We start from the raw sequence: 57,671 nt of genomic DNA, 5'->3' as shown, positions 1-57,671 counted from the left end.
CTTGATGATTTTTCATGCCAATAGCGCGACCGCCGGGACCATCCAATAGGACTTCCACTGCGCGTGCGCCGAAAAGGCTTCCCAGAACACGGTCACGCCCTGTAGGTGAACCGCCTCTTTGAATATGTCCAAGAACGGATACTCTTGTTTCCAGTTCGACTTTCCCTTGGATCATTTCGCCAAGTTCATTGGCGCTCATGACACCTTCAGCGACAATTATGATACTATGCTTTTTACCGCGTTTTTTCCCTTTTTGCAGACGGTCGATCATGTCGTCCATATCAAAATCCACTTCCGGAATCAATATGGTCTCTGCACCGCCGGCCAATCCTGCCCATAACGCGAGGTCACCCGCATCACGGCCCATCACTTCGATGATGAACGTACGCTCGTGGCTCGTAGCGGTATCCCGGATTTTATCAATCGCTTCTATTATTGTATTCAGCGCTGTATCAAATCCGATTGTATAATCTGTTCCTGGAATATCGTTATCGATGGTGCCGGGTACACCGATACATGGGAACCCTTTTTTTGTCAAAGCCATCGCTCCACGGTACGATCCATCTCCTCCGATTACGACAAGGCCTTCAATTCCGAATTTCTTCAACTGCTCGATAGCACGATCCTGGCCTTCATCAGATTTGAATTCTTCGCATCTGGCAGAATATAATTTCGTTCCGCCGCGCTGAATAATATCCCCTACATCACCGGCTTCGAGCTTTTCGATGTTGCCTGCCAGCAGCCCCTGGTAGCCATAATAAATCCCGAAAACTTCCACCTCATGATAGATTGCTTTCCTGACTACCGCACGCACTGCAGCATTCATTCCTGGCGAGTCTCCGCCACTTGTTAACACTCCGATTCGCTTCATAATCCATGCCTCCTGATCTTCCTGATACTTTAATCACCTTACCACGATTTACAGCCTGCTGTCAGGTCAGTTCCCCTGAATTCAGAAGTAAAATACCTGTTCTTATATATTTATCAAAAGACACAAAAAAACCGCCAAAGCGGTTCCTATTCTGTAAATACACCGATTGCTTTGAATTTATTGTATCGCTGATCAATCAGGTCCTCTGGGTTAAGAGGATTCAGTTCGCTCAAAGATTTTTCAATGGCTTCAGACAGTAATTCGGCCTGCTTCAACGGATCGTGATGCGCCCCTCCACGTATTTCAGGAATCATCCGTTCGATGATGCCCATTTCGAGAAGATCAGGTGCTGTAATTTTCATGGCTTCAGCCGCTGTCTGGGCCAGCGCAGAATCTTTCCACAGGATTGACGCAGCTCCCTCCGGAGAAATTACGGAGAAAGTTGAGTTTTCAAGCATCAGGATGTGATTCCCTACTCCAAGTGCCAATGCTCCTCCGCTTCCGCCTTCACCAATCACGATAGAGATGACCGGTACTTCAAGGCCTGCCATTTCCACAAGATTACGCGCAATTGCTTCACTTTGTCCTCGTTCTTCTGCTGCTTTACCGGGATAAGCGCCTTTCGTATCGATCAGGCAGATGATCGGCCGATTGAACTTTTCAGCCTGTTTCATAAGGCGCAGCGCTTTACGGTATCCTTCAGGATGAGGCATGCCAAAGTTTCGGCGTACATTTTCCTTTGTGTCCTTGCCGCGCTGATGACCGATCACCGTTACCGGCTGCCCTTTAAAAGAAGCGATTCCACCTACAATCGCTTCATCGTCACCATAAAGGCGATCGCCATGAAGTTCGATGAAATCATCAAAAACATGTGGTACATAATCCAATGTAGTCGGACGGTTAGGGTGTCTTGCTACCTGGACCCGGTCCCACGGTTTCATGTCTTCATAAATATCGATTTCCAGTTTTTCCAGTCTGGCTTCCAAACTGTTAATTTCTGTACTCAAATCCACTTCCGCATTCTCGGTATATTCTTTCAACTCTATGATTTTTTTTCGGAGCTGTATTAACGGCTCTTCAAAAGGCAATGATTTCTGTACTTTCTTAGCCATTTGCCACAGCTCCTTTCGTATGCAATTTGATCAGGGAAGACAAAGTGTTTTGCATCTTATGACGATGTATGACTGCATCCAGCTGCCCGTGCGCCAATAAAAATTCAGCTGTCTGAAAATCTTCCGGTAATTTTTCGCGGACTGTCTGCTCTATTACTCGGCGCCCGGCGAACCCGATCAGCGCCTTAGGCTCTGCGATATTGATATCACCCACAGACGCGAAACTTGCTGAAACGCCACCTGTTGTCGGGTGCGTCAATACGGAGATGAACAATAACCCTTCGTTGCTGTGCCGTTTCAATGCCACACTTGTTTTAGCCATCTGCATCAAGGATAGAACACCTTCCTGCATCCGGGCTCCGCCACTCGCCGTAAAAATGACAAACGGATAACCTTTATCGGTAGCAAGTTCGATGGCGCGGGTTATCTTTTCACCGACTACAGAGCCCATAGAGCCCATCCGGAAATGAGAATCCATGATAGCTGCAACCAGTGGCTGCCCATCGATTTTCCCGATGCCTGTCAATACCGCTTCATTCAAGCCGGTTTTCTTGCTGTCCGCTTCGATTTTTTCAGTGTAACCGGGAAAACCAAGTGGATTGCCTGTTTTCAAATGATTGTCAATGGATTCAAAAGAACCTTTATCCATTAAACTCTCCACTCTCTCCTGTGCCGTCATCTTACAGTGATGATCACATTTCGGGCACACTTTTTGGAGCTTCGCCATCTCTTTCGTCAACTCGATATGTTTGCATTCCGGGCATTTATACATCAAGCCTTCCGGTACATCTTTCGCGGCTTTGGACGGTATAGTCGGATCGTTGCGTTCTCTGTTGCGTTTGAATATATCACGAATCATCGTCATCTTTTCCAGTCTCCTTTTGCAGCCATGCAATCCAGGTTTTCAGGCCCTCAGTGGCTTTTTCAGTATCCTGCTGCCTGATTGCAGCTAAAATATTCTCGAGCATCGCAGTTTCTTCTATTATTATGCGTTCTTTGTATGGATTGCCGCTGTACTGCGCCAATAACAGCCATATCTTCAAAGATAGCCTGTTTCCTGATAAAACCATTATTTCCCTGACAAAATCTTCGCGACTAAAGAAGTCGCCCTCATCAATACGTTTTGAAAAACCGGTCCATACCGGTAATCGGCTTGAATTGGCATCTCCGCAAATTGTTCGGATAGCTGAAATTTCGTGGATCAACCGCGTCTCCCATACATCCTTTTGAGACTGATTATCCTGCAGTATGAAAGTTGACAGAACTTCCACCAAGCGATGGTTGCGATAATCTGACAAAAAGGTTCCTTCTCCTCTTCGTGTTTCGATCAATCCGAGTAACTCAAGGCTTCTCAGAGCTTCCCGAATTGTAGATCGCCCAACTTTCAAAGTTTCCGCCAATTCCCTTTCGGATGGAATCCTGTCGCCAGGCCTGATATTTTCCTGGCTGATCATTTTGCGTATATCCAGGACAATGTCCAAATAACGTTTTGGTTGGTTCATAACAGACCTCAGTTTCCATTTTTTTGAAAGTGGTCTGACCACTCATATTCCTACAATACAAAAAAAATCGTCCGACGTAAAGAAAAAACTGCTTTTCCGACTGGAAAAGCAGTTACAAATTGATATTTTTGCAGATAATCGATGTCCGGTTCATCCGGTTTTCTATTGTTCCCTGCACTTCGATGATTGCCTGTTCTTTCAAAATGGCATTATATTTTGCATACTCTTCCGGAAATAATGTGACCGATGCCGGACCTGTATCATCCTGCAGCGTGACAAACGCCATCGCATCCCCTTTTTTTGTTCGGATCCTTTTGATGTCTTCGATCATGCCCAGCACAATAACCCGATCTTTATCGGGTTTGTGCTTCAGGGATTTCAACTCATCGAAATTTTTCTGCCGCTGTTCTTTTTCCCTTTCGATCGGGTGTGTCGAAAGGTAAAATCCGAGCACTTCCATTTCCAGATCCAATTTCAGATTCTCAGGAATCGGTGAAGCTTTGGTGTATTTCGGCTTCATGAAGCTTGCGCCCATATCGTCAAACAGTCCGGGCTCCTCATCCGGTTTAACAAGCTCCGCATGCTTGACAGCACTGTCCAGTGAGGCGAGCAATGTTGCCCGGTCAAGTTCGAAGTCGTCCAGTGCACCAGCTTTTATAAGCGGTTCAAACGACTTGCGTGTGAAGTGGATGGCCGAAATCCGCTCAGCTACATTAAATAGGCTGCTGAACGGTCCACCTTCTTTTCTGGAGGCAATTAAAGCATTTATGACGTTGCCTGGTACGCCTTTTATACTGTTCAAACCAATCCGCACTTTACCGTCTTCAATGGTAAACGATTTATAGCTGCTTTGAATTGATGGAGGCAAAACAGGAATCTTTTTCTCCTTTATTTCCTGAAGGAGCTGCTTGGTCTTTTCAGCATTGCCAGAGGCGTTGCCGAGCATTGCAGCGTAAAAGTATATGGGATAATTCGCTTTCATATACGCCAGCTGATATGAAATCATACTGTAAGCGACTGCATGGCTTTTGGGGAATCCGTAATCGGCGAAACGCACGATTAAATCGTAGACTTCGGTGGCTTCACTTTCCTTGAAACCTTTCTTTAAAGCCCCTTGAACGAAATGGACTCTTTCCTGATCCAGGATTTCACGTTTCTTTTTACTGACCGCGCGCCTCAGAATATCCGCTTCTCCCAGTGAAAAGCCGGCCATACGGGCGGCAATCTGCATGATCTGTTCCTGGTAAACGATGACGCCGTAAGTTTCAGAGAGTACCGGTTCAAGAATCGGATGAACGAATGTTACGGTTTCCTGTTTATGTTTTCTTCTTGCATATAGCGGTATGAATTCCATGGGACCCGGTCTGAATAATGCATTGACCGCCACGATATCGCCGAAAGCGGTGGGTCTTATCTGCCTTAAAGCATTTCTCATGCCATCTGATTCCAATTGGAATACGCCGCTTGTGTCACCCTCAGCCAGTATGCTGAAAGTTTTTGCATCATCCAACGGCAATTTACGGTAATCGATCGATTTTCCCGTGCCTCTGGCTAGAAGTTTTTTTATTTGCTCCAAAATGGTCAGATTACGCAAACCAAGAAAATCCATTTTCAATAAACCGATGGCTTCAAGATCCCCCATCGGCCATTGGGTCAAATAGATTCCTTCGTTCCCTTCTTCAATTGGGACATAATCCACCAATGATGAGGGGCTGAGAATGACTCCGGCGGCATGAGTGGAGGCATGACGCGGCAATCCTTCCAGCTGCAGCGCTGTTTTAAACCAGGTTTTCCGTTCTTCGCGTGCGACAATCCAGTCGTTCAGTTTACTATTTTCCTTCAAAGCAGATCTTAAAGTTGTGCCTGGACGGCTCGAAATCATCTTTGAAATGGCCTCCAGGTCTTCAGCTTCGAAACCAAAGACACGTGCTGTATCCCTTGCCACCGCTTTAGCGGATAAAGTGCCGAATGTGATGATTTGCGCGGTTCTTGCCTGCCCGTATTTATTCGCGACATATTCCACTACTTCGTGCCTCCGGTGATCGGCGAAGTCGATATCGATATCAGGAAGAGTAACCCGCTCCGGATTCAGGAACCTTTCAAAAAGCAAACCATGTTCAAGTGGATCGACATCTGTAATATGAAGGGAATATGCAACCAGTGAACTGGCGGATGACCCACGGCCTGGTCCTGTCATTATCCCTTCATTTCGGGCAAATTTCATAAAATCTGAAACGATCAGAAAATAATCGATATAGCCCATCGATTTAATGACACCAAGTTCATACTCAAGTCTGGCCAGATAGTCCTTTGGCACATTGCTGGCATTCAATCTGCCTCTGAGTCCATCCAAACAGATGTTTTTTATGTATTCCGCTTTATCCACTTCTTTTTCCAATGGAAAAACTGGTAACAGCTGCCTGTTGGTCTGGATGCTGACTTTGCAGCTCAACAGCATTTTTTCTGCAGTTTCCAACCATTCAGGACGGTCCGAAAACCAATTCGTCATTTCTTCAGCGGCAGGCGCAAAAGCATCTGTATGTTCCGGCTGCAGACGCTGATCATCTGAAAGTTTTAGCCCCTGCCCGATGGCGGACGCCACTTCATATGCAAAAGCTCCTTCTTTTTTCAGGTATCTGACTTCCTGTGTCGCCATGATCGGCAAGCCCGACTGTTCACATGCTGCGATAAATCTCGTTTCATTATCTGAGACATTTCCGCCTGGGCGCTGCACGGATCCAAAACATCTTTTCCCAAAAAGTTGATAAATATAATCGAATGCATCATGGCGATCGGTCAGCGTCCAGTCAATCGCATTCGGTATCACACATACAAGCCCTTCTTGATATGCGTTCAGCCATTGTTCCGGAATCGCCTTGCGTTTTCTTGTGGCCAACGCGCTGGAAATCTTCAAGAGATTACCATAGCCTTGATTGGACTGGGCATAAAGCACAACGGGATAAGGCTGTCCGTCGTATTCAATAAATGTTGAAAAACCGATCACCCCGTGGATGCCGGCTTGATAGCAGGCTTCCCAGAATGGCAGTACGCCGTACAGTTTCGAATTGACGATTGCGACCGAAGAAGTCCCTTGCTGTTTCAGAAAAGGGAAAAGTTCATCAAGGCGCACCGTACTTTTCAACAAATCTGCTGACGTACTTATATATGGATAAACCATTGACAAAGCAATCCCTCCTTTCTTATTCCGCGTTTGCGCAAATTTCTTTCAGCCGGTCAATCACCCGGTCAGCTTCTTCCCATGAATAAGCCGTTGCTCCTGAAGCCATCGGATGGCCTCCGCCGTTAAACTCTTTTGCCAATTCGTTGATGACAGGGCCTTTAGAACGGAGACGCACGCGGATCTCTTCTTCTTCCTCGATGAATATCACCCATGCCTTCATTCCTTTCACATTACCCAGGGAACTGACAAGCAAAGAAGTTTCGGTTGCGGTGACTTCAAATTCCTTTAAGATATCCAACGTGATTTTTACATACGCAGCTCCATTTTCATCCATTTTAAAGTTCTGGTACATATAGCCTTGCAGATGAAGAAGCTTTCTCTCCATTTCATACATGCCATTGTGAAGCTCGTTGCGGTCAAAATCACTCTTGATCAGTTCACCGGCAATCCGGAAAGTTTTTTGTGTTGTGCTCGGAAAAAGAAAGCGCCCCGTATCCCCAATTATGCCAGCATATAGCTGGCGGGCGGCAGTAGCCGGCAGCTTCCAATTTTCCTGGACTTGGCCAGCTTCAAATAATTCATAGATGAGTTCCGAAGATGAACTTGCGCTAGTATCCACCAATAATAGATCACCATACGCATCATCGTTGGGATGATGATCAATCTTAATGATTTTATCTCCTTTTAGATAACGCTGATCGTCAATCCGCTCAGTATTAGCAGTATCCGTAACAATAACCAGCGAACCATTATAGTCTTCATCAGCCACCTGATCTTGAGTCCCAAGAAATTCCATCGTCGAATCGTGTTCTCCAGCAGCTAAAATCGTTTTTTCAGGATAGTTATGTTGCAGTATGTATTTTAATCCGAGCTGTGAACCATATGCATCTGGATCAGGTCTCACATGCCGATGGATAATGATCGTTTCGTATTTTTTAATTGTGTCGATGATTTGACTGTTCATAGGGCATTCCTCCATTTTTCAAGGAAATCCATTCGCATTCGGCCACATTTCTCAGTACAATAGAAGAAAGTTTCGGAATACAGGAGGTCCTTATGCTAATTTTTATATTTTTAATGATTTTTTCAATTGTGTTCTATTTCTATTATAAAACAAAGCAATTTCGAGCAACATTGCCAATCCGTAAAAAGTGGTATGCTTCCACAGCAGCTTTCTTTCTAGGAAGTTTCGGAGTGTTTTTGGGTATTGATCTGCTGATTGTCTTTCAGACCCCGCTCACCTATATAGTTGCCGGTATTTTTATCATTCTGGGACTGGCATTTTGCATCCATAATTACAAAGCGGCAAGACATTATCATAAATTCGTCGCTGAAGAAGCACGGCTGAACGAATAGCAAATTCCCCTCTAAGTGAGGGGGTTTTTTATTTCTCTAACGGTCCAGCAGTTGGAAAGTCAGCATCGCTTTCCCGACAATCTCCCCTTCAAACGACACTTCGATATCCACTTTAGCCGATTTACGGCTGATATCCAAAATCGCAGGTTTGATGTAAATAAGGGAATCCAGCTGAACCGGTTTCAGGAAATAGACCGTCATATTTTCAAGCACACTGTCCTTACGATTTTTCGTCTTCAATGCGCTCGTTGCGGCTTCAGACAGTATAGTGGTGTAAGCACCATAGGATATTGAACCATACGAATTGGTCATTTGAGGCGTTACCCGGAATTCCAATGAAAGCTTTTCATGAGGCTTCATCTGCAGCTGGCTGATGATGAGATCGTCTATCGTTTCACCTTGCTGCGGTTGCCGCTGCGCTGTCTGAATGGCTTTCAATACATCCTGTCGGCTGATGACCCCACATAATTTGCCTTGGTCATCGATGACCGGCAGCAGATCAATCCCTTCCCATATCATCCGGTGTCCCGCCGATGCTACACTTGTTTGCAGCGTGACTGTAATGGGATCTTTCGTCATTGCTTTCTCTACGCTGTCCTCGTCCGTAAAACCGATAATATCACGAGACGTCAATATCCCGATTATCCTTCCTGTATCATCGACTACCGGAAATCCGCCGTGCGTGGTTTCCTTGTTCAATTCACGGTAACGGCTGATTGGATCATGATGATGAAGGTAATGGGTATTCTCAAGAGGAATCAATATATCCTCTATTAAAAGTATCTCTTTTTTGATCAGTTGGTCATAGATGGCCCTGTTGATCATCGTAGCAACGGTAAACGTATCATAGCTGGTCGAAATGACCGGCAATTCATATTCATCCGCCAGTTTCTTGACTGTATCCGAAGCATCAAAGCCTCCGGTCACTAATACAGCGGCACCAGCCTGAAGCGCATATTCATGGGCTTTAAGGCGATTGCCGACGATCAGCAGGTTGCCGGCTTCCGTATAACGCATCATGTCTTCGAGCTGCATCGCGCCTATGACGAATTTAGTCAATGACTTATGCAAGCCGGTCCGGCCCCCCAGCACTTGTCCGTCAACGATATTGACGATTTCGGCATACGTCAGCCGCTCAATGTTCTCTTTCTTTTTCCGTTCAATGCGGATGGTGCCGACACGCTCAATTGTGGAAACTAGCCGTTTGTTTTCAGCTTCTTTTATTGCGCGGTAAGCTGTGCCTTCACTGACCTGCAATTCCTTAGCGATCCTGCGGACGGATATTTTTTCCCCGACTTCCAGCGTTTCAATATAATCAAGTATCTGTTCATGTTTCGTCGCCATGATTTCACCCATTCTTTCTGCTTTCCTGATGCTTTTAGTGTACCATATTTCCTAATACAGAAACCCCCGAAGAATGATTGCTCCTCGGGGGTTCTGCGTTTAAATTTCGAACTGGTCGCCAGCTTTCATAACCTTCACTTCAGAGCCTTTGACCAACTCCTTGAATTTTTCAGGGTCCTGCTTAATCGGCGGGAATGTATTGTAATGGATGGGAACTACTGTTTTCGCTTTCAAAAGTTCTGCCGCATATGCCGCATCTTCAGGGCCCATCGTAAAGAAATCGCCGATCGGCAGGAACGCGACATCAATGTCATTGCGTTTGCCGATCAGCTCCATGTCTCCGAACAAATCGGTATCGCCTGCATGGTAAATCGTCTTTCCTTCCGCTTTGAAAAGAATTCCTGCAGGCATGCCGCCATAAATGACATCTCCGTCTTCTGTCGTATATGAAGAACTGTGGAACGCTTTCGTGTATTTGACGGTTCCAAAATCGAATTCCTTTGCACCGCCCAAATTCATGCCGATCGTTTCAAATCCGAATGTTCCAAGATAATTCGCCAGCTCGACCGGCGCCACAACCGTGCAGTCATTTTCTTTGGCAATATCCACTGTATCACCCACATGATCGTTATGCGCATGTGTAAGTAAAATCATATCCGGCTTTTCTTTGCTGGAATTCAGGTCGCAAAGCTTATTGCCATCGATGAATGGATCGATTAAAATCGTTTTTCCTCCGGTCATGATTTTGACGACTGAATGTCCGTGATAAGAAATTTTCATGTTATCCCTCCATTTAAGTATGCGTTCAGTTTCTAGCTGTCTTATACCCTCATCTTTGTTATGCTACACATATAGAGGAGGAATTTACCTATGAATAAAATCAGTAATCTGCAGAATTACCTGAAAGAGAACAGTATCGATGCAGCATTCATCACTAACCCGGATAACGTGTTTTACTTCACGGGATTCAAGAGCAATCCGCACGAACGGCTTCTAGGGGTCATGATTTTCAGTGATTCCGAACCTTTTCTGATCTGTCCCCAAATGGAGATTCCGGATGCCAAAAGTGCTGGATGGAACGGCAAGGTCGTCGGACATACGGATACAGATAACGCAATGGAGGTCCTGTACCGGACAGCAAGTGAAACAATTTCCTCCATATCTGCACTGGCAATCGAAAAAACCCATATGATTGTAGAGCGGTATGATGCAATCAATGAGTTTTTCAATTCCCCGACCATCGTTGGGATCGATGAAAAAACAAGTGCTATGCGCGTCATCAAAGATGCTGCTGAAATGGAAATACTTCGCGAAGCAGCGGAGTTGGCCGATTATGCAATTGAAGTGGCTGCGAAAACAATCAAAGAAGGCATTACTGAAATCGAAGTCATGACTGAAATCGAACTTGCATTAAAAAAACGCGGAGTCACACATATGTCGTTCGATACCACTGTATTGACCGGAGACCATGCTGCTTCTCCGCATGGCAAGACAGGCGACCGCAAACTGCAAAAAGGTGACCTTGTCCTGTTTGACCTGGGGGTCGTCCACAAGGGGTATTGTTCAGATATCACCCGCACGCTGGCTTTGGGTGAACCAGGCGAAGAACAGAAAAAAGTCTATGACATAGTGCTGGAAGCCGAACTGGCTGCCTTGAACGCCGTCAAACCAGGTGTTACAGCAGCTGAACTGGACGGCATTTCACGCGGTGTTATCGAGGAAGCGGGATACGGTGAATACTTCACTCACCGCCTTGGCCACGGACTCGGCATTTCTGTCCACGAGTTCCCTTCACTCCATGGCTCGAATGATATGAAAATGGAAGCCGGCATGGTCTTCACAATTGAACCCGGCATTTATGTACCCGGCAAAGTGGGTGTCAGAATCGAAGACGATCTTGCTGTTACCGAAGATGGTGTCGAAGTGTTGACGAAATATCCGAAAGAACTTCAAATCATCAATAACTAAAAAAGAGCTGCGCCGGAATTTTATCCGGCGCAGCTTTTCATTTTCATGCAGACTGCATTACAGTTGCAAGCATCTATTCTATTAAGCCAACAGGTCTTCGACTGATTTGTATTCGACACCCTGATCATCGGCAACCGCTTTATATGTCACATATCCATTAAGCGTATTTACACCTTTTTTCAAAGCTTCGTTTTCAAGGATAGCCTGTTTATAACCTTTGTTGGCAATTTGTACTGCGTAAGGAACAGTAACGTTTGTCAAGCCGATTGTGGAAGTACGCGGAACCGCACCAGGCATGTTCGCAACTGCGTAATGCACCACATCATGCTTGATGTATGTCGGTTGGTCGTGAGTCGTGATGCGGTCACTCGTTTCGAAAATACCGCCTTGATCAATTGCAATATCGACCACAACCGAGCCCGGTTTCATCGACTTGATCATATCTTCTGTAACCAATTTAGGAGCTTTTGCACCTGGAATCAACACAGCACCGATTACAAGATCCGCTTTCTCAACAGCATCCGCAATATTCAATGGATTTGAAATCATCGTCTGTACATCCTGTCCGAACAAGTCGTCCAATTGACGGAGACGATCCGGATTCAAGTCAAGGATCGTTACGTTGGCACCCATTCCTACCGCTACTTTGGCAGCATTCGTTCCTGCTACACCGCCTCCGATTACTGTAACTTTGCCGCGTGAAACTCCCGGGATTCCGCCTAGAAGGATTCCCCCACCGCCATGGATTTTTTCCAGAAATTGAGCACCGATCTGAGTTGACATCTTACCTGCGACTTCACTCATCGGCGTTAATAACGGCAATGAATTATTCGGCAGCTGCACAGTTTCATAAGCGATTCCGATGACTTTCGAATCCAGCATAGCTTTCGTCAATTCCGGTTCAGGCGCAAGATGCAAGTACGTGAACAGGATCATTCCCTCGCGGAAATAGCCATATTCAGATGCTGTCGGCTCTTTCACCTTCATGATCATTTCCTGGTTCCATGCTTCTTCTGCTGTCGCGACAATGCTGGCTCCTGCAGAACTATAGTCTTCATCCGTAAACCCGGAGCCAAGACCTGCTCCAGCCTGAATGAACACTTCATGCCCATACAATGAGAGATTGACAACGCCCGATGGTGTCATTGCTACTCTGTTCTCGTTATTTTTCACTTCTGTTGGAACTCCAATACGCATGGTGAAACCCTCCATTAATCTTTAATAGGAAATATAGATTAGAAATTTTTTACTTCAAAGCAAATCCATTCTATCAGATATTATTAGACTTTGCCCAACTTTATTTACCGATTTGAAAATCTTTTATTTTATCCCTTTATCCGAGCTATATTTTTCTGGATTATTATGTAATATTCAAATTAACCTTTAATTTTATTCTATTTCGATATAACTTTAATCAGGCATTCTAATTTTATCCATATTTTGGACACAGGTTTTAAGCGTTTTTTTCAAGAAAAAGAAGGAGCTGGTACTGCTTGTATCGAATTTCATAAATAGAACAGGAGGAATGCAATCATGACATTAAAATATGAACAAATTCTTGTGGCAGTGGATGGCTCTAAGGAAGCTGAGTGGGCTTTCAAAAAATCAGTGGGCATTGCAACACGCAATAACGCGACATTGAACCTGGTCAACATCATCGATACCCGATCATTTGCGGCAATCGAAGCCTATGACCGTTCCATCGCTGACAGAGCACAGAAATTCGCAGAGGACCTCTTGGCCGATTATAAAAAGGAAGCAATGGCGGCAGGAGTACAAAACGTGAACATCGTAGTGGACTACGGTTCACCTAAAACTATGATTTCACGAGATCTTTCGAAAAAAGTGCATGCTGATCTGATTATCTGTGGAGCAACCGGTCTCAACGCAGTCGAACGATTCCTGATCGGCAGTGTATCCGAACATATCGTGCGTTCAGCGAGTTGTGATGTACTCGTAGTCCGTACCGATGATGCCCCGTCTGATTTGCAAGGCAGAGCAGACCAATCACAAAATCCAACAGCTTAAACGGCAAGCACGAAAAACCCTTTTCCAGTGTTGGAAGAGGGTTTTTCTGTTTTTCAAAAACATCATCTTATTCGATCATTTCGCTCGATCATTTCGCTGCATATCTTTTAATGTCTCGAAGCTAGCGAAGCGATTCAGAGATATGGAGCAAAACAGCGAGACTCCCAGGGGAGAAGAACCGGAGTTGAAACTCAACTCCGGTTCTAGCGAAGTGCTGAGATCCACTCGGGCGAAGTGAAACGAGACCGAGTTAGCTCAGTACAAGCCCCCAGGAAAGCGAGCTGTTTTGCGCAATATCGATTGCTTACATATACTTTTCACAACAAGCTAAAACCCCTCTCCAGTGATGGAAAAGGGTTTTTTCTGTCGTTTATTCAGCTAGCTCATAGCCGCATGATAAGATAGCCGTTTCTGCCAATACAATCAGTGAATCAAGATAGAAATCGGGCAGGTTAATTTCCTTTTTAACAATGGAAAGTTCAGTACAGCCTAGCACCACTCGATCGCATCCCTGATTTTCCATATGATTGACGATTTCGCTCCATGTATCTTTATCAGCATTTTTTCCCGCTTTAACATTATCGTAAATGATTGACATGACTTTTTCCTGTATTTCCGGACTCGGTAAAACAGGTTCCAGTCCATATTCGTTTGCCGCTTGCTGATAGACTTTGGATGTAACTGTTCCGGTGGTGGCAAGAACACCTACTTTTACAGCGCCTTGCTGAGCTGCGCGCTTCATTGTTTCCCGGATCATATGGATAACCGGAACCGGAGAGCCCATTTGGAGCTCATCGTAAAATGTGTGAGCCGTATTGCAAGGAATAATGATGATTTCAGCACCGATTGATGATAGTTTTGCCATGTCGTCAATCATGACAGGAACAGGATTATCATCGGAGCGCCCCATGATGAAAGCTGTCCGATCAGGAATACGCGTATTATTCGTAATAATGGAGTTGACATGATCCTGATCTTTTGCAGCCTTTGTCCGGCGCACGATCATTTCGCCTATGAACATAGTTGCAAGCGGCCCTACCCCGCCGACGATGCCCAGTGTTTTTTTTTCCATAACTTATGACAGACCTTTATTATTGAAGTATTTTTTATATTTCCGATGATAGTTTAAATTATTCAATGTCAATTTGATCCAGCGTTTTGTATTGAAATCTTTTTTGTAGAACAAGGAATTCGTTACTTTTCCTTCTTTGATCAGACGTTTTGCCTCATTTTTTAAAACCGCATTCTGCGCGTATTTGAAAAGGACTTTTTTAGGGATGATCAGCCACAGATGCTTGTTTTTGGCGTAAACCAATTTCTGCGGTTTATTGAAAATATGATCATCCGCAACGTACTTCATAAGATTGTGTCCGCTTGCAGTGACATAATAACTGCTGCGTCCATTACGCAGGTTGATTTCAAATAATTTGTAAGAGTCATCACGCGCATCATACTTCATATCGAAATTGGCAAATCCGGTATAACCGATATCTTCCAGGAAAAAGCGGACTTTATCCATCAATTTCTGATCGAATGTATTAATGATTGCAGCATAACTGCCGATTCCTTCCGGTGAATGCTCTTCAAGAATCGGATTTCCCAATGCCATCAGTTTAACTTTACCATCTTTTCCGACATAAGCATTCAAAACCCGCATGAAAGAATCGTCACCCGGTATGAACTCCTGGATAGTCAGATTATCTTTATAGGAAGAATTGTAGATGGCATCCAGAATTGCATTTTTTTCCGCTTTATCATGTGCGACAAAAACCTTCTTTTTGCCCGGGAATGAACAATTCCAGTAAGCGACTGAATTGGATGCCTTGATGATGATCGGATAAGAAAAGTTAGGTGTAAACTCTTTATAATTCTCATATGTGCAAAGGTCTGTACGTGGATAGCTGAAGCCATACTGCTCACAAATATCATAAAAATTTTCTTTAAGGACCAGACGATCCATCAGTTTTTCATCAATATATGGAACCGCAAAATAAGGCGTCAGCTTATCCTTATTGCGAATGATGAGTTTCGCGTAATCATCTCCGCAGGCAAGCAGCAATAGCTTTCTCCCTTTGAATTCTTCTGCGATGTCCAATACCGAAGGAAGGAAAGTTTCTTCTTCATTCAAGTTTTCAATCACCCGCAAAGTCAGAATGTCACTGTGCTGGGTTGCAGAAAGATTTGACCTTCCCAAAACAAGCGGCTTAATGCCGTATGCTTCGTAAAAAGACCGGGCCATTCCATATGCGTTCATATCAGAACCTAGAAGCACCGGTAAAAATTCGGGTTCTCTCTTATTTGCAGTCAAGTTTATCAGCTCTCTTTTAATTTATTATAGTCCTAGTCTATCACATTCCGGGATGCCTTCATTATTCATAGGCATTCCCTCTGTCACTTAAATATCCATCACAATCAGTAATTATAGCATTTTCAAACAGGAAAATAGAAATGCTAACCCTAAATAAGGAGTAAATCCTTCATTAAACAGGAAAAAGGACGGATAAATCCCGTCCTTTCTCTATATCCTTTATATCTGCATTGGAAACTTAAGTCTTTTGTCGTTCACACCCTTTTCACTATTGTTTAAGCTGGGATCAATCCATTTCTTCCTTCAATTGAGCAATCTCGTCTTCCAACTGGCCTATCCGGTGATGAATCTTATAAAAAATCGGTATATACGCAATTACAACTATTAACATCCACATCATTCAGGAACACTCCTTCATCTTATAGGATCTGCGGTTTATTTTACAATCAGCACCGGCATATCAACTTTATTCAGGACTGAACGGCTGACGCTGCCGAGCACCATTTCCTGCATCGGATTCAATCCTCTTTTCCCCATGATCAAAATATCAAAATTCCTGTCATTCGCATACTCAGCAATTACATGTACGGGGACTCCATAAATCATTTCCACTTTATGAAAAACCATTTCCTTCTCAAGCAGTTCTATAATCGGCAGGATCTTCTTCTGGCGGAACATTTCAATTTCAGCTGAAGCATGACGATGGATTTCTTCGTTGCCTGCTTCATTGTGATCGATGACATATATTATCGTAACTTCTGCCCCTTTCACCAACGAGGCCAATTTTACCGCTTCTTTGGCAGCCCGAAATGAATTTTCAGAGCCATCTGCAGCTATCAAAATCGATCGGTACATGGTTTCCACTCCTTCGAATGGTGATTGGTATATTGTCTCTTAAAGAATAATTCTATAAAACTCTGCTTAACCCTTTAATATAGAAGTGAAAAAAGCGCATAAAAATAAAAAAAGCGAACCCGGTGAGGTCCGCTTTTTTAGGATGGCTTATGTGTTTGGGGGTTCAGTTGTCCAGACTCCAACGGCCAACTCCTCGAGTCGTAAGTCTCTCTGGCTAGGCGGCTGAAAACACGCCGCTAAGCCAGAGCTCCTTACGCTTGTCGGAGCTTAACGGCCGTTTCCGCTTTTCTTTGTCCAGACTCCAACGGCCCAGCTCTTCGGGTCATAAGCCATCTCAGCTGCCGTGGCAAGTAACGCCACTCTGCTGATCCGTCTTATGCCTTTCAGAGCTTAACGGGCGCTATCGCTTTTCTTCCTTAAACTCCCATCTTACGGCGTGTATTGTTGACTTTCTTTGTTTGCTGGCTCTTCATCTTTTTCGTTTCCAAAGATGCGTTGCCGCTCCCTTTTTTACCTGAAGCCTGATTTTTCTTGGCTTCAAGCTGGCGTTTTACTGCTTCCTGCAAGCTCACTTTTTTCGGTGTTTCATTGGACTCACTCACGTGTCATCCCTCTTTTCAATTGGACTGATGCAATAGTTCTGCTGCTTTTAGTATAGCATATTCCTTTTATTTCAACCTTTATTTTCTTTGAACCAATTATTTACTTGTGTAAAGAATTTTGCCATTGAATCCGGTTTCGACATGTTCGGGACTCTCGCCAATAAGACTTCTCTCGGAGCTTTGATACCTTCTTTTTTCTTCTGCAGGATAAGAATCCCTTTTGCATGAGAGGAATTTTTAAAAAGCGTATCCGGCAATTCCATCACTGCTTGGATGTCAGCCGTCTTCTTCAGATAATTATGCAGCTGACCTGCCATAGGTGATTCAAACAAAGCCTTCGGTACGATAAAGAACAGATATCCCCCATCAGCTGTATGTTTCAGGGATTGTTCGATGAAGAGGTGATGTGCATAAGACATTCCTTCCTCCGCTTTCAGTTCATAAGTTGCCGCGTTCTCATCATTTGGATAATATCCGACAGGCAAATCCGATACCACTGCATCCACCGGATCAATCATCAAAGGCTGCAAAGCATCCTGCAAATAGAGCGTCACCGGCTGCTGAACAAGATTGCCCGTATTCGATGCAAGCTTGATGAGCAGGTCGTCAATTTCCACTCCGGCACCCGTCAATTTACCATCCAGATAATTCATGATAGTGAAGATTAAGTTGCCAGTTCCAACAGCTGGGTCTAAAATGGTCGCCTGGTCTTTCTTCACGAACAATTCCACAAGATAACCCATCAGCAACCCCAGTGCATCCGGTGTCATCTGATGATGAGGCTGGATGTGTTCTTTCATGCCTTTCAGCACAGCCAGCTGAATCGCTTTGCGAATATCTTCCTTAGTTGCTTCTTCATTGGGCTGTATATTTCCGTCCAGCCATTTTTCAGTTGTGATCAGCAGGCTTTCCAGATAGGAATTCTCCTGCTCCTTCTGGATTTCAGAAGTTTGCTCATCGATAAAATTAAATACATTTTCCATTGCTGAATTCATTAGTTCTCCGTCCTCAATAAGGAAACCCACTCAAATGAGTGGGTTCCAAGTATTATTTTGTCAGCTCTTTTACAGCCTCAATCGCTTTATCATAATCCGGATGATTCGTTCCCTCAGGAACATATTCCACATAAGTCACTTTATCATTTTCATCCACAACAAATATGGAGCGTGCCAGCAATCGCAATTCCTGCATTGTGACACCGAATGCTTCACCAAACGACAGATCGCGGTGATCCGAAAGTGTAGTGAGATTCTTGACTTCATTAACTTCAGTCCATCGTTTTTGTGCGAATGGCAAATCACAGGTTACATAATAGACTGCAACGCCATCTCCCAACGATGATGCTTCCTCGCTGAAGCGTTTCGCCTGATCTGAACAAACACTGGTGTCCAAGGATGGGGATACGGTGAAAAGTCTGACTTTGCCAGCTGTATCCTGGGCAGTCACCGGATTCAAATCATTATCGAGCACTGTGAAATTCGGGATTTCGTCTCCAACTTTGACTTCTTTGTTTGGTAAGGTAACAGGATTTTCCTTAAATGTAACTTGTACCATTCAAACGCCTCCCTTTCAGATTACTTTCATCATACTAAAAGGCGCTCTCTTCTTGCAACCCAGACCCATTATCCCGGACCTTCTGCATCATTTTACGCTTCCGGTAGGATTGTTCATGCACCACTGTCGTATCAGCAAAAAAGTCATGGACTCCCTGTTTCAGCGGTGTGAATCCTACGATGAAATAAAGCGGCAGGATGGTCACCGAAATTAACCGGCCGATCCATTCGCGGAACAGCAAAGTCCCCCAATCGAGTGAATCTTTTTTCAACGATACCACTTTGATTGCAAAAATCATTTTGCCGACCGTTTGACTGAAAAACTTTGTCATCAAGACGAAATACGTGTAGAACAGCAGAGCCGACAATATTGTGAAAGCCGCGTACCAATTAGTCGAATCCACTGAAACACCGATTAAAGCGAATGCCGGTTTCAGCAGGATGGAAGTGACACCTGAAATAACAAGAAGGTCAATCAGATATGCCCAGAACCGTATCCAAAAACCGGCTGGCTTTCGTTCATAGAACATCACTTCTTCATATTGCTTTTGAGCCGGTTGATGAATCCCATCATTAGAATTCGCCGTTTTTCCAGTATTGATATTGTCTGACATGATCGCCCCTCCTTATTTGTCACCGTAAAGATACATCATACGTGGTGAGCTGTATTCAGTCATCAGCTTCGCCAGCATCTGCGTTTCGATATCGTTTCCGAACAGTGATTGAACTTTCACGTTAAGCAAAGAACCCCAGCTTTGGGACACGCCGTATTTGAAAACCTCCGCATCCGCCAGTTCGAAATCGTTCCGCAGCGCTGCAATTACATCTTCTTCATATCCGAAGTCATCAGCAAGATTCGCTTCCACAGCCTGGCGTCCGTTCATGATCCGGCCGTCGGCCACAGCGCGGACTTCATCTTCCGGCATGTCACGGCCTTCAACGATGATATCCACGAAGCTTTGGTAGGAATCATCCAACATTTCCTGGAGCAATTCGCGTTCTTCTTCAGTCATATCGCGGGTAGGGCTCATGATGTCTTTGTAAGGGCCAGACTTGATCGTTACAAAATCCACACCATAACGTTCTGCCAGCTCCCCATAATTTACACTTTGCATAATGACACCAATCGAACCTGTGAGCGTTTCTTTATTTACATAAATTTTATCGGCTGGTGCAGCGATATAGTAGCCGCCTGAAGCTGCCATCGCTTCCATTGAAACATAGAACGGCTTGCCGGTTTCTTCCTGGATTTCCGTGATTTTGTCATAGATTTCAGCTGACTCCACCACACCGCCACCCGGTGAATTGATTTTCAGCATGACTGCCTTGACGGTGTCATCTTCTTTGATCTGTTCCAGTTGACCCATGAAGAATTCATGATTATAGCCGGCTGCTCCAAACAAAGGTGAAGCTTCTCCTGTATCCTGAATGGCTCCGTCAACTTCAAGAACTGCGATTCGCGAATTTGCGCTGCCCTGTTCGATGACCGTTTCTTCAAACTGACTGGACTCCGCCGCCATCAATTCATCAAAACTGCCGGCAAAATCACTTTGGAACATAGCAAAGACAGAATTGACCAATAGCGAAATCACAAGCACTGCAGCAGCAATAACCAGTGCGATCCACCTTTTTGTATTCATAAAAATTCCTCCTTTATTTCTCTACTAGCTATACGCTTTAACGTTGAAAATGTTTCATTGTTTTTTATTGTAAGCGATGGGATTTGATACTTTTTCACGCCGGATCTTCCTGGCTTCCGCCATTTTGGAAGCTGTGAATAAAATCAGCGCCACCCAGATGAATGAGAAAGAGATCAAACTGGTCCGGTTGAATTCCTCTCCGTACATCAATACACCGATTATGAGCATCATCGTCGGGGCGATATACTGAAGGAAACCGATCATATACATCGGAATCAAAGGCGCACCGGTAGCAAAAAGCACCAATGGCAATGCTGTGACAGCTCCGCTCAAAATCAGCAATCCATCCGTTTCAATGTTCACTGTCGTAAATGCCGCTCTGTCAATTACGAATAAGTAAACATAGAAGGCTGTTGCCACCGGCAATACAAACAAGGTCTCCAGAGCAAGCCCGCGGAGTGCATTCAATTTGATGGTCTTTTTAATCAGGCCATAAAACGCGAAACTGAATGCCATACCCAAAGCCATCCAAGGAAAGGCGCCATAGGAAACGGTCAGGATGCCAACGCCGATCGCGGCCAATACAAATGCGATTTTGATGGCGGGCGTCAATTTTTCTTTCAGGAAGAAAACACCAAGCAGCATCGATACCAATGGATTGATATAATAAGCCATACTCGTTTCAACGATTCGGTCATTGGTCACCGCGAATATGTACAGGAACCAGTTCAGCGTTATCAAATACGATGCCAGCATCAATGTAAAAAAAGCTTTTTTTGATTTCCATAAGGATTTCAGGTCTGCAAACAGCTTTTTATGGCCGCCGATGACGAAAATAAAAGCCACCGTCACCCAGAAAGCCCAAAAAATTCGCGCTGCCAGGATCTCGTCGCTTGAAACATGTCCAAGCTGCTTCCAATAGATCGGAAGCACACCCCACATCGCGTAAGTCAAAATCGTATAAATGATTCCTTTTTTCTCATCTGCCATATATCTTTATCACCATTCTTAATTTATTTTCAATATCGAAATATTATTCAATTATAGGCTTCAAGCCATGCTAAGGCAATAAAAAAAAAGCCGGTTATTTTCCGGCTGTCTTACGTTTACTTATTCATTTCCTTTTGGCGCAATTCGACGCGACGGATTTTACCGGAAGCTGTTTTAGGCAGCTGTTCCAAAAACTCGATGGATCTCGGATATTTATAAGGAGCCGTCAATTCCTTCACATGATCCTGCAACTCTTTAATCAGCTCTTCAGAAGTGGCAATGCCTTCCACCAGGACAACAAAAGCTTTTACTACCGTCCCCCGGACTTCATCCGGTGAACCGACTACAGCACATTCCTGCACTGCAGCGTGTTTCACTAATGCATCCTCCACTTCGAAAGGCCCGATTGTATAGCCGGAAGATATGATGATGTCATCGCCCCGCCCTTCAAACCAGAAATAGCCATCGTCGTCTTTGGACGCTTTATCTCCTGTAACGTAGTAATCGCCACGGAATTGCATTTTCGTCCGTTCATCATCATTAAAATAACCTTTGAATAATGCCGGTGTCTCAGAATGCACCGCAATATCACCGACTTCTCCTGTCTTACAAGGATTCCCGAACTCGTCGATGATTTCAACTTTATTGCCCGGTGTCGGCTTGCCCATCGAACCGATCCGAATTTCCATCCCTTTCATGACGCCTACAAGCAATGTGTTCTCAGTCTGCCCGTAGCCATCTCTGACTTCCAGGCCGAAATGCTCCTTGAAAACATTTATGACTTCCGCATTCAATGGTTCGCCTGCAGATACGGCACTGTGAAGTGAAGACAAATCGAAATCGGCAAGGTTTTTCTGCTTTGCCATCAGGCGATACTCTGTAGGTGTACAGCAAAGGACGTTGATTTTCTGTTTTTCAAGAATACGCAAATATGTGTCAGGATCAAACTTTCCGTTATATACGTATCCTGTAGCGCCGCTTCCCAATGTTGCAAGGAACGGGCTCCAAATCCATTTTTGCCATCCCGGGCTGGCTGTAGCCCAAACCAGATCGCCTTCTTTCGCTCCCAGCCAATGCTCTGCCGAAGTCCGAAGATGCGCATAAGCCCAGCCGTGGCTGTGAACCGCTCCTTTAGGATTACCGGTAGTGCCGGAAGTATAAGACAAAAAAGCCATATCATCGTTATGGGTTGCGGCTTTTTCATACTTTTCAGAAGCGCTTTCCATTTCGTCCGTCAAAGAGATCCAGGAACTGACGGAATTGCCGATCACGAATTTCACTGTCCGTTCCATTTCGGGTACATCACCAAATTGGTCCATGAAGGGCTCATAAGCGACTACCGCTTTTGCTCCACTATGATTCAACCTATAGGAAATATCCTTCGCACGGAGCATTTCTGAACTCGGAATGACGACCAGCCCCGCTTTCAACGCTCCGATATATGTAATATATGCTTCAATCAGCCTGGGTACCATGACCAATACTACGTCACCTTTTTGCAAACCTGCCTTCTCGAAACTATTGGCCGCTTTATTGGCCGCTGACATCAGTTCATCATAAGTGACCCTTTTCGAGTCGCCTTTGTCATTTTCCCAAATGAGCGCAGTCTTCCGGCTGCCATCTGCGAACTTTTCGATTTCATCCACTAAATTATAATCTCTTGGCGCTACCAATGCTTCACGATTCATGCTGAAACCCCCTTGAATGATTTGCTTTCTACCCTTAATATTGTACCGCAATAATTTTATTATTCAAAATAATTAACCAAAAATAAAAGACCGCTATAGGCGGCCTTTACAAAATATCTTCGAATTCATCTTTTTTCGGTCTGGGGAATTTGATGATTTCCCGGTCATCGACTGCTTCCTGAATCAATTCATCGAAAGCGACAAATCCTTCGTAGAATTCCACTTTTTCAAGTTTCGGTTTCGTTTTAGGATTTGCCGGCGTGAAAATGGTACAGCAATCTTCGTAAGGCCTGATTGAAATATCGTGCGTTCCAATTCGCATGGCTGTATCAATGATTTCCAATTTATCTGTCGAAATCAACGGCCGCAAAACCGGTGTGCTGGTTACTGCATTAATTGCATATAAGCTTTCCAAGGTCTGGCTCGCCACTTGCCCAAGGCTTTCACCTGTAATGATGGCTTTTGAATCTGTAGCTTCCAATACTTTATCCGCGACACGCATCATCATTCTCCGGGTTGAAGTCATGGTGATGTTATCGGGAACCTGTTTATGCACTTCCTGTTGAAGCTTCGTAAATGGTATAACATGAAGATTCACGGAAGAGCCGAATTCACTCAGCTTTTCAGCCAAATCGAAGACTTTTTCTTTCGCCCGGTCATTTGTGAACGGCGGGCTGAAGAAGTGGATCAACTCCAAACGGACTCCCCTTTTCAGCATATGGTAACCCGCTACCGGACTGTCGAGACCACCTGACAGCATAAGCAGCGCCTTTCCTCCCGCTCCAATCGGCAATCCGCCTGCTCCTTTGATCACTTCTGCAGTCATATACGCCGCTTTTTCACGTATTTCCACTTTCAATTCGATGTCCGGATTTTTCATTTGTACTGACAGTTCCGGATAAGCCCGCAGCACAACAGAGCCGATTCCATGCAGAATCTCCGGTTTTTGAAGATCGAAATCTTTATTGGCTCGACGCACTGAGACTTTAAAACTCTTTCCTTGAATATCCATTTTACCGATCAATGCAACCGCGGCTGTTTGCATCGCTTCAAGCGATAATTCAGTTTCAGTGACGGGACTGAATGACTGGATGCCAAAAACTTTGGGCAATCTTGCAATCACTTTTTCCATATCCTCTTCACTGTCTGAATTGATGAACATGCGGTCGCGTTCAGCTTTGATCTGCAATTTGCCAAGATCATTGAATGTGTGATGGATATTATCCCGAAGGCGTCCGATAAAAGAACTTCTGTTTTTACCTTTTGTTGAGAGCTCGCCATATCTGACGAGAATTTGTTTAGTCTTCATTTCCATTAAACTCCTTTGATTATCCGATGGACCTTTTTGAATGCCTGCTGAAAATCACTGATGTCCTGCTGATCCGTAAATGCGCCAAAACTTATTCGTATGACGCCGTCCCGATAAGCAGGCGGAATATCCAGCGCTTCAATCACATGGCTTGTCCTCTTGTTTTTCGATGAACACGCACTTGACGTTGAGACGATGATGGATTCATCCTGCAGACCTGAAACCAATATTTCACCTTTAACGCCCTTCATGGCGACAGATAAAATATGCGGTGCTGCATTTTCGGGGCTGATGACCATAATATCATCAAAACTGCTGAAAAACTCCCGCAAGCTTTTATTCCAGTCCATGAATTGCGGATTCGGCTGAGCAATTCTGAGCGCTTTGGCCGCCGCTGCTGCATGAGGTACCGGGACAGTTCCGCTTCTATAGCCGAATTCCTGTCCGCCGCCGTAAAGGATCGCTGCTGGCTGAACATCATTGAACGCCAGAATTCCGCTGCCTTTCAGCCCATGTAATTTATGTGCCGAAAAGCTTAATAGATTCGGCATATCCTCTTTATCCAGTGGAACCTTTCCGACGCTTTGAACCGCATCTGTATGCAGGAAAGTCCGAGTTCCTTTCAACAGCTTCTTAATATCAGCAATCGGGTTGATAACGCCGATTTCATTATTGATATGCATTAAAGTAACGAGAATCGTGTCGTTCCTCAAGGCATTCTTAAGTTCTTCCAAATTGATATGGCCGGATTTATTGACGGTAAGCCGTGTAATTTCAAAACCACGCTTTTCAAGTTCTTCCAAGGGCTTCAATACAGAAGCATGTTCAATATTCGATGAAATGATATGGCGTCCGCGATGAGCATAAGCCGCGGCGGTACCCAGAATGGCAAGATTATTCGACTCTGTGCCTCCTGAAGTGAAAACTGCATGCTCCATATTCAAGATTTGCGTGATTTGTTTACGCGCTGATTCGAGAAGGTTTTCAGCATCGTTCCCTATTTTATGAAGAGATGCAGGATTTCCATAATATTGTTCACTGGCTTTCACGAAAGTTTCCAGGACTTCTTTATGGGGCTGTGTTGTGGCACTATTATCCAAATAAATCAATTGACTACCTCCGAAAAGAAAACCACCAGCTCGGGGGCTGGTGGTTTTAATTTTTTTGTTTGAACTGTTTCTGAGCTTAATGGAGCTGAGCGGCCGTTTCCGCTTTTCTGTGTCCAGACTCCAACGGCCAACTCCTCGAGTCGTAAGCCACTTTGGCTGTGCGGCTGAAAACATGCCGCTTCGCCAAATCGTCTTACGCTTGTCGGAGCTGTGCGGCCGTTTCCGCTTTTCTGTGTCCAGACTCCGGCGACCCAGCTCTTCGAGTCATAAGCCAAATCAGCTGCGTGACTAAAGCCACTACGCTGATTCGCCTTATGCTTGTCAGAGCTAAACGGGTGCCGTCGCTTTTCTTACTAAACTCTCCAAGCGCTTTCCTTGCCAAGCACTTCAATCCGCTTCATGGATCCAGGCTCAAAGTTTTCGACTGCGGTCGCAGCTTCTTCAAGTGCCTTTGTGTAGCGGAGCTGACGGAAAGATTCTTCAGCTTCCATCAATTTCTGGTTCATCTGAGGATTTGTTTTGCGGTAACGGTTTCCGTACTGGATGATCCGTTCGATCAATTGGACATTCTCAACCATTTCAACCGCTTTTTCCTCGACTTCTTCAATGGACCTTTCAGCTTTCACCAAATAATTGTCAACCAATTTCATATTCAACGGAACTTCCTGCAGGCCTTGCATTGCAACGAACAAGTTTTCTTCCGCTTCTTCAAGTCTGACATCCATCTCCTCCGGGATTCCCGGCGTGTTGGCCTTGTGAAGCATTCTGTCCGTTTCCTGCAATTTCCGCTTCAGGACTTCGAGTCTTGCGCGGGCTTTATGTTCATCCGTACGCAGGCTCTTCAGGGATTCAGAGAAAGTGCCTTGAGTCGAATTCAAGCCCTCAAGTTCCGAACGAATTTCACTCAATTCCTGCTGAAGGCTGGAATATGCAGATTGGTCTTCGTTCGTCCGGGATTCGAGCAAGTCGAAACGTTTCTGCAATTCTTCAAGGGCTTCTAAACAGGTTTTAGGGATTTTCGCGTCATTTTCAGAGATCTTATAGCTTTGTTGCACAACCGCACATTCGTCGGACATTTCACGTGTTTCCAGTGTCACTTTCTCAAGTGACCCTGCAGTATCATTTTTATGCTGATCGACATAGTGTTTGGATTCGACTTCGTTTTCAAGAAGTTCATAGAAAGAATCCACTTTTTCTTTCATTTCTTCAACTGCATCCTTCGGTTCTTCAATATTCAAATTGATCACCTGTTCTTTTGCAGCCTCCAGTTCCTTTTCCATTCCATCCAGCTGTTTAGCAATCTCCAGATGCTCCAGGTAATAGCCTTGCGATTCCATTTCCCGGATTCCGCTGCGCAGCTCATGTATATAGGAAGGAATTTTGGACTGGATATCAGCAAGCAGCGGCGGGATGACTTCAATCAGCCGGAAAATGTTCTTTCCTTCACCAGATAAATTGATGACAATCTCACGTGCTTTCAAGTAATTGCCTGAGGCGGTCAATTGATCATATTCCTCGAATAATGGAGTGAACGTTTCCAGCTTCTTCTCAAGTGGTCCGGCAGCGGCACCATAGGAATGCTGGTGAGCCAGCAGGCTTTTTCTCGCTTGTCTGTATTGGTCTCTGAGAAGATCCATTTCACTGCGATTCTTTTCATCACTGCCGATCAGTTCTTCCAGTTCAATGAGAATTTCATTCATCTGGCGGTCGACCTGGTCGATTTTTTCCTCCGCTTTGTTTTCGGATACAGTCGCCTTGCCGAATTTAAAGCGGTCGACAGCATCTTCCGCATCGAAAAGCATGCCATCAATTTGCGGGATATGTACATCCATCACTTCAGTCCATGTCGCGCGCCAGCGTTCAAACATTTCCTCCGTCTGGCCGTTCATGTTGAGTTGCTTCACTTTTGTCAGTTCTTCCAATATCGGTTTATTTTGTATTTGCAGTTTTAACTGTTCCAAGCGTTCAATTTCCGCGTGATGCTTCTTTCGAAACATAAAGCCGACGATAATTACCGCTAATAGAATGATGACCGCAATGATGATATACTTCACCATAAGTCATATAGCCCCCTGTTCAAAATCACATTTCCAGCTCTATGTAATTAAAATATCTAGATTCTTCTATTTTAACATGTAATTTACGCTTGTGTTCGCGAAAATCAAATAAAAAAGAGAATTTTTTTCATTTTAATTGAAAGCAGGTCGATCCATGAAAAGAGATGCGCACATCCATTCGCCTTATTGCCCTCACGGCACTAAAGACGCTTTAACCGCCTATGTCGAAAAGGCTCTTGCGTCCGGATTTACAGATATCAGTTTTACAGAACACGCTCCCCTCCCCTCTTCTTTTGAAGACACTACTCCTGATAAGGACAGCGGGATGGATTTGGCAACATTATCCGCCTATCTGGAAGCCGTCAACAAAGTGAAGGACCAATATAAAAAGGACATCAAAATCCGCACAGGCCTAGAAGTCGATTACATCGAAGGCTACGAAGATGAAACCAGAATCTTCTTCGATGAATTCGGTCCGATGCTTGACGATTCGATCCTTTCTGTCCATTTCTTGAAGCTTGCGGATAAATATATCTGCATTGATTTCAGTAAAGAGGCCTTTACGGATGCCGCTCAGATTGCGGGCTCAACTTCCGCTTTATATGATTTGTACTACGATGCAGTGGAACTATCGATTTCAGCAGATTTGGGATTGTACAAGCCGACTCGAATCGGACACCCGACATTGATACACAAATTCCAGCTAGATCACGGTAAAAAGATAGATGACAGCAATCGCATTAAAAAATTGTTCCGTCACATCGCCGCAGCTGGATATGAAATTGATTTGAACAGCGCAGGTTTTTCAAAACCAGGCTGCCAGGAATCCTATCCGCCTCAGAATTATCTTCCCTACGCGGAATCATTGGGAATTCCTCTGGTCTACGGTTCTGATGCCCATAGTGTCGCAGGCTTGCATAAGCATTACGAAAAACTCTATAATAAATCCACCATATTATGAAATGAGGGTCCCCATGTTTACTCAAACAGATTACAGCGGAACACGCACTGAACAATATTCAATGCTCGGCAAGCAGCTGGATGCGCTTCTTACAGGCGAAACGAACAGAATCGCCAATCTAAGCAACGCGGCCGCTTTGCTCAACCAATTTCTTGAACGCACCAATTGGGCAGGCTTCTATTTAATGGAAGAGGGCGAACTGGTTCTTGGGCCGTTCCAAGGTCTTCCGGCATGCGTACGCATTCAAGTCGGACGAGGCGTATGCGGTACGGCTGTTGCCGAGAAAAAGACGATGCTCGTCGAAGACGTCCATCAATTCCCTGGCCACATCGCGTGTGATGCCGCATCCCGTTCGGAAATCGTCATTCCGTTGGTCAAAGATGGCGAAGTGATCGGAGTTCTCGATATCGACAGCCCCGAACTTAGCCGTTTTACACAAGAAGACCAGGATGGCCTGGAAGCTTTCACCGAAATTCTGATGAGCCACCTATAAAAAATTAAGCCGGAAATCCATTCAGGATTTCCGGCTTTTTCTATTCCGCGACAGATTCATTGCGGCTGGCAGCTATTGTGCTGATAATCGTTTCGCGAGGCATCGCCAGCCATTTCTCCACTTGGTTGATCACGGCCGGTTTCGCATAATAATAGCCTTGAACTTCCTGGCAGATCAGCTGGTGAAGAAAATTGCTTTCTTCTAAACGTTCAATCCCTTCCGCCAGGCAGGTTAATTGGAAGCGGTCTGCCATCGATGCGATCGTCGTAACGATTCGCTGGCTGTTTTGATTGCTGTCGACATTTTCTATGAAATCGCGTGGAACCTTGATTTTATCCACTTGAACTTTTGCCAGAATGCCGAATGATGAGTAACCGGTGCCGAAGTCGTCAATTGCAATGCGGATGCCTTTTGCCCGCAGCGCATCGATTTTAGCCAGATCTTCCGGCCGATTCTCGAATAAAGATCGTTCGGTCAGTTCAATTTCCAGGCGATCCGGCTGGAAGCCGATCTTTTTCAGGATTTGCAATACTTCTTCCACGAATCCATCCTGGCGAATTTGTATGAATGACACGTTTACGGCCAGTTTCAATGGACGTCCAATGGAATCAGACAGCATCTGAACTTCCCAGCATGCTTTTTCAAGAATCCATTTGCCCAGCGGCACGATGAAACCATTCTTTTCGGCAATTTCAATGAATATACCCGGAGAAATCATACCCATTTGGGGATGATTCCAGCGGATCAAAGCTTCCACTCCTATAATCTGGTTGGTCTTCAATTCAATTTGCGGCTGGTACACCACGTGAAACTCAGAATCCAGATTCGCCTGATAAAGAGCTTCTGATATCTGTACCTGGTTCATTGTGCTGCTTTTTAATTTATCAGAAGAAAACACGATTTGGTTTATGCCATCAAGCTTTGCCTGGTCCAGCGCAAATTGCGCATGGCGCATCAGTTCGTCGCTGGAGTCTCCATCAGGCCCTGATAGTGCAGCACCAATATTGAAATTCAACTGATAATCATGGCCGAACAGGTCATACGGTGCAGTCAGGTAACGCAGAATTTCCTTTAAGTTTGAATCCAGTTCGTCAGCTTCGAAGTTTGGAGTAGCACCAAGAAATGTGCTGCCTTCCCCTTTCGCCAAATACGTACCATCGGCCATTTTTCTTTCAAGCCTTTGTTTCACCATCAACAGCAATTCATCCGTCCGTTGATGTCCAAGAACATCATATACCGACTGAAATTGATTTAATTCCAGTTTCCAAAGTAAAAGCTGGGATTCTTTTAATTCGTGATCGACATATAAATTAAAGTCGAAACGATTCGGTATTTTCAGGAACGGATCGAGATAGGCGGTTTCTTCCGCTTTATGAATGTAATGGTATAACAGTTTTTCTTTGTCCTTTACTGAATAGACGGCAATCAGACCGATAATGCCGGCAATCGAAAACAGGATCATCCGGATAATATGATCTTCAATGCCCAATAAAACCGTTAATTGTTTCGGAGCCGTCATCATCAGGATGCTTAACCCCACCATAGATGAAACGAAAGAGTAAAGCAGCATCCGCCGGCTTTGCAAAGCCATCGCCATCAATAGATAGAGGAAAGTCAGGGACCAGATGGTTGTCGCCGCATCTTCTATGAAGTACAAAAGAATCAGCGGAAACAGCATGTAATTCAGCAGATAAACATGCGGACGCACTTTATCGCTTCCTTGCTGTTTACTGACCCACAGCGATAGAAGCCCCAAAATGATCATTCCGAAGGGGACGGGATACTCCAGAAAAGAGGTTTTTTGCGAATCCAAGAGCATGTATAGTCCGAAAATGAAGCCTCCCACTAAATTGCTCCAGCCGATCGCATCTCCGATTCTGCTGGTGAACCTGGACTTCAAACTCTCTGTTTCACTTATGTAATTGTCGTATTTCCTATGTAATGTCATGTATATAACCTCATCCAGTGTATTTCTATTTTTTACAGACTCATTCAATATGTTATCGGCAAAACATCACATTTCTTTACCATTTCTAAAGTATTTCCATTTTTCAGGTTCAAATCGATTAATTTAGTATAGTTAATATAGCACATTCTCCTTCTACATCAACATTTTCATTAAAATAAAATCAATCTTTCAGCCAAATGTTCTTCCGATTTACTCCAGGCAACGAAATAAGCCAGAAAAGCATCGGAGACGCTCTTCTGGCTTTATTAATTTTACTGCCTTTTTAATTTATGCGGTGAACTTATTTATATTTCCTGCAGTTTCGCTTCTGGAGCCACTTTTTCAAATGCCTCTGCCAGATCAGCGATAATATCGTCGCTGGACTCCAATCCGATTGATAGACGCAGCAATGAATCCGTTATCCCCATGGATTCCCTCACTGTTTCCGGTACCACCGCATGTGTCATTGAAGCTGGATGCTGAATCAGCGTTTCGGCATCCCCAAGACTGACAGCAATTTTAATCAGCCCCAGAGCGTTCATGAACTTCTGCGCTTCTTTCTTGCCGCCCTCCAGTTCAAATGAAATCAAGCCTCCGCCTTTTTTCATCTGCTTCTGAGCCAATTCATATTGAGGATGGCTGGCATCGGTCGGATAAAAGATCTTACTGACGCCAGGCTGCTGCTGCAAGAAAAACAGAACCTTTTCAGCGTTTGAAATGTGGCGGTCCATCCGGACATGCAGCGTCTTAAGCCCCCTTAAAAGCAACCACGCGTCGAACGGCGACATGATGCCGCCGACATCTTTCTGGACAGTCATCCGGAGATGCTGCATTTCTTCGCCGTCTTTGCCGACCAGTATTCCTCCGATTACATCACCATGGCCATTGAGATATTTGGTTGCACTATGGAGAACAAAATCAGCACCCATTTTCAGCGGGTTTTGCAAATAAGGCGAGCAGAAAGTATTGTCCACTACCACACGCAAGCCATGTTTCTTTGCGACTTTGATAACCGCTTCCAGATTTACAAGTTCCATAGTAGGGTTGATCGGCGTTTCGACATAAATGCAAACCGTCTCAGGTTTAATAGCAGCTTCGATCTCCCCTTCAGTAGTCATAGAAACAAGGTCATGGGTGATGCCGTATTTTTCTTCCATTATTTCAAGCAGCCCGAATGTGCAGCCATAGATCCCACGCGAACAAAGAACATGGTCATTGGCTTTCGTCAGATAAATAAGAATCGCACTTACCGATGCCATACCGGAACCAAATGCCAGCGCCCCTTCGCCGTATTCGATTTCGGCCATCCTTTCTTCCAGTACACGCACTGTCGGATTTCCGAGCCGCGAGTAAATATTGCCATCCGTATTGCCCGCGAAACGATTTTCCCCTTCTTCTGCCGTCGCAAAAGAAAATGTCGAAGTCTGATAAAGCGGTGTCGCTAAACTGTCGTGATGTTTTGAGCTGTCATACCCCTTGTGAATTACCGCAGTTTCCATACTCATTCTGGTTTTATCCATTTCTTACACCCCTTATGCATAAATAGAAAGCGCTTACATTACTCACTTCCATTCTAACTTGAAACCTAAAAAAAGGAAAGCCACCTTTCTTATAGTTTTATTTAACAATTGACTTTAGGCAACGAAATCGGTTATACTATGCTTTGTGTAAAATAATCGCAGCAGTTGTATGTGCCTGCTTGTCCATTTTATTCCTTATAGTAAAACACAGGTTTCGAATGAGGCCTGCGTCAAGTCTATAGAGGTGTATCGCGTAACTCTTGGCTGCTGAGCGAAGATACAGGACTATAAAATGGCTTGCAGCATGAATGCATCTGGTTTTTATTTTACTCTAAAAACCAACAACAGAGGAGGAGACTTATATGTCTCGTTATACAGGTCCAGCATGGAAACTGTCCCGCCGTTTGGGTATTTCCCTTTCAGGCACAGGTAAAGAATTAGAAAAACGCCCTTACGCACCAGGTCAACACGGTGCTAACCAACGCAGAAAAGTTTCTGAGTATGGTTTGCAATTGCAGGAAAAACAAAAATTGCGCTTCATGTTCGGTGTAACTGAACGCCAATTTAAAACACTATTCAACAAATCAGGCAAAATGCCTGGTAAACACGGTGAAAACTTCATGATCTTGCTTGAAGCTCGCCTTGATAACGTTGTTTACCGTTTAGGTCTTGCGCGCACTCGCCGCCAGGCTCGCCAATTGGTAAACCACGGACACATTCTTGTTGATGGCAAACGCCTTGACATCCCGTCATACAGCGTGAAACCAGGACAAACAATCGCTTTCCGTGAAAAATCAAACAACCTTGACATCGTCAACGAAGCAATCGAAGTGAACAGCTTTGTTCCTGAGTACGTTTCAATCGACGCTGACAAAAAAGAAGGTACGTTTGTACGTTACCCAGAACGCAGCGAATTGTCTGCTGAAATCAACGAGCAATTGATCGTTGAGTACTACTCACGTTAATCTTACGATTTCAAACCCTGAACCGGTCTTCCGGTTCAGGGTTTTTCTGTTCCATTCAGCCATCCTGACTTTATGATAAACTGCAGAAAATGGAGGTGCAGCAATGAGATTAATATCAATTTGTCCAAGCAACACAGAGTTGCTGGCTTTTTTGGGCGCAGAAAAAATGCTGGTCGGCATCGATGATTACTCGGATTGGCCGGAATCCATCACCCACTTGCCGAGACTCGGGCCCGATCTTTCAATCCGTATGGACGAACTTGAAAAACTGGAACCTGATCTGGTGCTGGCATCGTTAAGTGTGCCTGGCATGGAAAAAAATATCGAAGAATTGAAAAAGAGGAACATTCCCCATATCATTCTGGATCCTCAAAGCCTGGACGATATCGGACAGGATCTTTTGACTGTAGGAAAAGCCTGCGGTGTAGAAGCAATTACAGCATACGCTGCTTATACAGCAGCAATTGATGAGATAAAATCACGATCTGCAGCTGTTGAAAGCCGGCCCTCGCTTTACTGGGAATGGTGGCCAAAACCGATTTTCACTCCAGGAAACGTCAATTGGCTTACGGAAATCAGTGAAATCACAGGTGGACACAATCTGTTTGACGATAAAGATCAGGCGAACGTCCAAACCGACTGGGAAGATGTCGTTACCCGTGATCCCGATTATATCCTGCTCGCATGGGTCGGGATTATGACGGATAAAGTGAAACCGGAGCTGGTCCGTAAAAGACCCGGTTATAAAGAAATGAAAGCAGCAGAAGAAATTCACATTATGGAGGAAGAACTTTATTGCCGCCCCTCTCCCCGTTTGCTGGAAGGCGCAATCAGGCTTGGCAAGCTTATCCATCCGCATCAATTCAATTCAATGGAAGTTCCTGAATTCCTGAAGCGTGTGTAAGTCAAAAGCTTCTGATTTTGAAGTTTCCTTCTATATAATACAAAAAGCAACGCCACCGAAATCGGTGGCGTTGCTTTTAATTTGAATACTTATTTTAAAGGTCTCTTGACCCTCTTATTCCGCCAGTTCGACGTTCATCACCGATTACCGGATCGTTGTCTGTGAATCGGTCGCGGTCATTATGATCTGGAATATCTAAGGTATCGTCCTCCACAAGCACGAGAATTTCACCTTCATTGAAACGGTTTTCATAATCCTTCGCTTCGTCTTCAGGAATACCCATTCCAATCAGAGCACCTGCCAGTCCGCCAATCCCAGCTCCAGCTGCTGCACCGGTCAAGCCTGCTACGATAGGACCCGCGGCCACAATCGGTCCAATACCCGGAATCGCGAGTGCCCCAATTCCTGCAAGTACACCGCCAAGGCCACCCAGTGCACCGCCGGTTACTGCTCCTGTAGCGGCGCCTTCGCCGGCATGCGTACCGGTTTCTTCCGTTACATTTCGGGTTTCTTCTTCATTTTTACCAAGGACAGATATGTCTTCCGATCGATGTCCTCTTCTTTTTAAATCCTCGATTGCTTCAATTGCTTCTTTTTCTGAACGATAAGATCCGACTACTCTTGACATTATTACGCCTCCTTAGATTTGTAAGTCAATAGAAAATCTCTCACATTTCAAAGTTACCCCTTGGACAAAGTGTTAAACATCACTGTCAATAAATCCCTGCAGAGGCATCGCCTAGAAGAATCGAATCTCGTTCAGAGTTGGACTTAAGCCTTGAATTGTACCATATGGTATTTCTTTTTGCCTCGGCGGATAATGGAGAATGCATCCTCGAGCCGATCTTTTTCATCTATGACATATTCAAGATCCGTCACTTTTTCACCATTCACTGAAATGGCGCCATTAGTAACATCTTCCCTTGCCTGACGTTTAGAAGAACTGATGCCGGCTTCCACGATGAGGTCCACGATCGATTTTGGCTCCCGTTCCATTTCAATGGAAGGGACATTTTTGAACGCCGCTTTCATCTCACTTGCCGACAATGCTTTCAAGTCCCCGCTGAACAACGCTTTCGTAATGCGAAGTGCATCATCCAAAGCGGATTCCCCGTGGATCAGTTTAGTCATTTCTTCCGCCAGCACTTTCTGCGCTTTACGAAGATGAGCTTCAGTTTCTACTGACGATTCCAGTGATTCAATGTCTTCCCGGCTGATAAACGTGAAAATTTTGAGGTATTTCACAACATCCGCATCAGATGTATTGATCCAGAACTGGTAAAACTCATAAGGAGATGTTTTCTTCGCATCCAGCCAGACAGAACCGCCTGCAGATTTGCCGAATTTCGTCCCGTCCGCTTTTGTTACCAGCGGAATCGTAATACCGAAAGCTTTCGCTTCTTCATCATGGGTTTTGCGGATAACTTCCAGACCTGAGGTGATATTTCCCCATTGATCCGACCCACCGATCTGAACACGGCAATTGTAGTTGTCATACAGATGATTAAAATCGATCGCCTGAATCAGTGTGTAAGAAAACTCCGTAAATGAAATACCTGTTTCCAAACGGGATGCCACTGAATCTTTGGCAAGCATGTAATTAACCGAAATCAATTTACCGTAATCCCGCAGGAATTCAATGACGCTCATCGCTCCGATCCAATCACGGTTATTGACCATTTTCGCACCGTTTTCAGTCTGGAAATCAAAAATCTGCTGCATTTGGACTTTGATGCCTTCAACGTTCCGGTCTATCTGGTCCGTAGTCTGCAATTGTCGTTCTTCGTTGCGTCCTGACGGATCCCCGATCATGCCAGTCGCTCCTCCGACCAATAAGATCGGTCTGTGGCCGTGCATCTGGAAACGGCGCAATGTCAGAAGAGGTACGATATGCCCGATGTGCATGCTGTCAGCTGTCGGATCAACACCGCAATACAATGAAATCTTTTCATTTTCCAATACGTCAGCAAGCCCTTCTTCATCTGTTTGCTGATACAGTAAACCTCTCCATTTAAGATCTTCCAATAATTCATTCGACATTCCGATTCCTCCTCAGGTACAATTACTTTATTACTATAGACAGCAGGATGAATTACCCAAAAACAAGCTTTGGTATGATGTATTTATTGCACCAAATAAAAAAGCCCCTGCATGTCAGACATGCAGGGACGCAATTGCGCGGTACCACCCAGCTTGAAGGAATAGATTCCTTCCACTCTTTTGTGCCGATCGTGGCACAGCCGAAAACTCCAAACCTGTAATTCAGCCGCTGCGTTTTTACCGGTTTGCACCAACCACCGGCTCTCTTGGAAAAATCGCAGTTCCTACTTCGGGTTCTTCATCGTTTTAATATTGAAATATACTAGTAGTGTACTTTATTATGACAGATTGTCAATAACTTAGTAGACTATATAAGAATATGCTATAATATAAAAAGATTTTAGGGGGTAGATAATGTGCGCGAACGATTAAAATACTGGCAGCAGAAATCTGAAGACACATACCATAAATGGAGTTCGACAAAATGGGCTAGAGGATTGAATATCACAACAGGTGTTTTTTGGAACCTGGCCATTTTATTGGCGATCATCCTGGTTGTCGGCGGTGTATTTGCCGCATCCGTAGGAGCTGGATATTTCGCTTCTCTTGTCGATGAAGAAAAACTCCGCACCGAAAGCGAAATGCGGGGCGAAGTTTATGCCTACGAGGAAACTTCAGAAATATTCTTTGCGGATGACCAGTACCTGGGTAAACTGCGAACCGATCTTGAGCGGGAGGAAACAAATCTCGATGAGGTTTCTGATTATGCAATAAATGCGGTACTGGCTACAGAAGATGAATATTTCAATGAACATGATGGCATCGTGCCCAAAGCGATTTTCCGCGGCTTGTTCCAGGATGTCTCGAATGCAGACAACCAGACTGGCGGCTCGACGCTGACCCAACAATTGATTAAGAACCAGATTTTGACGAACGAAGTTTCATATGAGCGTAAAGCCAAAGAAATCCTTTTGGCAATGCGCCTTGAGAAATTCATGACCAAAGAAGAAATCATGGAAGCTTATCTGAATATCATTCCTTATGGCAGAAACTCTGCTGGCACGAACATTGCAGGGATCGAAACGGCGGCTAACGGAATATTCAATGTGAATGCGAGTGAATTGAATTTGCCGCAGGCAGCATTCATTGCCGGGATTCCGAAAGCCCCATTCCGCTATACACCGTATTCCTCTGATGGCGGATTAAAAGAGCCTGAGTATTTGGAGTTCGGCATTGATCGGATGAAAACCGTATTATTCAGGATGCTTGAAACCGAATATATTACAGAACAGGAATATAATGAAGCACTGGCCTACGATATTGCAAAAGACTTCAGAACAGATGAAACCCGTTCTTATGAAAGATATCCTCATATAACGGTTGAAATTGAGAAGCGGGCAACCCGCATTGTAATGGATATTCTGGCTGAAGAAGCTGGAATTGACCCTGCCACATTAGAAGAAAACGATAAATTATTTGAAGAATATGAGATATTAGCTGACCGTGCCGTTCGCGCAAGGGGCTATCGTATCCATTCAAGTATTGAAAAAGACCTTTTCGATGCACAGCAAAAAGCTAAAGATGCATATGAATCTTATGGACCTACTTTAACAAAGACAATCGTCAACCAGGAAGGCCAGGAAGAAGAAGTGCCGATGCCGGTCCAAGTCGGATCCACTACAATTGAAAATGATACTGGCCGGATTTTAAGCTTTGTAGGTGGCCGCGACCATGAAATCTCCAATTTCAACTATGCCACACAAGCTTACCGCTCAATCGGATCCACAGCTAAACCGTTGCTGGTTTATGCCCCGGCAATCGAGTTTGGCAAAATTGGCGCCGGCAGTCCGGTAGTCGATGTAAAATTCGAAATGGTGGATAACGGCGGCAAAATTTGGAGTCCAAGCAACTTTACAGCTACAAGTGAGCAAGGAATCATGCCTGCTCGGGACGCTTTGGCCCAATCCCAGAACTTGCCTGCAGTGCGTCTTTTCGCACAAATCCAAAATCAGATGCCTATAAACTATTTATTGCAAAATGGGTTATCCGCAGTTGAAGAATCAGACAATGCTATTCTCAGTGCTGCACTAGGAGCAGGTGTCGAAGCAACAACTGAAGAACTTGCCAATGCTTATGCAACATTTGCGAATGGCGGAACTTTTGCCAAGGCATCCATGATCGACCGCATTGAAGATGCGGAAGGCAATATCGTTTATGAGCATAAAATCGAGACTAAAGAAGTCTATACACCGCAAACCTCATACGTCATTACAGATATGATGCGCGACGTGTTCGACGGTGCTCGAGGCACGGCTAACCGTGCAAATAATCTTTTGAAATTCAGTTCCGATTTTGCCGGAAAGACCGGTACTTCCCAAGAAACACGCGATGTTTGGCTTGTCGGCTATAATCCGAACGTTACAATGAGCGTATGGCTTGGTTATGATCAGGAGAGAAGTTCACTGGATATCATGCGCAACAGCAATTTGCAGCCATCAACACGTGTAAACCAAGTATGGGCGTCATTGATGAATGCCTCATACGATGTTAACCCTGGGTTCTTTGGAACACAGGAAACCTTTAAAGCACCTGAAGGCGTTGTAAGCCGTTCTTTCTGCGGTATTTCAGGGCTGGCACCAAGTGACGGCTGTTCCGGAGAACTTGTCCGGTCTGATTTATTCAATGCCAATGTCATGGTACCGAGCAAAGCGGATGACAGCCTGACAACCGGGAAATATACGACAATCGATGGTAAACGCTACGCTGCTCTTTCCTCGACGCCTGCTGAATTCATTTCAGGCGGTGGTGTTGGAGTCTCTGAAGACTTTATTGACCGCATTCTTGCACCGTTCGGCGGAGATGCCAGCAAGCTTTTCCCCTCGGATTCCCGATTCTCGAACGTTGTTTCATCAACGAGCTTTGATGCGGACGATGCAGCACCATCAGGAGTTCAGGCAACTCTTGACGGAAAATCACTCAGCTGGAGTAATTCATCTTCAAATGATGTTATCGGATATCGGGTTTATAGAAGTACCGGCGGTGCAAATTCGAAGGTAGCCACCATTTCTGAAGCCGAAAGCAACTCATTTACAGTTCCAGGCCCTGGCAGCTATTACGTAGTCGCAGTTGATATCACCGGCAGAGAGTCATCCAACTCCAATGCCGTGTCGATTGAAGCGCCTGAACCGGAAAAAGAAGAGCCGAGCGATACGCCGGCTCCACCGCCTTCGACTCCACCTGCTACTGAGCCGGATGAGCCTGAAGAACCGGAAGAGCCAGCCGATCCTCCAGCTGAACCGGAGGAACCGGAGGAACCAGAAGAACCGGAAGAACCGCTGGAACCGACAGACCCACCGGATGAACCGATTGATCCACCTGAGGAACCGGAAGAACCGGAAGACACAGATGATGCAGCATAATAATGCTTAAGAGCCAGGCCAGTGTTTTAAAACTGGCCTGGCTCTTTTAATTGCAAATGAAAAACGCAGCGGATTAATTTACGCTGCGTTTTTCTCTTTTGACATTAATCTTCCATTGTCGATAAGTCGCCTGTCGGCAAATCGAGCTCCCAGGCTTTGAGGACACGACGCATGATCTTACCGCTTCGAGTTTTAGGAAGCTTATCCTTAAATTCGATTTCCCTCGGCGCTGCATGGGCAGCTAAACCTTTTTTCACAAATTGCTGAATATCCTGGATCAATTCTTCTGAAGGTTCATAGCCTTCCACTAGAGCGACGAACGCTTTTATGATTTCACCACGGACCGGATCCGGTTTCCCGATAACCCCGGCTTCTGCTACTGCAGGGTGCTCCAAAAGTTTGCTTTCAACTTCAAACGGACCTACCCGTTCACCAGAAGTCATGATGACATCATCAACCCGCCCCTGGAACCAATAATATCCTTCTTCATCTTTATAAGCTGAATCTCCTGATACATACCACTTATCTTTCAGGAAATACGAATCATACTTCTCGGGGTTATTCCAGATTTGACGCATCATTGATGGCCAGCCTTTTTCAATCGCCAAGTTGCCCATTTGATTCGCCGGCAGTTCATTGCCTTGGTCATCAACTATTGCAACTTTAATGCCAGGGACCGGTTTACCCATGGAACCAGGCTTGATTGCCAGTGAAGGATAATTACAGATGACCTGTGCTCCGGTTTCTGTCATCCACCACGTGTCATGGATGCGGCGCTCGAATACTTGCGCTCCCCATCTGATCACTTCAGGGTTTAAAGGTTCACCTACAGAAAGGACATGGCGCAAAGTCGATAAATTATATTCTTTGACCAGCGCATCCCCCGCTCCCATCAGCATACGGAAAGCCGTCGGCGCACTGTACCAGACCGTTACTCCGTAGTCTTCGATGGCTTGGTACCAGCCTTCCGGTGAAAACCGCCCGCCGATTATCACTGTAGTCGTTCCATTGAGCCACGGCGCAAATACACCATAGGAAGTTCCTGTCACCCAGCCTGGATCGGCTGTGCACCAATAGATATCCTGTTCATTGAAGTCAAGTACCCATCTGGCAGTCTGGAGATGCTGCACCATTGCATACTGGGCATGCAAAACTCCTTTAGGCTTGCCGGTCGAGCCCGAAGTATAATGCAGGACCAACCCATCTTCCTTGTCCAGCCATTCCACTTCAAATCGGTCTGAACAATTCTGTAAATACTTCATAACATCGACTGTATGGTTATTCTCTTCGATACCTTCCCCTACAAGGAAAACTGTTTTCAAGTTAGGCAATTTATCGAATGGCACGCGTGAAACAAGTTCTGGTGTTGTAATGATCGCTTTTGCATCACTGTCATCCAGCCTGTCATAAATCGCGCCTTCCATAAACGCTTCAAAAAGCGGACCGACAATCAACCCCATCTTCAATGCACCGAACATAGTGAAATACAATTCAGGAGATCGAGGCATGAAAATGAACAGCCGATCTCCCTTTTCAAGATCAGAATGGGATTTCAGCAAATTTGCAGCACGGTTGGTCATGCGTTTCATCTCATAAAACGTGTATGATTCATTTCTGTGCTGGTCCTTATAATAAAGAGCAACCTTATTTTTTCTATCGGATTCAGCGTGGCGGTCAATAGCTTCATGCGCCATATTGACTTTCCCGGTTTCATGCCAGCTGAATTCTTTCTCGGCTTCTTTCCAGTTAAAATCAGAAGCAATTTCGTCATAATTATGTAGGTTGGAATTTCCAGATACTGCAGGTAATGCTTCCACTTTCATCCAAATCATCCTTTCTATTCTTATCTCTTTTTCATTCTACATCAGCTCCGCCGAATATTGCCAACTTTTTTAACTATTTAAAAAATAGAGAGCGCTTACAAACTGATTAGCCAAGCACTCTTTCTTTCATGTATAATGAAGCTAATTGCAAACATACAGGCGGTGAAATGATGGAACATAAGAAAACTTACAACGCGATGGAATTGAAAACGAAACACGGAAGAATCATTGTGGAGGGTCCGGTTCCCTCGAGTGAATTGAAATCATTGGATTTCCATGAAGATTTGATCGCATTCCGACCAGCTAAACAACAGCACGAAGCTGTAATAGGAATTGCTGATTTGCCGGAAGGCCGCATACTCATTGCCCGTGATAATAATACAATCGTCGGTTACGTCACTTTCCTGTACCCTGATCCACTCGAACGGTGGTCAGAAGGCAATATGGAAAACCTTATTGAACTCGGCGCGATTGAAGTTATTCCAAAATTCAGAGGAAGCGGCGTTGGAAAAGCCTTGCTGAAAACGTCCATGATGGATGATGCTTTCGAAGATTTCATAGTCATCACCACAGAATATTATTGGCATTGGGATCTGAAAGGAACAGGGCTTAATGTCTGGGAGTACCGTAAAATCATGGAAAAAATGATGCAGGCCGGCGGTCTTGAATATTACGCGACAGATGAACCTGAAATAAGCTCCCACCCGGCAAATTGCCTGATGGCGAAAATCGGCAAACGGGTTGACCGGGAGTCCGTTCAAAAGTTCGATCAATTACGTTTCAAGCACAGATACATGTATTAACCATTAAGGGGTGTTGTAAATGCTGTTGGAAGAAATAATGAAAACCGAAGTCCATTCGTTGAACCCTGATCAGACTGTACAGAATGTCATCGATCTATTTGAAAAAGAAAGGATCCGCCATGCACCTGTTGTTGAAGACGGAAAAGTCGTCGGTGTCGTTTCCGATCGCGATTTGAAAGACGCCCTCCCTTCGCGCTTCACAGTATCTCCCAAAGGAGATCCCTACAAGAAAACTGTCCGGGAAATCATGACTTCAGATCCTGTAATCGCCCATCCAATGGATTCTGTGGAAGAAATCGCGATGGTCTTCTACGAACAGCAGATCGGCTGCTTGCCGGTGGTCAGCGGAGGTAAACTTGCCGGATTTATCACTGAAACGGATCTGTTGTATACTTTCATCGAATTGACCGGCACCCACCAGCCGGGATCCCAAATCGAAGTCCGTGTGGCGGATCGCTCCGGTGTGCTGCTCGAAGTATCAAAAGTGTTTTACCAGCATAATATCAATGTGCTCAGTGTGCTTGTTTATCCCGATAGAGAAAAGAAAGAAAACAAAATCCTCGTCTTCCGGGTACAAACCATGAATCCCCTGGCGCTCATTAACGACTTACGTAAAGAAGGTTTTGATGTCTTATGGCCAAACATGCCGCAAATAAACGAATAAAACATGCCGTTTTCATTTATTCTGAAGACCAACTGGGCTATAAGTTCTCAGAAACCCACCCATTCAATCAGAAACGGCTCGTTTTGACAATCGATCTACTGCGCGAAATGAATGCGCTTTCAGAAGACCTTATCGTTCCCGCTCGGATTGCTTCAGACGAAGAATTGCTGTTGGCGCACGATCAGCGTTATATCGATATTGTTAAAAAGGCCAGCAATGGGGAAATTTCTTCAGAAGCCGGTGAAAGTTACGGGATCGGTACGGAAGACACCCCGATTTTTGAAAATATGCATGAAGCCAGCGCCCGGCTTGTAGGTGGAACTTTGACAGCTGTAGATTATGTCATGGAAGGCAAAGCCCAACATGCTCTTAATCTTGGCGGCGGTCTTCATCACGGTTTCCGTGGAAAAGCTTCCGGTTTCTGTATTTATAACGACAGTTCTGTTGCCATCAATTACCTTAAAAAGAAATACGGAGCGCGTGTGCTTTATATCGATACAGACGCCCATCATGGCGACGGCGTCCAGTGGTGCTTCTATGATGACCCTGATGTCTGCACCGTATCGATACACGAAACTGGACGTTATCTGTTCCCAGGCACAGGAAATATCAACGAACGCGGCAACGGCCAAGGATATGGCACTTCCTTCAATTTTCCAATAGATGCATTCACGGAAGACGAATCGTTTTTGGAAATTTATCGTACAGCCATGCGTGAAATCGTCGAACATTTTAAACCTGATGTGATTCTTTCCCAAAATGGCGCAGACGCACATTACCTGGACCCGTTGACTCATTTATACGGGACGATGGAAATCTATAAGGAGATCCCTAAAATTGCTCATGAACTGGCCCACGAATATTGCGATGGCAAATGGATCGCTGTGGGCGGCGGCGGTTATGACATCTGGCGAGTAGTTCCCCGCGCATGGTCATATTTGTGGATGGAAATGAATGATATACCTCTTCCAACCGGCAATTTACCTCAAAAATGGCTGGATAAATGGCAGCCAGAGTCACCTGTCCCGCTCATCAAGACCTGGGAGGATCCTGAGAATATGTATGACCCGATTCCGCGTAAAGAGGAAATCACTGAAAAAAATCATCAGATGCTGGAAAAAGCTCTATACATTATCCGGCACACTCAGAAAAACCTATGATAAATCAAAAAGCTGCAGCGGAATTGACTTCCGCTGCAGCTTATATTTTTAAGGTAAATCCATCAGCCATCATTTTTAGTTGATTGGCGTTCTTCAATACGGTATGGAAGAATAACCTGGTTCTCATCAATTTCTTCTTTATTCATATACTTCGTCAATAACCGCATGGAAACCGCCCCGATATCGTATAAAGGCAACGCCACAGAACTCAGCATCGGGCGTGCCATACGCGCCAGTTTGGAATTCTCGTAACTTATGATCTCGACTTCTTCAGGAATCTTTTGTCCTTCTTCCTCCACCTGGTGGATTACACCAATCGACATTTCATCATTGCTGACGAAATAAGCTGTTGGTTTGTGAGGTCTCAGTTCTTTCACCGCTTCGATTCCTTCATCGTACGAATTATTGCATTCGACCACTAATTCGGACTTGAATTCGATTTTGGCGTCTTCCAGCGCTTCCCGGTATGCCTTCATCTTATAATCCCTGTTTATCTTAGAGGTTAAAGGACCCGATACAAAAGCGATGCTCTTATGTCCATTGTCGATCAATTTCTTGACAGCTTCATAAGCCGCTCCGTAATAATCGATATTAACGGAAGCGATTTTGCCTGTCTCTTCAATTGATCCGGCCAATACAATCGGAGTCGGAGACCGTTCCAGCTCATGCAGCAATTCAGGTGTGATGACGTCACTCATGAAAACAATTCCATCCACTTGTTTGCCGAGCATTGTTTCAAGTAGCTGTAATTCCTTGTTTTCATTTTGGTCTGAATTGGAAAGGATAATATTATATCTGTACATCGTGGCTATATCTTCAATGCCTCTAGCCAGTTCCGCATAGGTGCTGTTCGATATATCCGGGATTATGACACCGACCGTAGTGGTCTTCTTGCTAGCTAGCCCCCGTGCTACTGCATTTGGGCGATAGCCTAATTCTTCAATTACTTTCAATACTTTCTTTCTTGTAGCGGGTTTAACGTTCTGGTTCCCATTAACTACACGTGAAACGGTTGCCATGGAAACGTTCGCTTCCCTTGCCACATCATAAATCGTTACGGTCATGTAAGCGCCCTCTTCCCTTTTCTTCAATCATACGACAATAAGTTTGTGTATATCAACTAAATATGTTGATTTATATATTATGTGGACTGATATTCCGCAAAACAGCTCGCTTTCCTGGGGGCTAGCGCTGAGCTAACTCGTGCTCGTTTCACTTCGCCCGAGTGGATCTCAGCACTTCGCTTAGTCCCCTGGCCGTCTTCGCTGTTTTGCTCCATATCTTTAGAAACTTCTCTTATTTTTGGGGATATTATGTAAATGCAATTTCTCTTTACAATTTATTTAAAATAAATAAAAGCCGGGGTTACGCCCGGCTTTTGGCATTACATTTTCATCTCATATTGCTTCATGAATTTCATCAGCGAATCGTAGTATTCGTCGAATTGTGGAAGATTCATTTGTTGTTGAGCGTCCGATAAAGCGACTGCTGGATCCGGATGCACTTCCGCCATCACGCCGTCTGCGCCAATCGCGATTGCTGCTTTGGCAGCTGGCAATAGAAGATCACGGCGCCCCGTCGAATGTGTCACATCGACGAATACCGGTAAATGCGTTTCCTGCTTAAGAATCGGCACAGCTGATATATCCAATGTATTGCGGGTCGCTTTTTCGTAAGTGCGGATTCCGCGTTCGCAAAGAATGATCTGGCTGTTGCCGGAAGCAATGATGTATTCAGCCGCATTGATGAATTCATCAATTGTAGCCGCCATCCCCCGCTTCAACAATACAGGTTTATTGATGCTGCCGACAGCCTTCAATAATTCGAAGTTCTGCATATTTCGTGCGCCGACCTGGACTATATCGACATAGTCAAGAGCCTCTTCCAAATGATGTGGTGTGACGATTTCAGAAACAACCGCCAAATTGTATTCGTCTGCTGCTTTTTTCAGCATCTTCAGGCCGTCCAACCCCAACCCCTGGAAATCATATGGAGATGTACGGGGTTTGTAAGCTCCGCCGCGAATCATTTTAAGTCCTTTTCCGCCAATCGCTTCAGCTACAATCGACACCTGTTCCTGTGATTCAACTGCACATGGGCCAAAAATGAATGATGGCTCTCCTTGCCCAATTTTTTCACCATTGATATCAATTACTGTATCTTCAGCTTTTTTCTTCCGCGATACAAGCAAAGCTTTACGTGTATCTTCTTCTTGCATATCAAGCGCAGATTTGAAAATTTCCTTGAATATATGATCAACCGTTTTTTGATCCAAAGGACCATTATTATTTTCTTTCAATAAATCCAGCATATGACGCTCACGAAGCGGGTCATACCTTTTCATTCCTTGTTTTTCCTTGATCTTGCCGATTTCCTGTATAACTGAAGCCCTCTCATTGATCAGGGACAGAATTTGCAGGTTTACTGCATCGACCTGTTCTCTCAGCTGTTCTAAATCCATCTGGCTCATCCTAATTTCCCCTTTCATAAATCACCTTTAATCGGTGACTTATCTTAACATGATAGGACTATTATATGCAAAGTATTCGGGAAAGTCACGAATAATGTTTTAGCGCTTCAACGCACTAAAGTGTTTTAATGTAAAAAAAGCCGGAGCACTGGGCTCCGGCCTGTCTTATCAAGCAATAAATTCTTGCATTGCCTTACTTTTGATCTTATTATGTGAGGCATGCCAGTCAACCTGCATATTTGAAAAATGCATCAGCTGAGGCGATTCGTGCTTAATTTGCGTGATTTCCGCAATTTCCTGAGATAATTCCTTATCTTCCTGCACTACAAGGAACAGGAAAGTCTGGTGTGGATGCAATGAGCAATACTCATTGTATTCATTCCATGCCGCTGCAGAAACCGGACACGTGCTGCTGTGCTTGAAAAGCCAATAGCTTTGAGTTCCTTCAATCGCCTTTTTAAGGCCGTCTAAATCCTGTACGCGTATAAGGTTTTTCATTTTATCCGCTCCCAAATCATTTTGTTGAATTGTTTTTGTTGCTGTTGGAATTGGAATTGTTTTTGTTTGAGTTATTATTGCCGGAGTTATTTTTGTTTGCATTATAGCTTCCGACATTATTTTGTTTTGAATTCGAACCCGATCCAGTGTTCTGGTTTTTGTTCGAACCGTTTTTAGTATTGCCGACATCTTTTGCCGTTGAGCCAGTAGCATAGCCTGATCCTGATTTTTTGTCCTCATTCACTTCTTCTACAGCTTCTTTTAATGCATTTGCTGTTGATGTGAATGCTTCATTGCCTGCCGCTTCAGTCTCTTTATTGGATTCATGGACTGTATTTTCGATAGTTGCGTGCATATCAATCGATTCCTCTCCTTCAGATGATGCTGTTCCATCATCCATTGGCGAAGAGCCGCCTTTCATGCCTTTTACTTTATCGACCACTTTTGAAGACTGGTCTTTCAGCTGCTGTTTCAAGCCGCCGCCTTCGTTATCTGAACCCGATTTAGAGCTTTGGGATTTTTCTTTCAGCGTAGTAACCTGGTTATTCAAGTCTCCACGGAATTCCTTGCCTGACTTAGGTGCCAGGAATAACGCTGCTGCCGCACCAATCACCGCGCCGACAAGAGCACCGGCGATGAAGCTGCCTGAACCTGATTCTTCTTCGTAATCGTAGAGATCATCATAACGGCTCGACATGCCATAAGATTGCGGCACATAATCGCTTTGCTGATAATTCTGTCCGGAATTTGAATAATAATTTTTATTGTACTGTGAGTCATTATAATTAGGTTTTTGGTTGTTGTACTCATTATTGTTACCATTCATTTTGCATTCCTCCAATTATATAAGTTGATTTTTTATTAGTATTGATCGTTATGTGGAAGCTGTTTCTGTCCTGGCACCGGCTGGTATGATTCTGACTGGCGGGTGCTGTAAGCTTTACGGGCTTTCCATTTATCACGGATCCCCATAGCGACATTGCTCCATTGGACTACCTGTGCGATTTTCTCTTCGTTCTGCTCTGCAGACGATGCAACAGACATGGTAATGCGTCTTACTGATGCATTCAGGTCAGTCACCGAGTTGCCGACACCTTTGACAGCATCCACGACTCCGTTAAGCTTCTCGGTTTTCACCTGGATATCTTCAGCAAGTTCATTGGTCTTATGCAAAAGGTTCGTGGTTTCGAGCGTCACCCCTTGCAGCTGATTTTCAAGCCCGGCAACTGTGCCGGAAACTTCTTTTAATGTGTTCTTCAACGAATTCAATGTCATTGCCAAAGCTACGCATAGAATTAAGAATCCGACTGCAGCCACGATTGCGGCTATGTAAAGCAGTATTTGCCAATCCATCATAATTCCTCCTTTTACATTCTGTTATATACTATTTCTACCCTTGTCGAACTGCGGATAAACACAGCCCACCTACAATAGTTCTATAAAAGTATATAAAAAACCTCCTAAAAAAGAAAAAAACAGTTTAACTTTGGAAGTTAAACTGTTTCTTCTGTCTTCAGCTGGTTTTCGAATGCTTCTTTGAATTTCGTGACATCTCCAGCACCCATGAACAGGAATACCCCATTCTTATGTTCGCTGAGCTTCGCCACTTCTTCCACCTGCAATAATTGGCTGTCTTTAATTTTCTCTTCAAGATCGCCAATCGTTAACGTCCCAGCTTCTTCGCGGGCGGAGCCGAAAATATCACACAGATAAACCTGGTCAGCTTCATTCAGGCAGTCCGCGAATTCCTGAAGGAATGTCTGCGTACGCGTGAAAGTATGCGGCTGGAATATGGCAATCACTTCGCGGTCAGGGAATTTCTGTCTTGCCGATTGCAATGTCGCGCGGATTTCTGTCGGATGATGTGCGTAATCATCTATAAGAATGCGATCACCGATCTCCGTTTGAGAAAATCTGCGTTTAACGCCTTGATAGCCAGTGAATTGCTGCTGGATGATATCGGCTGGTATATTTTCATAATGGCACAATGAAATGACTGCAAGCGCGTTCAGGATTGTATGGTCGCCGAACATCGGAATGGTGAACGTATGGAAAAATTCATTGCGGATCACTACATCGAAAGTTGTGCCTTCTGTCGTTTTAACAATATTTCTCGCCTGGAAATCATTTTCCTCACCAAATCCGTAATAAACCATAGGGACCGGCGCCTGCAGCTTTTGAAGATATTCATCATCACCACATGCGATGATGCATTTCTTCACCTGCTGAGCCATTTCTTCAAAAGCATTGAATACATCATCGATTCCGGCAAAATAATCCGGATGGTCAAAATCAATATTCGTCATAATTGCGTAATCCGGGTGATAGGCCAGGAAGTGACGGCGGTATTCACAAGCTTCAACCACAAAGAAATGTGAGTCCTGCATGCCGTAACCAGTGCCGTCGCCGATCAGATAGGAAACAGGCTTGTAGCCATTCAATACATGTGCCATAAGGCCGGTTGTCGACGTTTTGCCGTGTGCACCAGTAATTGCCACAGAAACATATTGTTTCATCAAATCCCCAAGAAATTCATGATACCGGATGATTGTAGCGCCTATTTCCCGCGCTCTCACAAGTTCAGGATGCTCATCATTAAAAGCATTCCCGGCAACAATCGTCATTTCCGCTGTAATGTTTTCGGGATCGAACGGAAGGATGGAGATCCCCCTTTCCCGTAAACGTTCTTCTGTAAAGAAATATTTCGCGATATCGGAACCCTGCACTTCATTTCCCATATCATGCATAATCTGAGCCAGCGGACTCATACCTGAGCCTTTGATGCCGGTAAAATGTAAAACTGTCATAAGTGAACCTCCTGTGGAAGTTTAAAGTAGTCTATTCCATCTGTAGTTAGTGGATAGCCGAGTAGATCAAACAATCATCCGATTATATCATATTTTTATCCAAATGGGATATAATCGATATTTTAAAATAATGAAACAAATTATTGGAATACTTCTGATATATCTTCTTCGGTAATCAGCACCGAACGGGCTTTGCTTCCGTTCTGCTCAGAAATGAAACCGTGCTGTTCAATCAGGTCCATCAGCCTTGCCGCCCGGTTATAGCCGATATGGAATTTCCGCTGCAATAAGGAAGTAGATGCACTGCCCTGCTGCATGATGAAACGGCAGGCTTCTTCAAATAAATCATCCTGTTCAGCACCGGATGCGTTCTGTTTGATCAATTCTTCTTCTTTGAAGAAATATTCCGGCTCACCCTGTCCGCGGACATGTTCAATAATCTTCTCGATTTCTTCATCTGTCACAAAAGTTCCCTGGATACGGCTCGGAGCGGACATGCCATTTCCGAGGTACAGCATATCCCCTCTTCCGAGCAAGCGTTCCGCTCCTTGGGAATCAAGGATTGTCCGGCTGTCCACTTGGGAGGAAACAGAGAAAGCAATGCGTGTCGGAATATTTGATTTGATCAATCCGGTTATGACATCGACGGACGGCCGCTGTGTCGCAATGACAAGGTGAATCCCGCATGCCCGCGCTTTTTGCGCAATCCGGCAAATCGCATCTTCAACATCAGAAGGTGACATCATCATCAAATCAGCGAGTTCATCGATGACGATCAAGATATACGGCAGATGCTGCGCGTCATTGCCTTTATCTTTGACCATCTTATTATATCGGCTGATATCTCTGACACCCGTATGGGCGAACAGCTGATATCGCCGTTCCATTTCAGTTACCGCCCATTTCAATGAAGCGGTAGCCGCTTTGACATCCGTAATGACGGGACTTACCAGATGCGGAATATGGTTGTAAGGCGCAAGCTCCACCATTTTCGGGTCGATCAATAATAATTTCAGATCCCGCGGAGATGATTTATAGAGCAGGCTGACCAGTAAAGAGTTGATGCATACGGATTTACCGGAACCTGTCGCTCCTGCAATCAAACCATGCGGCATCTTGCGCAGATCCAGCGTAACCGGTCTGCCTGTGAGATCAAGACCCAGCGCAGCTTCCAATGGTGAATCGGAAGTCTGGAATTGTGTGCTTTCTATCACTTCGGAAATTCTGACAGGACGTGATGTTCTGTTGGGAATCTCGATTCCGATCGAGCTTTTCCCTGGGATCGGCGCTTGAATACGAATATCTTTTGCAGCAAGAGCCAATTTCAGGTCATCTGCCAAGTTTCGGATTTTGCTGACTTTCACACCTTGCGCTACAGTCAATTCAAATTGAGTGACTGCCGGTCCTTGGACAATGCTCAAAATTGTCGCTTGGACCTGGAAATGCGACAAGGCTTCGACCAGCCGTTCTCCCTGCTCTTCCATCCATTCGTCGTCTTTCCGGTCATTTTCGGGAGCGGAAAGAAATTCTTTATGTGGATGTTCATAAGCTGAAATGACTGGTGCCGGAACCGCTTCAGCAACTGGAGGTTCTGTGGGAGCAAGTGGCTCCGGTTGTTTTTCAGCTGGCTTCACAGGTTTTTCATTTAATCTGTTGTGCGTATGATGTTGGACTGGGATATTTTTCTTTGTCTTCTCCTTATCCGACTTCAGCATCAACACATTGAATGGAACCGTTTTTTCTTTCTTTTTCTCAGGAAGTATACCAGGCTCTTCCGGCTTATCCTTTGGAATTTCTTTATGTAGCGTTTCTTCATCTTCAACTTTCAATTCCGTCGATGTCATTTCTTCCAACGGATTCAGTTCCTGAATTTCTATTGTTTCAGGCTCATTTTGCTCAACCGGATGTTCTAATCCAGGATCATTGGCAACTTCTTCATCCTGAACAGTTTGCAATGAAGATTCTTCTTCCTTTTCAGCAAAATCGGGCTGAGAACTTTTTTCTGTCACAGGCAGTTGGCGCTCCAGCTCTGTTAGTTCTGATGAAATTTGGGCTGAATCTTTATCAGTCGATTCGCTGATTGGATTTTCCTGTAACGGAGAAATCGCTTTATTGAATTCTTCATTCCGCTCTTTTTGCTCAAGCAATATTTCTATTGGCGCTGGTTTAGGTTCATTGAAACCATGAATAGGCGACGGAACCTTGGTTGGTTCAAAGCGGCGCTTGATGGGCTCCGGTTTAGGTGTCTCTTTAACAGGTTTTGTATTAGGTGACTGGCGTTGAATCGGCTGCCGTGGTGATTGCCGTTGAATCGGCTTCGGCTTCGGTTCCGGCCGGACTTCTCTCCGAACGGGTTGCTGCGCCAATTGTGAAGGACGCCGAATAAGCTCTTCCCTCACTTCAGCCATCGTCACTTTTTGGCCACTCTGTTCTTTCTTCAAAAAGATTTCTCTTTCCTCATCCGTGATCAACGGAAAACGAAAAGGCACATGCGCACTTTTCTGCTCGACAGGCACTGTATATTCCTGTTCTGCCTCTTCCTCGACTTCATCGGCAAACATACGACTCCATACTTTTTTAACCCAGCTCATAACAAGTCACGCCTTTACTTCAAATGCTGATCCGACTTCATTTTCATTGTCCAATACTAAAATCCCTTTTTCCGCTGGAGCATCCGGCAAAGCCAATTCCTTAGCCGAACAAATCATGCCGCTTGAAGGCACTCCTCGAAGTTCAGCGTCTTTTATAATCATTCCCGAAGGCATTACCGCGCCAACTTTTGCCACAACCACTTTTTGTCCCGCTTCTACATTTGGCGCGCCGCAGACAATCTGCAGTTTTTCGCCGCCTACATCAACCTGGCAGACATTCAATTTATCAGCGTTCGGATGTTTCTCTTTGGATTCCACATAACCGACGACGAATTTTGGCGACAGATCGACTTCCAGCAAATAATCGATGCTGTTTTTTTCCAGGGCATTCTGCAATTCGGTGACCAGCTGCTCGGAAACATCGACTGTTCCACTTTCCGGGAAGCTGATATATTGGCTCGCATTGAAAAGATTGAAGCCTGTGATATCACCATCGCTATTTTTGATCAGCGTTACATCGCCATTCATTTCGGCATGGATTTTTTCAGGTTTTTCAGTTTGCAGCTGAACTAGCAGTACGTCGCCTATTCCCTGCTTATTGTAAAATGCGTTCATTTTTTATCGTTCTCCTCTTCAGGTCTATTTTTAGCCAGGATGAAAATCGGTTCCAATTCACCGTCATCGTAAATGAATGACAGGGAAGTGATCGGCACTTTGCCGTTGGTGAAGAAATGCATCGCCATCTGGGCCAGCACATCATAGCCGGATTCGTTCCGGATATCACCAATGATCAACACATCCTGATGCGGGACAGAAACAGTCATATCCCCGGTAATTTTCTTTTTCATCTCTTTCAGGAAAGTCTCATTCAGAATTCGTGAGGCATCGTAGCCATCATTTTCATTTAGGAAGTAGAACACGTTTCCAGCAACGCGATCTTCCTTGACTGCAGTTTTCAGCTTTTTGACCTGGAATCTCGCCAGTTCTTTAAGCTGTTCTTCTGTCAGACTTAATGAATTTAACACATTTTCGTCAATTAAGCGATAGGCCGCCCCTGTATCAAGCGCATAAAATATACGAGTTTCAGCAGTATGATCTGTAGTGATGAAGCGGTTTCCTTCGTTTGACTCTGTAGGAAACGAGGTTGACCGGATCACTGGGTAGATATGTTCTCCACCAGGAAGATTCCCTTCAACTTCACGTTCCATCGCATTGAAAGTTTCATTGATTGTATAAATGATTTCAGTCAATGCTTCTTCGCCTTTTACTTCATACCGGCTGTTGATTTTCGGCAGGTCGAGGCTCAGCCCTTTTCCCACTTTGATGTGGCGGATGTTCGCTGTATTGTTTTCCCGGTCATAACGCCATTCCAGATCATGGCTCGGTAAACATTCTCTTAATAGATTGAATAATTGTGTGGAGTTCATATCGATCTTCCTCTCTGTCAAAAATAAACGGTTCGACCCTCACAGGCGAACCGTCTTGATATTATAAGGACAACCCTGCTATAAAGGATTCTATTTCCTCTTGCGTTTTACGGTCACGGCTGACAAAACGGCCCAGTTCTTTCCCTTCGCTGAAAGCGAGGAAACTCGGGATGCCGTAAATATCATGTTCGGCACAAAGGTCGATGAACTCATCGCGGTCCACTGACACAAAATTGAATTGTCCGAACGACTCTTCCACTTCGGGCATGACCGGATCAATGACACGGCAATCCGGACACCATCCGGCAGTAAACATAAATACTGTTCCTTCACCGTTTTTATAAGCATTGAATTCTTCGATCGACTGTAATTTTTTCATCATTTCTTCACCTCAATTTCCCTCTTCGATGGAACGGACGGTCTTCATCATCCACTCCATATTTCCCGGAACATCCGCTTCTTCCGAAATGGTGGTCATTTTCACGCCACCCGCACTGACGACAATTTCGATCCGATCTTCAGCAATCGCTCTTAATGTTGTAAATCCGAAACGGCCATTCTGTTCAAAAGTTTCATCAGCGATCCATTCCACTTCAGCATTCGCTTTCTGCAAATCATAGAAGAACTTGCTGTCAGCGGCTTCATTCGGATTGATGAACAAAACATAGGAATCGCTGCCTTTCGTTATAATGATATTGTTTTCATCAGAAGGCTCTTCGATATCGTAGCCGCCAGGCAGATATAATTCTGTCTCTCCCGCGGTTTCGTTTGTCTCCGTCGGCTCTTCTTCAAAAGCCGTGCGGGTTTCTGAAAGCCCTTCTGCCAATCTCTCTTCAGGAGTCGCCATGCACCCTGCCAAAAAAAATAGGGATAACACAGTTCCTGTGATTAAAACTGACCGTTTCACGCGTCTTCCTCCCCTGCTTTGCTGTCTTCTATTTTAAAGATGTTTCGGGTCACATGCAACTCAACCGCTGCCTAACCGGTACTGTCCGATAAGCATTTTCATGATATGCGCAAACATTTCTCCCCGGTGAATCAACCCATCGGTCAAAATGCCGATCGCACCTTTATGTTGGCGAATTCCTGTTTCATTCGCGTAAGCATCCATGACCGGTCCGAGCTCCTGCCCATTTCTCACTTCTACCGCAATTTCTTCGGGCAAAGGTATCTGTGCTCCGCCAGCCGTGTACAGCTTGCCCGTTGAAGTGGCCAATGCCCCCCAATTACAGACATACATCGTACCATCAAGTTCATAAACGCCTCCTTCAAGCCCCACAGCGAAATCATATCCACCTTCGATCGCAGAAACTGCGCGATTGACAGCTCCCTGACGCGTTTCCTTTATAGAAAATGGCTGTGCCGATACGGCTGAATCCGTTTCGACAGCTGTAATTTCACATGGGACCGCAAGTTCAGCAAGACAGTCTTCCACCGCGCTGATTTTTGCCGGATTTTTTGATGCCACAGCAATACTTATTTTTTTCATAAACACCAGTCTCCTCTACAAAAAAAAGTGCCCGAGGGCACTTTTTAAACGTTATTTTTTATCGTTTCCACTGTTGTGCGGTCAGCTGATTTCACCAGTTTGACCAATAACTCCTTCGCGGCAGCGTAATCATCGGTATGGATGATCGACGACGACGTATGGATATAACGTGAGCAAATTCCGATTACGGAACTCGGCACACCTTCGTTTGCCGTATGCACTCGTCCCGCATCCGTTCCGCCTTGTGAAGTGAAATACTGATAAGGGATGTTATTCGATTCAGCTGTATCAAGAACGAATTCCCGCATGCCGCGGTGGGTAACCATGCTCTTATCGAGTATGCGCAGGAGCGTCCCCTTGCCCAATTGGCCGAATTCGTTTTTATTGCCGTCGGCGTCATTCGCCGGGCTTGCATCAAGCGCAAAGAAGATGTCCGGGTTGATCATGTTTGCGGCCGTCTGTGAACCGCGCAAACCGACTTCTTCCATAACTGTCGCGCCAGAAAACAATTCATTCGGCAGTTTTTCATCTTTCAATTCACGCAATAATTCGATGGCCAAACCACAGCCGTAGCGATTATCCCAAGCTTTCGCCATTATTTTTTTATCATTGGCCATTGGAGTGAACGGGCTGTATGGAATGATCTGCTGTCCCGGACGTACACCGAATGACATTGCATCTTCTTTATCATCTGCCCCTATATCGATGAGCATGTTTTTGATATCCATCGGTTTGCTGCGCAGTTCTTCGCTCAATAGATGCGGCGGAATTGAACCGATTACGCCTGGTACAACTTTATCTCCGGCGATAATATCGACTCGTGTCGCCAGCATGACTTGATTCCACCAGCCGCCAAGCGGTTGGAAACGGATCATGCCGTTGTCAGTGATTTGGGTAACCATGAAGCCGACTTCATCCATATGGCCAGCTACCATGATGCGAGGCCCATTCTGTTCGCCGTGCTTTACACCGAAAATGCTGCCGAGATTATCCTGTATCAATTCATCGGATACTGCACCCAATTCCTTTTTCATGAATTTACGGACAGCATGCTCATTGCCGGGCGCACCCGGTAACTCTGTCAAGGTTTTAAATAACTCTCTGGTTTCATTATTCATGATACAACTTCCTCCTAAATGAAATGCCTTTAATCAGTTTAGAGCTTTTTTCAGTTTATTTCCACTTTTTTATTTCGAAAATCGAAAGGAACGAAATAAAGGCGCTGCTATCATTTCTCGTTTATTTATCAGTTATGGTACAATTTAGCCAGTAAGTATAGGAGGGATCTAATTGAAAAATCGTGATTTATTGATCGGCTTTGCTACAGGAGTAGCTGCAACGTTTGTCGTGAAAGAATTGGTCGACCGCAACCAGAAGCTTTACCCGGCAGATGAAGTATTGAAGCAAGTGAAGAATTCGTTTAAAGAAGAAGGTCCGATTGACGGTTCATGGATTTACATGAAAACAGAACCTTATACACAGCACGCCATTACGACGGATGTCTATAAAGGCGGCATCACTCGCCACCGCGACGATGAACTCGAGCAATTCGAATTCATGGCGGACGCTTTCACCGGCGCAGTCGTAGAAGTTTCAAAAGTTTAAAACTCACTCAAATGTTTCCATCTGCAGGCATGCGCAAGAACTTCCGCGTGCCTGCAGTTTTTATTTCGTGAAAAATTCAGCGAAAGTCCAGGTGGATGAAGATGAAATTTGTTCTGCTGTTCGGTCCACAGGCAGTCGGCAAAATGACTGTCGGCCAGGAATTGGCGAAAATAACTGATTTGAATTTATTGCACAACCACATGACCATCGATTTGCTGGAACCGTTTTTCGGCTTTGAAAAAGAAATGTGGAAGCTGTCCACCATGTTCCGCGAAGAAATCTTCAGCGCCTTCGCCAAGAGCGATCGGTACGGCATGATTTTTACATACGTCTGGGTATTCGACCTGCAGGAAGACTGGGATTTCGTCAACAGGACCTGTGCGATTTTCCAGGCACAAGGTGCAGAAATCTACTTTGTTGAACTGGAAGCTGATTTGGATGAAAGACTCTTAAGAAATAAAACCGCCAACCGCCTCGAACATAAGCCGACCAAAAGAGATACCGCTGCCTCCGAGAAGGAGATGGTGAATTCGAATAGGGTCTACCGCTTGAATTCCTTCGAAAATGAAATTCAGGCAGAACATTATTTGCGGCTGAATAATTCGGGTATC

Annotated in this window: 53 protein-coding genes and 1 other annotated feature (1 of these 54 running past the window's edge); of the genes, 13 read left to right on the top strand and 40 right to left on the bottom strand. The window is 44.8% G+C overall.

Annotation, left to right across the window (positions count from 1 at the left end):
• The 6 genes from pfkA to CXF70_RS04680 form a co-directional block, all read right to left on the bottom strand.
• On the bottom strand, positions 1 to 871 hold the 5' portion of the coding sequence (gene pfkA, locus CXF70_RS04705; protein ID WP_084246477.1) for a 6-phosphofructokinase. The gene continues 89 nt to the left of window position 1, outside the view; the window shows 871 of its 960 coding nt (coding positions 1–871); it begins with the start codon at positions 869 to 871; the stop codon falls past the left edge of the window.
• 146 nt (positions 872 to 1,017) lie between these two features.
• On the bottom strand, positions 1,018 to 1,983 hold the full coding sequence (gene accA, locus CXF70_RS04700) for an acetyl-CoA carboxylase carboxyl transferase subunit alpha (RefSeq protein WP_084246479.1): 966 nt from the start codon (positions 1,981 to 1,983) through the stop codon (positions 1,018 to 1,020).
• Positions 1,976 to 2,848, bottom strand: coding sequence for an acetyl-CoA carboxylase, carboxyltransferase subunit beta (accD, locus tag CXF70_RS04695; RefSeq protein ID WP_101801709.1), 873 nt, complete (start codon positions 2,846 to 2,848; stop codon positions 1,976 to 1,978). Before accD ends, accA begins: the two co-directional genes overlap by 8 nt.
• Positions 2,832 to 3,485: a FadR/GntR family transcriptional regulator gene (locus tag CXF70_RS04690; protein ID WP_101801708.1), complete on the bottom strand. Its 654-nt coding sequence runs from the start codon at positions 3,483 to 3,485 to the stop codon at positions 2,832 to 2,834. The genes accD and CXF70_RS04690 overlap by 17 nt, the downstream gene beginning before the upstream one ends.
• Positions 3,486 to 3,597: 112 nt before the next feature.
• Positions 3,598 to 6,663: a DNA polymerase III subunit alpha gene (gene dnaE / locus CXF70_RS04685; protein ID WP_233208545.1), complete on the bottom strand. Its 3,066-nt coding sequence runs from the start codon at positions 6,661 to 6,663 to the stop codon at positions 3,598 to 3,600.
• Between the two features lie 22 nt (positions 6,664 to 6,685).
• A complete protein-coding gene (locus tag CXF70_RS04680; protein WP_084246487.1) occupies positions 6,686 to 7,630 on the bottom strand; it encodes a DHH family phosphoesterase in 945 nt (314 codons plus the stop codon).
• 92 nt (positions 7,631 to 7,722) lie between these two features.
• Between CXF70_RS04680 and CXF70_RS04675 the strand changes: the two genes are divergently transcribed.
• Complete coding sequence (locus CXF70_RS04675; RefSeq protein ID WP_084246489.1) at positions 7,723 to 8,022, top strand: YtpI family protein; 300 nt, start codon at positions 7,723 to 7,725, stop codon at positions 8,020 to 8,022.
• Between the two features lie 36 nt (positions 8,023 to 8,058).
• Here CXF70_RS04675 and CXF70_RS04670 read toward each other — a convergent pair whose 3' ends face one another.
• Both CXF70_RS04670 and CXF70_RS04665 read right to left on the bottom strand, forming a co-directional pair.
• Positions 8,059 to 9,366: a DRTGG domain-containing protein gene (locus CXF70_RS04670; protein WP_084246826.1), complete on the bottom strand. Its 1,308-nt coding sequence runs from the start codon at positions 9,364 to 9,366 to the stop codon at positions 8,059 to 8,061.
• A 99-nt stretch (positions 9,367 to 9,465) separates the two neighbouring features.
• A complete protein-coding gene (locus CXF70_RS04665) occupies positions 9,466 to 10,146 on the bottom strand; it encodes a metal-dependent hydrolase (protein WP_101801706.1) in 681 nt (226 codons plus the stop codon).
• Positions 10,147 to 10,236: 90 nt separating this feature from the next.
• Here CXF70_RS04665 and CXF70_RS04660 point away from each other — a divergent pair, with 90 nt between their 5' ends.
• Complete coding sequence (locus CXF70_RS04660) at positions 10,237 to 11,334, top strand: M24 family metallopeptidase (protein ID WP_101801705.1); 1,098 nt, start codon at positions 10,237 to 10,239, stop codon at positions 11,332 to 11,334.
• 81 nt (positions 11,335 to 11,415) lie between these two features.
• On the opposite strand, the gene ald is transcribed toward CXF70_RS04660, so the two are convergent.
• Positions 11,416 to 12,531: an alanine dehydrogenase gene (gene ald, locus CXF70_RS04655; RefSeq protein ID WP_101801704.1), complete on the bottom strand. Its 1,116-nt coding sequence runs from the start codon at positions 12,529 to 12,531 to the stop codon at positions 11,416 to 11,418.
• Positions 12,532 to 12,867: 336 nt separating this feature from the next.
• Between ald and CXF70_RS04650 the strand changes: the two genes are divergently transcribed.
• Positions 12,868 to 13,362 carry a universal stress protein gene (locus CXF70_RS04650; protein WP_101801703.1) on the top strand — a complete coding sequence of 165 codons (495 nt, stop codon included), beginning with the start codon at positions 12,868 to 12,870 and terminating at the stop codon, positions 13,360 to 13,362.
• A 370-nt stretch (positions 13,363 to 13,732) separates the two neighbouring features.
• On the opposite strand, the gene cuyB is transcribed toward CXF70_RS04650, so the two are convergent.
• The 13 genes from cuyB to ezrA form a co-directional block, all read right to left on the bottom strand.
• On the bottom strand, positions 13,733 to 14,434 hold the full coding sequence (gene cuyB / locus CXF70_RS04645) for a cysteate racemase (RefSeq protein WP_101801702.1): 702 nt from the start codon (positions 14,432 to 14,434) through the stop codon (positions 13,733 to 13,735).
• A gap of 3 nt (positions 14,435 to 14,437) precedes the next feature.
• Complete coding sequence (locus CXF70_RS04640) at positions 14,438 to 15,616, bottom strand: carboxylate--amine ligase (protein ID WP_101801754.1); 1,179 nt, start codon at positions 15,614 to 15,616, stop codon at positions 14,438 to 14,440.
• 489 nt (positions 15,617 to 16,105) lie between these two features.
• Positions 16,106 to 16,525, bottom strand: coding sequence for a universal stress protein (locus CXF70_RS04635; protein WP_101801701.1), 420 nt, complete (start codon positions 16,523 to 16,525; stop codon positions 16,106 to 16,108).
• Positions 16,526 to 16,941: 416 nt separating this feature from the next.
• The gene (locus CXF70_RS04630; RefSeq protein ID WP_101801700.1) at positions 16,942 to 17,127 is read right to left on the bottom strand and encodes a hypothetical protein; all 186 of its coding nucleotides are present in this window, start codon (positions 17,125 to 17,127) and stop codon (positions 16,942 to 16,944) included.
• Positions 17,128 to 17,198: 71 nt separating this feature from the next.
• Positions 17,199 to 18,122, bottom strand: a complete 924-nt coding sequence (locus CXF70_RS04625) for a class I SAM-dependent methyltransferase (protein ID WP_179135780.1) — start codon at positions 18,120 to 18,122, stop codon at positions 17,199 to 17,201.
• Between the two features lie 52 nt (positions 18,123 to 18,174).
• Positions 18,175 to 18,681, bottom strand: coding sequence for a thiol peroxidase (gene tpx, locus CXF70_RS04620; protein ID WP_101801699.1), 507 nt, complete (start codon positions 18,679 to 18,681; stop codon positions 18,175 to 18,177).
• A 34-nt stretch (positions 18,682 to 18,715) separates the two neighbouring features.
• Positions 18,716 to 19,294: an RDD family protein gene (locus CXF70_RS04615; RefSeq protein ID WP_101801698.1), complete on the bottom strand. Its 579-nt coding sequence runs from the start codon at positions 19,292 to 19,294 to the stop codon at positions 18,716 to 18,718.
• A gap of 12 nt (positions 19,295 to 19,306) precedes the next feature.
• Entirely contained in the window at positions 19,307 to 20,320 is a 1,014-nt protein-coding gene (gene sppA / locus CXF70_RS04610; RefSeq protein ID WP_084246509.1) for a signal peptide peptidase SppA, read from the bottom strand.
• A gap of 54 nt (positions 20,321 to 20,374) precedes the next feature.
• Positions 20,375 to 21,310 (bottom strand): EamA family transporter RarD, encoded by a 936-nt coding sequence (gene rarD / locus CXF70_RS04605; protein ID WP_101801697.1) that lies wholly within the window; start codon positions 21,308 to 21,310, stop codon positions 20,375 to 20,377.
• Between the two features lie 116 nt (positions 21,311 to 21,426).
• Complete coding sequence (mbcS, locus tag CXF70_RS04600) at positions 21,427 to 22,998, bottom strand: acyl-CoA synthetase MbcS (protein ID WP_101801696.1); 1,572 nt, start codon at positions 22,996 to 22,998, stop codon at positions 21,427 to 21,429.
• Positions 22,999 to 23,104: 106 nt separating this feature from the next.
• Positions 23,105 to 24,307, bottom strand: a complete 1,203-nt coding sequence (gene thiI, locus CXF70_RS04595; protein ID WP_101801753.1) for a tRNA uracil 4-sulfurtransferase ThiI — start codon at positions 24,305 to 24,307, stop codon at positions 23,105 to 23,107.
• A 5-nt stretch (positions 24,308 to 24,312) separates the two neighbouring features.
• Positions 24,313 to 25,416 carry a cysteine desulfurase family protein gene (locus CXF70_RS04590; protein ID WP_101801695.1) on the bottom strand — a complete coding sequence of 368 codons (1,104 nt, stop codon included), beginning with the start codon at positions 25,414 to 25,416 and terminating at the stop codon, positions 24,313 to 24,315.
• 353 nt (positions 25,417 to 25,769) lie between these two features.
• Entirely contained in the window at positions 25,770 to 27,473 is a 1,704-nt protein-coding gene (ezrA, locus tag CXF70_RS04580; RefSeq protein ID WP_101801694.1) for a septation ring formation regulator EzrA, read from the bottom strand.
• 154 nt (positions 27,474 to 27,627) lie between these two features.
• Here ezrA and hisJ point away from each other — a divergent pair, with 154 nt between their 5' ends.
• Entirely contained in the window at positions 27,628 to 28,434 is an 807-nt protein-coding gene (gene hisJ, locus CXF70_RS04575) for a histidinol-phosphatase HisJ (protein WP_101801693.1), read from the top strand.
• Between the two features lie 13 nt (positions 28,435 to 28,447).
• Positions 28,448 to 28,927 (top strand): GAF domain-containing protein, encoded by a 480-nt coding sequence (locus tag CXF70_RS04570; protein WP_101801692.1) that lies wholly within the window; start codon positions 28,448 to 28,450, stop codon positions 28,925 to 28,927.
• Between the two features lie 40 nt (positions 28,928 to 28,967).
• Here the strand turns inward: CXF70_RS04570 and CXF70_RS04565 are convergent, their stop codons facing one another.
• Positions 28,968 to 30,875 carry a putative bifunctional diguanylate cyclase/phosphodiesterase gene (locus CXF70_RS04565; RefSeq protein WP_101801691.1) on the bottom strand — a complete coding sequence of 636 codons (1,908 nt, stop codon included), beginning with the start codon at positions 30,873 to 30,875 and terminating at the stop codon, positions 28,968 to 28,970.
• 305 nt (positions 30,876 to 31,180) lie between these two features.
• Positions 31,181 to 32,395: a methionine gamma-lyase gene (gene megL, locus CXF70_RS04560; protein ID WP_101801690.1), complete on the bottom strand. Its 1,215-nt coding sequence runs from the start codon at positions 32,393 to 32,395 to the stop codon at positions 31,181 to 31,183.
• A 362-nt stretch (positions 32,396 to 32,757) separates the two neighbouring features.
• Between megL and rpsD the strand changes: the two genes are divergently transcribed.
• The gene (gene rpsD, locus CXF70_RS04555; protein WP_084246529.1) at positions 32,758 to 33,360 is read left to right on the top strand and encodes a 30S ribosomal protein S4; all 603 of its coding nucleotides are present in this window, start codon (positions 32,758 to 32,760) and stop codon (positions 33,358 to 33,360) included.
• A gap of 103 nt (positions 33,361 to 33,463) precedes the next feature.
• Positions 33,464 to 34,264: a cobalamin-binding protein gene (locus CXF70_RS04550; RefSeq protein WP_101801689.1), complete on the top strand. Its 801-nt coding sequence runs from the start codon at positions 33,464 to 33,466 to the stop codon at positions 34,262 to 34,264.
• 94 nt (positions 34,265 to 34,358) lie between these two features.
• Here CXF70_RS04550 and CXF70_RS04545 read toward each other — a convergent pair whose 3' ends face one another.
• Both CXF70_RS04545 and tyrS read right to left on the bottom strand, forming a co-directional pair.
• Entirely contained in the window at positions 34,359 to 34,892 is a 534-nt protein-coding gene (locus tag CXF70_RS04545; protein WP_101801688.1) for a general stress protein, read from the bottom strand.
• Between the two features lie 143 nt (positions 34,893 to 35,035).
• On the bottom strand, positions 35,036 to 36,304 hold the full coding sequence (tyrS, locus tag CXF70_RS04540) for a tyrosine--tRNA ligase (RefSeq protein ID WP_101801687.1): 1,269 nt from the start codon (positions 36,302 to 36,304) through the stop codon (positions 35,036 to 35,038).
• A gap of 121 nt (positions 36,305 to 36,425) precedes the next feature.
• Positions 36,426 to 36,615: a binding site (T-box leader), on the bottom strand.
• A 105-nt stretch (positions 36,616 to 36,720) separates the two neighbouring features.
• Between tyrS and CXF70_RS04535 the strand changes: the two genes are divergently transcribed.
• A complete protein-coding gene (locus tag CXF70_RS04535) occupies positions 36,721 to 39,723 on the top strand; it encodes a transglycosylase domain-containing protein (RefSeq protein WP_101801686.1) in 3,003 nt (1,000 codons plus the stop codon).
• 104 nt (positions 39,724 to 39,827) lie between these two features.
• Here CXF70_RS04535 and acsA read toward each other — a convergent pair whose 3' ends face one another.
• Positions 39,828 to 41,546: an acetate--CoA ligase gene (acsA, locus tag CXF70_RS04530; RefSeq protein ID WP_101801685.1), complete on the bottom strand. Its 1,719-nt coding sequence runs from the start codon at positions 41,544 to 41,546 to the stop codon at positions 39,828 to 39,830.
• A gap of 170 nt (positions 41,547 to 41,716) precedes the next feature.
• Here acsA and CXF70_RS04525 point away from each other — a divergent pair, with 170 nt between their 5' ends.
• The 3 genes from CXF70_RS04525 to CXF70_RS04515 are packed head-to-tail and all read left to right on the top strand — an operon-like array spanning position 41,717 to position 44,173.
• Positions 41,717 to 42,349, top strand: a complete 633-nt coding sequence (locus tag CXF70_RS04525; protein WP_084246541.1) for a GNAT family N-acetyltransferase — start codon at positions 41,717 to 41,719, stop codon at positions 42,347 to 42,349.
• Positions 42,350 to 42,368: 19 nt separating this feature from the next.
• On the top strand, positions 42,369 to 43,013 hold the full coding sequence (locus CXF70_RS04520) for an acetoin utilization AcuB family protein (RefSeq protein WP_084246543.1): 645 nt from the start codon (positions 42,369 to 42,371) through the stop codon (positions 43,011 to 43,013).
• A complete protein-coding gene (locus CXF70_RS04515; RefSeq protein WP_199172788.1) occupies positions 42,983 to 44,173 on the top strand; it encodes an acetoin utilization protein AcuC in 1,191 nt (396 codons plus the stop codon). Before CXF70_RS04520 ends, CXF70_RS04515 begins: the two co-directional genes overlap by 31 nt.
• Positions 44,174 to 44,235: 62 nt before the next feature.
• Here CXF70_RS04515 and ccpA read toward each other — a convergent pair whose 3' ends face one another.
• The 13 genes from ccpA to CXF70_RS04450 all read right to left on the bottom strand — a co-directional run bounded on the left by ccpA (position 44,236) and on the right by CXF70_RS04450 (position 56,573).
• Positions 44,236 to 45,237 carry a catabolite control protein A gene (gene ccpA / locus CXF70_RS04510; protein WP_101801684.1) on the bottom strand — a complete coding sequence of 334 codons (1,002 nt, stop codon included), beginning with the start codon at positions 45,235 to 45,237 and terminating at the stop codon, positions 44,236 to 44,238.
• A 320-nt stretch (positions 45,238 to 45,557) separates the two neighbouring features.
• Positions 45,558 to 46,643 carry a bifunctional 3-deoxy-7-phosphoheptulonate synthase/chorismate mutase gene (locus CXF70_RS04505; protein ID WP_101801683.1) on the bottom strand — a complete coding sequence of 362 codons (1,086 nt, stop codon included), beginning with the start codon at positions 46,641 to 46,643 and terminating at the stop codon, positions 45,558 to 45,560.
• A 168-nt stretch (positions 46,644 to 46,811) separates the two neighbouring features.
• A complete protein-coding gene (gene ytxJ, locus CXF70_RS04500) occupies positions 46,812 to 47,141 on the bottom strand; it encodes a bacillithiol system redox-active protein YtxJ (RefSeq protein ID WP_101801682.1) in 330 nt (109 codons plus the stop codon).
• Between the two features lie 16 nt (positions 47,142 to 47,157).
• On the bottom strand, positions 47,158 to 47,967 hold the full coding sequence (locus tag CXF70_RS04495; RefSeq protein WP_101801681.1) for a YtxH domain-containing protein: 810 nt from the start codon (positions 47,965 to 47,967) through the stop codon (positions 47,158 to 47,160).
• Positions 47,968 to 48,002: 35 nt separating this feature from the next.
• A complete protein-coding gene (locus CXF70_RS04490; protein WP_084246554.1) occupies positions 48,003 to 48,494 on the bottom strand; it encodes a DUF948 domain-containing protein in 492 nt (163 codons plus the stop codon).
• Positions 48,495 to 48,634: 140 nt separating this feature from the next.
• The gene (gene murC, locus CXF70_RS04485; RefSeq protein WP_101801680.1) at positions 48,635 to 49,948 is read right to left on the bottom strand and encodes a UDP-N-acetylmuramate--L-alanine ligase; all 1,314 of its coding nucleotides are present in this window, start codon (positions 49,946 to 49,948) and stop codon (positions 48,635 to 48,637) included.
• A gap of 140 nt (positions 49,949 to 50,088) precedes the next feature.
• Positions 50,089 to 52,539 (bottom strand): DNA translocase FtsK, encoded by a 2,451-nt coding sequence (locus tag CXF70_RS04480; RefSeq protein ID WP_101801679.1) that lies wholly within the window; start codon positions 52,537 to 52,539, stop codon positions 50,089 to 50,091.
• A 6-nt stretch (positions 52,540 to 52,545) separates the two neighbouring features.
• Positions 52,546 to 53,154 (bottom strand): YtpR family tRNA-binding protein, encoded by a 609-nt coding sequence (gene ytpR / locus CXF70_RS04475; protein ID WP_101801678.1) that lies wholly within the window; start codon positions 53,152 to 53,154, stop codon positions 52,546 to 52,548.
• Positions 53,151 to 53,966, bottom strand: a complete 816-nt coding sequence (locus CXF70_RS04470; RefSeq protein ID WP_101801677.1) for a DUF1444 family protein — start codon at positions 53,964 to 53,966, stop codon at positions 53,151 to 53,153. The genes ytpR and CXF70_RS04470 overlap by 4 nt, the downstream gene beginning before the upstream one ends.
• Before the next feature lie 61 nt (positions 53,967 to 54,027).
• Positions 54,028 to 54,345 (bottom strand): thioredoxin family protein, encoded by a 318-nt coding sequence (locus CXF70_RS04465; RefSeq protein WP_101801751.1) that lies wholly within the window; start codon positions 54,343 to 54,345, stop codon positions 54,028 to 54,030.
• A gap of 12 nt (positions 54,346 to 54,357) precedes the next feature.
• Positions 54,358 to 54,873, bottom strand: coding sequence for a hypothetical protein (locus tag CXF70_RS04460; protein WP_233208542.1), 516 nt, complete (start codon positions 54,871 to 54,873; stop codon positions 54,358 to 54,360).
• Positions 54,874 to 54,933: 60 nt separating this feature from the next.
• Complete coding sequence (locus tag CXF70_RS04455) at positions 54,934 to 55,455, bottom strand: DUF84 family protein (RefSeq protein ID WP_101801676.1); 522 nt, start codon at positions 55,453 to 55,455, stop codon at positions 54,934 to 54,936.
• Positions 55,456 to 55,499: 44 nt separating this feature from the next.
• Entirely contained in the window at positions 55,500 to 56,573 is a 1,074-nt protein-coding gene (locus CXF70_RS04450) for a M42 family metallopeptidase (protein ID WP_101801675.1), read from the bottom strand.
• Positions 56,574 to 56,745: 172 nt separating this feature from the next.
• Between CXF70_RS04450 and CXF70_RS04445 the strand changes: the two genes are divergently transcribed.
• Together CXF70_RS04445 and CXF70_RS04440 are read left to right on the top strand one after the other, a co-directional pair.
• Positions 56,746 to 57,060, top strand: coding sequence for a peptidase M4 (locus CXF70_RS04445; RefSeq protein WP_084246570.1), 315 nt, complete (start codon positions 56,746 to 56,748; stop codon positions 57,058 to 57,060).
• Between the two features lie 101 nt (positions 57,061 to 57,161).
• The coding region (locus CXF70_RS04440; protein WP_101801674.1) for an AAA family ATPase at positions 57,162 to 57,671 on the top strand (510 nt) is incomplete at its 3' end.

It is taken from the genome of Planomicrobium sp. MB-3u-38, from assembly GCF_002836425.1.
Lineage (GTDB): Bacteria > Bacillota > Bacilli > Bacillales_A > Planococcaceae > Planococcus > Planococcus okeanokoites.
The sequence above is the reverse complement of the archived record's forward strand: the minus strand, read 5'-3'. Positions and strand labels throughout refer to the sequence as shown.

What these genes read in the sequence shown, in the direction of transcription:
- accA (WP_084246479.1), bottom strand. Translation starts at nt 1,983, where the DNA reads ATGGCTAAGAAAGTACAGAAATCATTGCCTTTTGAAGAGCCGTTAATA.
- accD (WP_101801709.1), bottom strand. Translation starts at nt 2,848, where the DNA reads ATGACGATGATTCGTGATATATTCAAACGCAACAGAGAACGCAACGAT.
- CXF70_RS04690 (WP_101801708.1), bottom strand. Translation starts at nt 3,485, where the DNA reads ATGAACCAACCAAAACGTTATTTGGACATTGTCCTGGATATACGCAAA.
- dnaE (WP_233208545.1), bottom strand. Translation starts at nt 6,663, where the DNA reads ATGGTTTATCCATATATAAGTACGTCAGCAGATTTGTTGAAAAGTACG.
- CXF70_RS04680 (WP_084246487.1), bottom strand. Translation starts at nt 7,630, where the DNA reads ATGAACAGTCAAATCATCGACACAATTAAAAAATACGAAACGATCATT.
- CXF70_RS04675 (WP_084246489.1), top strand. Translation starts at nt 7,723, where the DNA reads ATGCTAATTTTTATATTTTTAATGATTTTTTCAATTGTGTTCTATTTC.
- CXF70_RS04670 (WP_084246826.1), bottom strand. Translation starts at nt 9,366, where the DNA reads ATGGCGACGAAACATGAACAGATACTTGATTATATTGAAACGCTGGAA.
- CXF70_RS04665 (WP_101801706.1), bottom strand. Translation starts at nt 10,146, where the DNA reads ATGAAAATTTCTTATCACGGACATTCAGTCGTCAAAATCATGACCGGA.
- CXF70_RS04660 (WP_101801705.1), top strand. Translation starts at nt 10,237, where the DNA reads ATGAATAAAATCAGTAATCTGCAGAATTACCTGAAAGAGAACAGTATC.
- ald (WP_101801704.1), bottom strand. Translation starts at nt 12,531, where the DNA reads ATGCGTATTGGAGTTCCAACAGAAGTGAAAAATAACGAGAACAGAGTA.
- CXF70_RS04650 (WP_101801703.1), top strand. Translation starts at nt 12,868, where the DNA reads ATGACATTAAAATATGAACAAATTCTTGTGGCAGTGGATGGCTCTAAG.
- cuyB (WP_101801702.1), bottom strand. Translation starts at nt 14,434, where the DNA reads ATGGAAAAAAAAACACTGGGCATCGTCGGCGGGGTAGGGCCGCTTGCA.
- CXF70_RS04640 (WP_101801754.1), bottom strand. Translation starts at nt 15,616, where the DNA reads ATGAACGCATATGGAATGGCCCGGTCTTTTTACGAAGCATACGGCATT.
- CXF70_RS04635 (WP_101801701.1), bottom strand. Translation starts at nt 16,525, where the DNA reads ATGTACCGATCGATTTTGATAGCTGCAGATGGCTCTGAAAATTCATTT.
- CXF70_RS04625 (WP_179135780.1), bottom strand. Translation starts at nt 18,122, where the DNA reads ATGAATTCAGCAATGGAAAATGTATTTAATTTTATCGATGAGCAAACT.
- tpx (WP_101801699.1), bottom strand. Translation starts at nt 18,681, where the DNA reads ATGGTACAAGTTACATTTAAGGAAAATCCTGTTACCTTACCAAACAAA.
- CXF70_RS04615 (WP_101801698.1), bottom strand. Translation starts at nt 19,294, where the DNA reads ATGTCAGACAATATCAATACTGGAAAAACGGCGAATTCTAATGATGGG.
- sppA (WP_084246509.1), bottom strand. Translation starts at nt 20,320, where the DNA reads ATGAATACAAAAAGGTGGATCGCACTGGTTATTGCTGCTGCAGTGCTT.
- rarD (WP_101801697.1), bottom strand. Translation starts at nt 21,310, where the DNA reads ATGGCAGATGAGAAAAAAGGAATCATTTATACGATTTTGACTTACGCG.
- mbcS (WP_101801696.1), bottom strand. Translation starts at nt 22,998, where the DNA reads ATGAATCGTGAAGCATTGGTAGCGCCAAGAGATTATAATTTAGTGGAT.
- thiI (WP_101801753.1), bottom strand. Translation starts at nt 24,307, where the DNA reads ATGAAGACTAAACAAATTCTCGTCAGATATGGCGAGCTCTCAACAAAA.
- ezrA (WP_101801694.1), bottom strand. Translation starts at nt 27,473, where the DNA reads ATGGTGAAGTATATCATCATTGCGGTCATCATTCTATTAGCGGTAATT.
- hisJ (WP_101801693.1), top strand. Translation starts at nt 27,628, where the DNA reads ATGAAAAGAGATGCGCACATCCATTCGCCTTATTGCCCTCACGGCACT.
- CXF70_RS04570 (WP_101801692.1), top strand. Translation starts at nt 28,448, where the DNA reads ATGTTTACTCAAACAGATTACAGCGGAACACGCACTGAACAATATTCA.
- CXF70_RS04565 (WP_101801691.1), bottom strand. Translation starts at nt 30,875, where the DNA reads ATGACATTACATAGGAAATACGACAATTACATAAGTGAAACAGAGAGT.
- megL (WP_101801690.1), bottom strand. Translation starts at nt 32,395, where the DNA reads ATGGATAAAACCAGAATGAGTATGGAAACTGCGGTAATTCACAAGGGG.
- rpsD (WP_084246529.1), top strand. Translation starts at nt 32,758, where the DNA reads ATGTCTCGTTATACAGGTCCAGCATGGAAACTGTCCCGCCGTTTGGGT.
- CXF70_RS04550 (WP_101801689.1), top strand. Translation starts at nt 33,464, where the DNA reads ATGAGATTAATATCAATTTGTCCAAGCAACACAGAGTTGCTGGCTTTT.
- CXF70_RS04545 (WP_101801688.1), bottom strand. Translation starts at nt 34,892, where the DNA reads ATGTCAAGAGTAGTCGGATCTTATCGTTCAGAAAAAGAAGCAATTGAA.
- tyrS (WP_101801687.1), bottom strand. Translation starts at nt 36,304, where the DNA reads ATGTCGAATGAATTATTGGAAGATCTTAAATGGAGAGGTTTACTGTAT.
- acsA (WP_101801685.1), bottom strand. Translation starts at nt 41,546, where the DNA reads ATGAAAGTGGAAGCATTACCTGCAGTATCTGGAAATTCCAACCTACAT.
- CXF70_RS04525 (WP_084246541.1), top strand. Translation starts at nt 41,717, where the DNA reads ATGGAACATAAGAAAACTTACAACGCGATGGAATTGAAAACGAAACAC.
- CXF70_RS04520 (WP_084246543.1), top strand. Translation starts at nt 42,369, where the DNA reads ATGCTGTTGGAAGAAATAATGAAAACCGAAGTCCATTCGTTGAACCCT.
- CXF70_RS04515 (WP_199172788.1), top strand. Translation starts at nt 42,983, where the DNA reads ATGGCCAAACATGCCGCAAATAAACGAATAAAACATGCCGTTTTCATT.
- ccpA (WP_101801684.1), bottom strand. Translation starts at nt 45,237, where the DNA reads ATGACCGTAACGATTTATGATGTGGCAAGGGAAGCGAACGTTTCCATG.
- CXF70_RS04505 (WP_101801683.1), bottom strand. Translation starts at nt 46,643, where the DNA reads ATGAGCCAGATGGATTTAGAACAGCTGAGAGAACAGGTCGATGCAGTA.
- ytxJ (WP_101801682.1), bottom strand. Translation starts at nt 47,141, where the DNA reads ATGAAAAACCTTATACGCGTACAGGATTTAGACGGCCTTAAAAAGGCG.
- CXF70_RS04495 (WP_101801681.1), bottom strand. Translation starts at nt 47,967, where the DNA reads ATGAATGGTAACAATAATGAGTACAACAACCAAAAACCTAATTATAAT.
- CXF70_RS04490 (WP_084246554.1), bottom strand. Translation starts at nt 48,494, where the DNA reads ATGGATTGGCAAATACTGCTTTACATAGCCGCAATCGTGGCTGCAGTC.
- murC (WP_101801680.1), bottom strand. Translation starts at nt 49,948, where the DNA reads ATGACAGTTTTACATTTTACCGGCATCAAAGGCTCAGGTATGAGTCCG.
- CXF70_RS04480 (WP_101801679.1), bottom strand. Translation starts at nt 52,539, where the DNA reads ATGAGCTGGGTTAAAAAAGTATGGAGTCGTATGTTTGCCGATGAAGTC.
- ytpR (WP_101801678.1), bottom strand. Translation starts at nt 53,154, where the DNA reads ATGAACGCATTTTACAATAAGCAGGGAATAGGCGACGTACTGCTAGTT.
- CXF70_RS04470 (WP_101801677.1), bottom strand. Translation starts at nt 53,966, where the DNA reads ATGAACTCCACACAATTATTCAATCTATTAAGAGAATGTTTACCGAGC.
- CXF70_RS04465 (WP_101801751.1), bottom strand. Translation starts at nt 54,345, where the DNA reads ATGAAAAAATTACAGTCGATCGAAGAATTCAATGCTTATAAAAACGGT.
- CXF70_RS04455 (WP_101801676.1), bottom strand. Translation starts at nt 55,455, where the DNA reads ATGAAAAAAATAAGTATTGCTGTGGCATCAAAAAATCCGGCAAAAATC.
- CXF70_RS04450 (WP_101801675.1), bottom strand. Translation starts at nt 56,573, where the DNA reads ATGAATAATGAAACCAGAGAGTTATTTAAAACCTTGACAGAGTTACCG.